The 57,671-nt window shown below is 43.4% G+C and carries 46 protein-coding genes, 1 tRNA gene and 1 pseudogene (2 of these 48 running past the window's edge); 7 read left to right on the plus strand and 41 right to left on the minus strand.

Annotated features, from left to right (window positions below; genetic code table 11):
• The 7 genes from AC3WS5_RS11545 to AC3WS5_RS11575 form a co-directional block, all read right to left on the minus strand.
• On the minus strand, positions 1 to 69 hold the beginning of the coding sequence (locus AC3WS5_RS11545; RefSeq protein ID WP_492467533.1) for a metallophosphoesterase family protein. Its footprint begins 1,077 nt before the window's first position; 69 of the gene's 1,146 nt are visible here — the first part of the coding sequence; it begins with the start codon at positions 67 to 69; its stop codon lies off the left edge, out of view.
• Between the two features lie 3 nt (positions 70 to 72).
• Positions 73 to 1,122 carry a glycoside hydrolase family 99-like domain-containing protein gene (locus AC3WS5_RS11550; RefSeq protein ID WP_492467534.1) on the minus strand — a complete coding sequence of 350 codons (1,050 nt, stop codon included), beginning with the start codon at positions 1,120 to 1,122 and terminating at the stop codon, positions 73 to 75.
• A gap of 11 nt (positions 1,123 to 1,133) precedes the next feature.
• Positions 1,134 to 2,744 (minus strand): SusD/RagB family nutrient-binding outer membrane lipoprotein, encoded by a 1,611-nt coding sequence (locus tag AC3WS5_RS11555; RefSeq protein WP_492467535.1) that lies wholly within the window; start codon positions 2,742 to 2,744, stop codon positions 1,134 to 1,136.
• A 16-nt stretch (positions 2,745 to 2,760) separates the two neighbouring features.
• Complete coding sequence (locus tag AC3WS5_RS11560) at positions 2,761 to 5,925, minus strand: SusC/RagA family TonB-linked outer membrane protein (RefSeq protein WP_492467536.1); 3,165 nt, start codon at positions 5,923 to 5,925, stop codon at positions 2,761 to 2,763.
• A gap of 101 nt (positions 5,926 to 6,026) precedes the next feature.
• Complete coding sequence (locus AC3WS5_RS11565) at positions 6,027 to 7,064, minus strand: FecR family protein (protein WP_492467537.1); 1,038 nt, start codon at positions 7,062 to 7,064, stop codon at positions 6,027 to 6,029.
• Between the two features lie 52 nt (positions 7,065 to 7,116).
• Positions 7,117 to 7,695: an RNA polymerase sigma factor gene (locus AC3WS5_RS11570; RefSeq protein ID WP_492467538.1), complete on the minus strand. Its 579-nt coding sequence runs from the start codon at positions 7,693 to 7,695 to the stop codon at positions 7,117 to 7,119.
• Between the two features lie 253 nt (positions 7,696 to 7,948).
• A complete protein-coding gene (locus AC3WS5_RS11575; RefSeq protein ID WP_492467539.1) occupies positions 7,949 to 8,482 on the minus strand; it encodes a GNAT family N-acetyltransferase in 534 nt (177 codons plus the stop codon).
• Positions 8,483 to 8,637: 155 nt separating this feature from the next.
• Here AC3WS5_RS11575 and AC3WS5_RS11580 point away from each other — a divergent pair, with 155 nt between their 5' ends.
• The gene (locus tag AC3WS5_RS11580) at positions 8,638 to 10,080 is read left to right on the plus strand and encodes a DUF5723 family protein (RefSeq protein WP_492467540.1); all 1,443 of its coding nucleotides are present in this window, start codon (positions 8,638 to 8,640) and stop codon (positions 10,078 to 10,080) included.
• A gap of 50 nt (positions 10,081 to 10,130) precedes the next feature.
• On the opposite strand, the gene AC3WS5_RS11585 is transcribed toward AC3WS5_RS11580, so the two are convergent.
• The gene (locus tag AC3WS5_RS11585) at positions 10,131 to 11,321 is read right to left on the minus strand and encodes a pyridoxal phosphate-dependent aminotransferase (protein ID WP_492467541.1); all 1,191 of its coding nucleotides are present in this window, start codon (positions 11,319 to 11,321) and stop codon (positions 10,131 to 10,133) included.
• A gap of 271 nt (positions 11,322 to 11,592) precedes the next feature.
• On the opposite strand from AC3WS5_RS11585, the gene secDF reads away from it, so the two are divergent.
• The 3 genes from secDF (at position 11,593) to AC3WS5_RS11600 (ending at position 17,224) form a co-directional block, all read left to right on the plus strand.
• Complete coding sequence (gene secDF / locus AC3WS5_RS11590) at positions 11,593 to 14,715, plus strand: protein translocase subunit SecDF (protein ID WP_492467542.1); 3,123 nt, start codon at positions 11,593 to 11,595, stop codon at positions 14,713 to 14,715.
• A gap of 164 nt (positions 14,716 to 14,879) precedes the next feature.
• Positions 14,880 to 16,142: an MFS transporter gene (locus AC3WS5_RS11595; protein ID WP_492467543.1), complete on the plus strand. Its 1,263-nt coding sequence runs from the start codon at positions 14,880 to 14,882 to the stop codon at positions 16,140 to 16,142.
• 14 nt (positions 16,143 to 16,156) lie between these two features.
• Entirely contained in the window at positions 16,157 to 17,224 is a 1,068-nt protein-coding gene (locus AC3WS5_RS11600; RefSeq protein ID WP_492467544.1) for an NAD(P)/FAD-dependent oxidoreductase, read from the plus strand.
• Here AC3WS5_RS11600 and AC3WS5_RS11605 read toward each other — a convergent pair.
• From AC3WS5_RS11605 to AC3WS5_RS11625, 5 genes are all read right to left on the minus strand, one after another.
• Positions 17,218 to 17,865 carry a phosphoribosylanthranilate isomerase gene (locus tag AC3WS5_RS11605; protein ID WP_492467545.1) on the minus strand — a complete coding sequence of 216 codons (648 nt, stop codon included), beginning with the start codon at positions 17,863 to 17,865 and terminating at the stop codon, positions 17,218 to 17,220. The two genes, AC3WS5_RS11600 and AC3WS5_RS11605, sit on opposite strands and share 7 nt — an antisense overlap.
• A 4-nt stretch (positions 17,866 to 17,869) precedes the next feature.
• Entirely contained in the window at positions 17,870 to 18,664 is a 795-nt protein-coding gene (gene trpC / locus AC3WS5_RS11610; protein WP_492467546.1) for an indole-3-glycerol phosphate synthase TrpC, read from the minus strand.
• 6 nt (positions 18,665 to 18,670) lie between these two features.
• A complete protein-coding gene (gene trpD / locus AC3WS5_RS11615; RefSeq protein WP_492467547.1) occupies positions 18,671 to 19,666 on the minus strand; it encodes an anthranilate phosphoribosyltransferase in 996 nt (331 codons plus the stop codon).
• A 50-nt stretch (positions 19,667 to 19,716) separates the two neighbouring features.
• Complete coding sequence (locus AC3WS5_RS11620) at positions 19,717 to 20,286, minus strand: anthranilate synthase component II (RefSeq protein WP_492467548.1); 570 nt, start codon at positions 20,284 to 20,286, stop codon at positions 19,717 to 19,719.
• A 120-nt stretch (positions 20,287 to 20,406) separates the two neighbouring features.
• Positions 20,407 to 21,825: an anthranilate synthase component I family protein gene (locus tag AC3WS5_RS11625; protein ID WP_492467549.1), complete on the minus strand. Its 1,419-nt coding sequence runs from the start codon at positions 21,823 to 21,825 to the stop codon at positions 20,407 to 20,409.
• 425 nt (positions 21,826 to 22,250) lie between these two features.
• Here AC3WS5_RS11625 and AC3WS5_RS11630 point away from each other — a divergent pair.
• Positions 22,251 to 22,327, plus strand: a tRNA-Arg gene (locus AC3WS5_RS11630).
• A 580-nt stretch (positions 22,328 to 22,907) separates the two neighbouring features.
• Here the strand turns inward: AC3WS5_RS11630 and AC3WS5_RS11635 are convergent.
• Positions 22,908 to 23,837, minus strand: a pseudogene (locus AC3WS5_RS11635) (recombinase family protein); the annotation flags it as partial.
• A 214-nt stretch (positions 23,838 to 24,051) separates the two neighbouring features.
• Here AC3WS5_RS11635 and AC3WS5_RS11640 point away from each other — a divergent pair.
• A complete protein-coding gene (locus AC3WS5_RS11640) occupies positions 24,052 to 25,614 on the plus strand; it encodes a Fic family protein (RefSeq protein WP_492467550.1) in 1,563 nt (520 codons plus the stop codon).
• 5 nt (positions 25,615 to 25,619) lie between these two features.
• Here AC3WS5_RS11640 and AC3WS5_RS11645 read toward each other — a convergent pair whose 3' ends face one another.
• The 22 genes from AC3WS5_RS11645 to AC3WS5_RS11750 all read right to left on the minus strand — a co-directional run bounded on the left by AC3WS5_RS11645 (position 25,620) and on the right by AC3WS5_RS11750 (position 48,475).
• Positions 25,620 to 27,179: a recombinase family protein gene (locus tag AC3WS5_RS11645; RefSeq protein ID WP_492467551.1), complete on the minus strand. Its 1,560-nt coding sequence runs from the start codon at positions 27,177 to 27,179 to the stop codon at positions 25,620 to 25,622.
• Positions 27,180 to 27,188: 9 nt separating this feature from the next.
• Positions 27,189 to 27,383 carry a hypothetical protein gene (locus tag AC3WS5_RS11650; protein WP_492467552.1) on the minus strand — a complete coding sequence of 65 codons (195 nt, stop codon included), beginning with the start codon at positions 27,381 to 27,383 and terminating at the stop codon, positions 27,189 to 27,191.
• Positions 27,384 to 27,455: 72 nt separating this feature from the next.
• The gene (locus AC3WS5_RS11655; protein WP_492467553.1) at positions 27,456 to 27,749 is read right to left on the minus strand and encodes a hypothetical protein; all 294 of its coding nucleotides are present in this window, start codon (positions 27,747 to 27,749) and stop codon (positions 27,456 to 27,458) included.
• A gap of 15 nt (positions 27,750 to 27,764) precedes the next feature.
• On the minus strand, positions 27,765 to 28,817 hold the full coding sequence (locus AC3WS5_RS11660; protein ID WP_492467554.1) for a hypothetical protein: 1,053 nt from the start codon (positions 28,815 to 28,817) through the stop codon (positions 27,765 to 27,767).
• 21 nt (positions 28,818 to 28,838) lie between these two features.
• The gene (locus AC3WS5_RS11665; protein WP_492467555.1) at positions 28,839 to 29,588 is read right to left on the minus strand and encodes a hypothetical protein; all 750 of its coding nucleotides are present in this window, start codon (positions 29,586 to 29,588) and stop codon (positions 28,839 to 28,841) included.
• A gap of 86 nt (positions 29,589 to 29,674) precedes the next feature.
• On the minus strand, positions 29,675 to 30,832 hold the full coding sequence (locus AC3WS5_RS11670) for a hypothetical protein (protein WP_492467556.1): 1,158 nt from the start codon (positions 30,830 to 30,832) through the stop codon (positions 29,675 to 29,677).
• A 66-nt stretch (positions 30,833 to 30,898) separates the two neighbouring features.
• Positions 30,899 to 31,741, minus strand: a complete 843-nt coding sequence (gene traN / locus AC3WS5_RS11675; protein ID WP_492467557.1) for a conjugative transposon protein TraN — start codon at positions 31,739 to 31,741, stop codon at positions 30,899 to 30,901.
• Between the two features lie 29 nt (positions 31,742 to 31,770).
• Complete coding sequence (gene traM, locus AC3WS5_RS11680) at positions 31,771 to 33,078, minus strand: conjugative transposon protein TraM (RefSeq protein ID WP_492467558.1); 1,308 nt, start codon at positions 33,076 to 33,078, stop codon at positions 31,771 to 31,773.
• Between the two features lie 2 nt (positions 33,079 to 33,080).
• Positions 33,081 to 33,563: a hypothetical protein gene (locus AC3WS5_RS11685; RefSeq protein ID WP_492467559.1), complete on the minus strand. Its 483-nt coding sequence runs from the start codon at positions 33,561 to 33,563 to the stop codon at positions 33,081 to 33,083.
• An 11-nt stretch (positions 33,564 to 33,574) separates the two neighbouring features.
• Positions 33,575 to 34,186: a conjugative transposon protein TraK gene (traK, locus tag AC3WS5_RS11690; RefSeq protein ID WP_492467560.1), complete on the minus strand. Its 612-nt coding sequence runs from the start codon at positions 34,184 to 34,186 to the stop codon at positions 33,575 to 33,577.
• Positions 34,187 to 34,216: 30 nt separating this feature from the next.
• Complete coding sequence (traJ, locus tag AC3WS5_RS11695; RefSeq protein ID WP_492467561.1) at positions 34,217 to 35,425, minus strand: conjugative transposon protein TraJ; 1,209 nt, start codon at positions 35,423 to 35,425, stop codon at positions 34,217 to 34,219.
• 10 nt (positions 35,426 to 35,435) lie between these two features.
• Complete coding sequence (locus tag AC3WS5_RS11700; protein ID WP_492467562.1) at positions 35,436 to 36,074, minus strand: TerB family tellurite resistance protein; 639 nt, start codon at positions 36,072 to 36,074, stop codon at positions 35,436 to 35,438.
• Positions 36,075 to 36,076: 2 nt separating this feature from the next.
• Positions 36,077 to 36,724 carry a hypothetical protein gene (locus AC3WS5_RS11705; RefSeq protein ID WP_492467563.1) on the minus strand — a complete coding sequence of 216 codons (648 nt, stop codon included), beginning with the start codon at positions 36,722 to 36,724 and terminating at the stop codon, positions 36,077 to 36,079.
• 10 nt (positions 36,725 to 36,734) lie between these two features.
• Positions 36,735 to 37,409, minus strand: a complete 675-nt coding sequence (locus tag AC3WS5_RS11710; protein ID WP_492467564.1) for a conjugal transfer protein TraI — start codon at positions 37,407 to 37,409, stop codon at positions 36,735 to 36,737.
• 3 nt (positions 37,410 to 37,412) lie between these two features.
• Positions 37,413 to 37,802 (minus strand): hypothetical protein, encoded by a 390-nt coding sequence (locus AC3WS5_RS11715; protein WP_492467565.1) that lies wholly within the window; start codon positions 37,800 to 37,802, stop codon positions 37,413 to 37,415.
• A 12-nt stretch (positions 37,803 to 37,814) separates the two neighbouring features.
• On the minus strand, positions 37,815 to 40,283 hold the full coding sequence (locus tag AC3WS5_RS11720; RefSeq protein ID WP_492467566.1) for a TraG family conjugative transposon ATPase: 2,469 nt from the start codon (positions 40,281 to 40,283) through the stop codon (positions 37,815 to 37,817).
• A 50-nt stretch (positions 40,284 to 40,333) separates the two neighbouring features.
• Complete coding sequence (locus AC3WS5_RS11725) at positions 40,334 to 41,161, minus strand: hypothetical protein (RefSeq protein WP_492467567.1); 828 nt, start codon at positions 41,159 to 41,161, stop codon at positions 40,334 to 40,336.
• Positions 41,158 to 41,487 carry a DUF4133 domain-containing protein gene (locus tag AC3WS5_RS11730; RefSeq protein ID WP_492467568.1) on the minus strand — a complete coding sequence of 110 codons (330 nt, stop codon included), beginning with the start codon at positions 41,485 to 41,487 and terminating at the stop codon, positions 41,158 to 41,160. The genes AC3WS5_RS11725 and AC3WS5_RS11730 overlap by 4 nt, the downstream gene beginning before the upstream one ends.
• Before the next feature lie 21 nt (positions 41,488 to 41,508).
• Positions 41,509 to 47,046 (minus strand): helicase-like domain-containing protein, encoded by a 5,538-nt coding sequence (locus tag AC3WS5_RS11735; RefSeq protein WP_492467569.1) that lies wholly within the window; start codon positions 47,044 to 47,046, stop codon positions 41,509 to 41,511.
• Between the two features lie 35 nt (positions 47,047 to 47,081).
• A complete protein-coding gene (locus tag AC3WS5_RS11740) occupies positions 47,082 to 47,510 on the minus strand; it encodes a hypothetical protein (protein ID WP_492467570.1) in 429 nt (142 codons plus the stop codon).
• 12 nt (positions 47,511 to 47,522) lie between these two features.
• On the minus strand, positions 47,523 to 47,861 hold the full coding sequence (locus AC3WS5_RS11745) for a DUF4134 domain-containing protein (RefSeq protein WP_492467571.1): 339 nt from the start codon (positions 47,859 to 47,861) through the stop codon (positions 47,523 to 47,525).
• A 137-nt stretch (positions 47,862 to 47,998) separates the two neighbouring features.
• On the minus strand, positions 47,999 to 48,475 hold the full coding sequence (locus AC3WS5_RS11750; protein ID WP_492467572.1) for a hypothetical protein: 477 nt from the start codon (positions 48,473 to 48,475) through the stop codon (positions 47,999 to 48,001).
• 251 nt (positions 48,476 to 48,726) lie between these two features.
• On the opposite strand from AC3WS5_RS11750, the gene AC3WS5_RS11755 reads away from it, so the two are divergent.
• Positions 48,727 to 49,248 carry a hypothetical protein gene (locus AC3WS5_RS11755; protein WP_492467573.1) on the plus strand — a complete coding sequence of 174 codons (522 nt, stop codon included), beginning with the start codon at positions 48,727 to 48,729 and terminating at the stop codon, positions 49,246 to 49,248.
• 51 nt (positions 49,249 to 49,299) lie between these two features.
• Here AC3WS5_RS11755 and AC3WS5_RS11760 read toward each other — a convergent pair whose 3' ends face one another.
• From AC3WS5_RS11760 to AC3WS5_RS11780, 5 genes are all read right to left on the minus strand, one after another.
• Positions 49,300 to 50,493: a hypothetical protein gene (locus AC3WS5_RS11760; RefSeq protein WP_492467574.1), complete on the minus strand. Its 1,194-nt coding sequence runs from the start codon at positions 50,491 to 50,493 to the stop codon at positions 49,300 to 49,302.
• Between the two features lie 124 nt (positions 50,494 to 50,617).
• Positions 50,618 to 52,822 (minus strand): ATP-binding response regulator, encoded by a 2,205-nt coding sequence (locus tag AC3WS5_RS11765; protein WP_492467575.1) that lies wholly within the window; start codon positions 52,820 to 52,822, stop codon positions 50,618 to 50,620.
• A 9-nt stretch (positions 52,823 to 52,831) separates the two neighbouring features.
• Complete coding sequence (locus AC3WS5_RS11770; protein ID WP_492467576.1) at positions 52,832 to 53,410, minus strand: GNAT family N-acetyltransferase; 579 nt, start codon at positions 53,408 to 53,410, stop codon at positions 52,832 to 52,834.
• Between the two features lie 22 nt (positions 53,411 to 53,432).
• Positions 53,433 to 54,608 (minus strand): MFS transporter, encoded by a 1,176-nt coding sequence (locus AC3WS5_RS11775; RefSeq protein WP_492467577.1) that lies wholly within the window; start codon positions 54,606 to 54,608, stop codon positions 53,433 to 53,435.
• Between the two features lie 78 nt (positions 54,609 to 54,686).
• A protein-coding gene (locus AC3WS5_RS11780; RefSeq protein ID WP_492467578.1) for an efflux RND transporter permease subunit crosses the window boundary here: on the minus strand, positions 54,687 to 57,671 show its 3' portion. Its footprint extends 126 nt past the window's final position; the window shows 2,985 of its 3,111 coding nt (coding positions 127-3,111); its start codon lies beyond the right edge, outside the window — the gene reads right to left on this strand; it ends in the stop codon at positions 54,687 to 54,689.

Raw genomic sequence — 57,671 nt, forward strand, 5'->3', positions numbered from 1 at the left:
GTTTTCAGCTCCAAACGGCAATGCTGCTGAAAAAATACCTGCCTTCGCCAGAAACGACCTTCTGTTCATATTTTATTTTTTAAAGTTATCAAATGTTGCGCGGATATATTTATCTCCGTAAGTCGCCGAAGGCTCAATATGCGTATTTTCCTTAAAATTATTCCATGAATTGATGATCACCATTTTATTTTTCCCCATATTTCTTTTGGCCACATTACAAAAATCCTTATAAAACTTGTCATCTCTGCCCATCACAAATTTTTTTGTTCTGCTATTCGACAACCTGTCATCAAAGCCGGGAAATACAACCGGCACAAAATCGATATTCCAGTTCCTGGCAGAATCGCTCCAGTTTTTCCAACTGATATCGATATACGATGGAAAGAACACGGATCTGTCGTAATTATCGGTTGACCAATCCGTTATAGCTATCGCGTCCATCTGTTTAATGGCTTCGGAATAACGCTGGGGTGGGATCCATCCGGTGGGAATTTCTCCGAGTAGAAATGGGTTAATACCCAATTTCCCGAGTTCTAAACTCAGTGTATCCCGTAATCTTTTAAAATCGATGATTGTACCGGTATTATTCTGGATGCTCAATGAAGTCAGCATAATCACCGGCTTCCCTCCGATCTTGTAATAAAAATCCTTCGCAAAATAATCATTGGCCAAAGTCTTGCATTCATTGATCATCTGGGTCATCTTAGCTCCCTGCAATGGTGCGCTGACAGATACTTTGAGGTGACTGAAATTATAACTGATGACCATTTTGGTTTTAGACCCCGACACAGCACTAAATGCGTTTAGCTGGGCATTGTCGGCGGTCCCGTTCCAGGGAAAAATAAAAAAATCCAAACCTGCTTTTCCGCCTAATGAATCATGCTGCTTTAATACCGCGGTATTTACTGAATTATACTTACCCAGAACCGAGCTGTCCGTGATTGCTGTCCAGTAGGCCTCATTCTTGCTCTGGTAATAAGCTCCCAGTTTGATAGTTGGATCATTGGGTGTGTCAGGAATTTCATAAACAAAACCAGTTGGTGGTAAATATTCATTTCTTTTTTGGCAGGAAGTAATGACCACTAAAATTATAAACGGCAATAATATTCTTATCTTTTTCATTTGTTTTGTTTTTAGGGTAACAAAGGGTGTTTTGTGCCGGGCAATGAAAACCAGAGTTTGGTGAAAAGATCGTCAGAACCATTTAGGTAGCTGACCGCTTTACTCACCTCCTGAGGATTGGTCTGATATTCTGAAGCAGGATAAATTATCCTTTCGGGTAAATATTTATATGCGCCGTCGTAGGTAGCAAACTGAGGTTCAAAAAGTAATTTTCTGGTTCTTCTTTGTAAAGTCCAGGAATCCACACCTTGAAAAGGTATAGCTAACCAATGCTGCATAACGATTTGCCGCTGAAAGTCGCCTGGTTCCACAAAGCTGTCAAACAACTGAAGCCAATCCATAAATTCCTCCCGATGTCCGGTCGTATCACTTGCAGTCCCCCATTTAATTCCCAGCACGTTCTTATAGCTGTTAAGGCTTGCGGCACTGATGCCATATCGTTCAAAGGAAGCTGCAATTCCTTTATAGTATTCTGATTCTGCATCGCCGGCATTGCCCCACCACCCTTTTAACGCCATCTCTGCCTTCAGGAAACAACTCTGCGCATAGGATAGGAAAATATACTCAGCATCAGGTTTTGTAAACCGGTCACCGATCGGTGAGTAATCGACCTGCTTTAACCCTGTGTGCGGATTGATAATTCCACCCGCGAACTGGCCTCCTCCACCATACGCAATATTCTGACCAAAATAAGTTCCCTTGTATGGGCCCTGTGTCGCAGGTTTTCCATAAACGGCCAATCTTGGATCATTATAGGGTTTGGTAAAATAGACAAGCGTTTCACCGAGGACCGGTATAGTTGCCTGGTTCGCTGTAAAATTATAGACGGCTCTGTCATACAACGGATTCCAGGTATCACTCTTGACACCCCATTGAGCGGCCGCTGTTTCTGCGTTTGAATTTATCGTATTGGTCCGGTCATTATAAATCTCCTGAATAACGGGTCTTGCTACCTCAGGATTTCCGTTAGGCGCGGCATTTGAGATCCTGACGGCCAGGCTCAGCCTCAGCGTGTTGGCAAACTTCTTCCAGCTAAGTAGGTTACCGGCGTAAATCTTGTCTGCCGATGCAGAATATTTATCACCATTTATATCAATGGAATCATAAATATTCTTTAGATCTTTTAACAGATACAAATAGACATCTTCCTCCCGGGTATAAGGAATTGAAGGCTCGCCGGTCAAGGCGTCATTCACTGGAATTCCTCCCCACACAGCCACCGCATTTGAAAAAATATAATCTTTCCAGAGTCTTGCAATCAGCACTCTGTTTTTAAAAGCGGGTTTGCTCCTGTATTTTTCCTCAATTTGATTTACGGGTTGCAAGCTGGCAATAAACGTACTGCTCCAATAATTATCATTGGAATTAGGCGCATAGGTGTACCGCTGAAATTCGCCCTGAAAGCCTGAAAAATGTTGTGTGTAATTGAAAAAAATAACCCTGTTCATTTCCCCGCCGAAGGTATTCATGGTGGACAATACCGACTTGGCGAGTAAATAACCTGGATCTACAATAGTCGGATCATTGGGGTTTGTATTAATTTCCTTAAAATTTCTGGTACACGAAAGCAACCCTAATACGATAATCCCCGAAATAACTTTGCTATTCAATATTCTTCGCATTAACATTTGGATAGATTTAAAAATTTAAGATCAGGTTAGCTCCGTACATTATATTAGGCGGCAGCGCTCCATTTTCAATACCCTGGCCATTACCTGATGTTGATGTTGATTCTGGATCTATGCCTCTCGGCGTTTTCCTGTATAGAATGGCCAGATTGCGGCCGACCAAAGAAACGCGGGCATTTTTAATATAACCGGATGTCCAGCGCTGCGCAGGAAGCTGATGACCCAATGAGGCTTCCCTAAGCTTTATATACGATGCATCGAACAAGGCGAATTCAGCATAGTTCGGTCTGGCATACTCATAGTTTTGAGGCGACATAAAACGGTTATTGGGCTGACCGTTTTGGAAATATGCGTCCCATTTGGCGCCTCCTGTCAGTTCGGAGCCCGACTCTCCAAATATGATGGCATGTTTATAGTAATCATCTCGCCCATTCAATGTTTCAGCGATTACGCCATTCACAAGCATCCTGGAATAGGAACCCGAGTACAACATCCCACCCATTTTTGCATCGATCAATATGCCAAGATCAAATCCCTTGAAAGAAAATGTATTACTAAACCCTCCGATCCAACGTGGCTGTGCGGTCCCGAATGCCTTATCATTGTCTTTTATTAACAATCCGCCGCCATCTGCAATTAACATTCTGCCCAAATCATCCCTCTTCACGCCCAGGCCTCTTAGATACCCATAGGGTTTTCCTACTTCAGCGAAAACATAAATAAAACTGGAATTATTATTCAGCTGAAAGCGGGGCACACCCTCGACGAGTGACTCCACCCTGGAGTTGTTCTTACTATAGTTCAGGCCGGTCGTCCAGGAAAAACGCTTTCCTTTGATCACTTCTCCGGACAGGCTCAATTCGGTGCCCCAGTTCCTGATTTTACCTGCATTGTAAACCCTGGTTTTGTATCCACTGGATGCCGGCAACTGCGCCGTTATTATTTGATTTGTCGTATGCCCATCATAATAAGTAGCATCCAGGGTAATCCTGTTCCTAAATAGCCGAAGGTTAAGTCCGGTTTCAAAAGAGCCTGTTTTCTCCGGTTTCAGATCCGGGTTCGGCCTCACGGTCGACAGTGAAGCAATGGGAGTCTCATCCCAAAAACCATCAAACGTGAAGGTCTCCTGAAGTCTGTATGGATCGGTGTCATTCCCCACAACAGCATAGGATGCCCTTAGCTTTGCATAGCTCAGGGTGCTGCTTTTTATTTTTAGCAGATCAGTTAAAATAAGGCTTGATCCGGCAGACCAATAGAAGTAGGAATTATGGCTGGCCGGTAGTGTGGATGACCAGTCGTTTCGCCCGGTAAGATCAAGGTATAAGGAATTCTTATATCCCAAAGAAGCTGCACCAAAGGCTGAGTTTATTTTCTTCCGCCTTATGTACTGGTCATTCACCGGAGTTTCTTTCGCATTAGAAATATTTATCTTATCTGGCTCCAACAATGAGTTCACACGTTGCTGACGACGCTCAAATCCCGAAGAAAAGCTTGTTGCGCCTGTATTCACCAGCAATGAAAAATCCTTACCCAACTTTTGATTAAGTGTCAGAATCCCTTCCAGGTTATAATTTTCCTGCTTACTATTGAATAACCTCAGAAATCCATCCGGATTGCTCGCAATGACGGAACCTTTGTTATTAAACTCGAATCCATCCCACCAGTAAAGATCCGTTCCTAACCGGCCGGTGAATTTTAATGCTTTCGAAATGGTGATTGTAGGACTGAATAACGCAATGATCCTGTCTTTTGAGTCCTTGTTTTTATTTTCGTTAATGACCCAATAAGGATTGCTAAAATTCCTGTGTGTTCCGATTTCTTTACCAGTATTTTCGTCCTTGTACGGAATCAATTCCGACAACTCGGTGCTCCGTGCCATATGCGCGTAAAGCTGAGTTGGATTTCTGCCATTGGCATTTGAGTATTGTCGGTTATTAACAATATCTTTTATATAATTGATCTTTGTATCAAAACTTAAGACCTTGCTCAATGTATTCTGCAGACGGAAATTTATATTATGTCTGTTTGACAAATTAAAACCCTTTACCACGCTATTGCCGTTCACATTGGTATAGGAAAGCCTGTAGTTAGTACTTTTATTGCCTCCTTCTGCAGCAACTGTACTGGTGATCAGCGCTGCTGTTGAATAAAAATCCTTGACGTTATCCGGATGTGGCAGATACGGTTTTAATTCACCATTGATTGCATTATAAGGCTGCCCAAGCATTGGTGATCCCCAACTTCTGTAGTTCCGGGTTGCGTCGGGGATCCGGTATTGATTATCTATGTAAAAGCTTGTACCAACGCCGTAAGCATTCTGGTACTCGGGGAACTCAGATAATTTCTGGAACATGGAATTAATGCTAGCACTAATATTCGCCCTGCCGTCCGTTGACCGACCCTTTTTGGTCGTAATCAGAATAACGCCATTCGCAGCCCTGGAGCCATAAAGAGCTGATGCGTTAGGCCCCTTTAACACCTGGATGTCAGCGATGTCTGCTGGATTTATATCAGCAGCATTATTTCCATAATCAATACTGCCTGCATCGCCCGGCTCATTGTCAATTGGCACACCATCAACAACAAACAAAGGCTGGTTATTACCCGTAATTGAACTGTTTCCCCGTATTACGATCCTGGCCGATCCCGTATTGAATCCGGGGGGAATTACTTGAAGGCCCGCTACTTTGCCCGACAGAGCACTCAGCACATTCGGCGTCGGGTTTTCATTAAGTGAAGCCGGATCCACTCCCTGTTGACTGTAGGTCAGCGATTTTACGGCCCTTGGAACACTCAGCGCAGATACAACAACACTATCAAATGCAACCGAAACGGGTGAAAGTCTGACGAGTACATTGTTACCATCGCCTTCCTTAACCGCAAAGTTCTCCAGTTGATAAGGTTCGTACCCTATATGTGAAAACGCAATATGTAATCGAGCGCCAGCGGGTATTCCGCTCAGCCTGAAAATTCCCTGAACATTGGTAACTGCAGATCTGTCGTAAGCGGAATCCAAACTGATTCCCTGCACAGTCACACCGGAGATTGGTTCTCCTTCCATTGTGGTAACGGTACCTACAACCACCTGGCCGGTTTGTGCAAATAAGAACGTCGATTTAGTCGTTAACAGTATAAAGACAAAAAAATACGTTCTCCATCGAGTTAAAATAAGCATAGTATTCAGTTTACTGTTCATTTAAGTATTCTGGTTTTACGATCCTCGTGCTGTCATTTGCCTGCGTCCGCAGATTGGTACAGTTCTTTCCCTTAGCCCACTTAGCGGGGTGAGAACATCTGGATCTGGCTGGCAGCACGAATAAAAATCTGATTATCCTTTTTCTCCAGCCTAAGGCCATTCATGTTCGCGATTAATGCCAGCACTGTTTGAAGTTGGTCGGTTGGCAGTACCTTGCCCGTAAAGTAGATTCCTTCGATTTCATCTTTTTTATAGGTTATCGGGATATCATACCTCGCGCTAAGAATATCAAATACCTTACTGAGGCTATCATTCACAAAATTTATTTCCCCATAAGACCGGAGATCACCTCTGACAGTCTTCTTCGGTTGAATAGCGTTCAGTTTACCGGTCGCGTTCCCTGTATGTTCAATCTTATATTGCTGAGTAAAAATATTCCAGAGAAAAACTTCTCCGGCTTTCAGCTTTACTTCTGCAAGGGCGCTATTTGGGTATTTTATAGAGACTTTTCCTTCAATCAGATTTACGCGGATCCTTTCTTTTGATGTCGTCACCCGAAACTTAGTCCCGGTGGCAATGGTCTGAACATCGCCCGACTCAACCGTGAACGGATACTGTTTGTTGGCGTGTACGGTGAAAGCAGCGGTACCAACCAATTTGACCGACCTGTTCATTAAAAATGCCGCTTGATCAAACTCGATTGAACTACCCGGGTCTAATTCAACTGTAGAATGGTCCGGCAGATTATACCCCCTCAAGTAACCGGAAAGATTTTTAATATGTCTGACCGTATTAGCAGTATTATTCAGAGAAATTTGTTCCTCCGATTGCGAGTCATGCCGCCATTCACTCTTCCAGAATAGGTGAAGACTCAGTGACACGACAATTAGAATAGCAGCCGCAGATAGCCAGCGTAATGCAGCCTTGCCGATAAAATATCTAAGGTTGTTTTTTTTGAGGCCATCCGAGGTTTCACCTTCAAACGAACCGTAATAGAATGCCTCCAGGTCATCTCGCAGTTCTTCACTATGATCAAGCAAATCCAGCAGTTCTTTCAGCTCTGACTCACTGATGTTACCCTGCCAGAATTTATCGATAAGATGACCCCTGTTATCCATAATTTACTTAAAAACGACAGAAAGTAAAAAAAGGGGGGGTAGGGCCGGATTATCAAATTGTTACCAGAACAAAGTTGCTTAACTGCACTAAATAGAGCAGGATTCGCGGAAATTTATTGAAGTTTTTCCGGATAAATTTTACAGAGGATGCGACGTATTCTTTAATGGTATGCGGGGAAATGTTCATCATTTCGGCAGCTTCCTGATAGGTCTTGCCCTGAAGTTTGCATAATTCTATAGCCAGCCTTTTCCTTTCAGGTAATTTGGCGATGGTATCGCGTAGGATCTGCTGATAATCGGCTCCATCGACCTGTTCTTCGTTTGAATGCGCATTTGCAATCGACATGGAACTCAAAAGCAATTTTTGCTTTACAGCAAATCTTAAATAATCTATAGAACTGTTATAGCTAACCCGGAACATCCATGACTTCATTTGGGCAAAATCCTGAAAATTCCGTTTCTCTTTCAGTAGTTTTACAAACACGTCCTGTAAAATATCTTTCGCTTCATCTTCATCGTGAACAATTTTCAAGATATTTTGGTAAACCGGTTTGTAAAAGTACTTATAGACCGAATCAAAGGCAGTAGGCTCACCGGATATAAATCGTATCAACAGTGCTTCATCTAACATAGCCCGCAAAACTAGGGCCGAAAGTCAAACACATTGTTAAGGGAATAATAACTGAGCATTAATAAATTGTATCCATGGCGTGAATTTCCGGCCCTGGCCTCAGCCGTAAAACAACATGACGATTACAATAAAATAAAAATACCTGAGCATCAACTTCAATTCAAAAATTTGCAATTTTATAATATATAAACAACCAACCCTCGTGTGGCTACATTTTAATGATATCAGGCAGTAGCACAAACACTGGGTTTTATCAATCCAACACTTTCTCCAGCACAGCAAATTCAAGTGGTTGCAGATGCCGGCCGCTGACTGCATCTTCAATGAAGGGCTTTCGGATTCCCGTGTCCTCAAACCCGTGCCTTACATACCAGGCGATCAATTCTTTCCTTGCAGAGATGACGGTCATGTACACAGACCGGCAGCCCAGCGATCGTGCATATTCGTCTGAGGCCTGTAAAAGTTTCTTTCCGATACCCGCGTTCTGCTGATCGGGGCGCACACTGAGCATTCCCAGGTACAACCTGTCGCCTTGCTGCTGAAGGTTTACACATCCCAGCATATTCCCCGCCGTATATTTCAAAAAGACAGAATCCGGTTGCAGGATCAGTTGCCTGACTTCCTCCTCTACGGTCCGGGTCTCTCCACCAATCAGCTCCGCTTCTGTCGTCCAGCCCTGCCGGGAAACATCACCCCGATAGGCGTTGTTAAGCAGTTTAGTTAAAAGGTGAATATCTGCCTCTACCGCGAAGGATATCTCTTCCTGCGTAAATACAAAATCGTTCATCAATAATCTCTATTTGTCAAGAATACGCCCAAAAGTAAACGAAAATTGGAAGGCAGACACCTTCCAATAATGCTCAACCCCGCACCTGTCTCCATTTTCCTTTATTTTTGACGGAAGGTATTATTTCACTCCCGGTGTCTAAATCAAAAAAAACAATGAAATCCCTGATCCAGCTTAAACCATTCAGATACGTTTTGCTCCTGCTCTTTCTGTTCGCCGGTACTATTTCTTCTTTTGCGCAGGAACTGGGTGGTATCCAGACCGGTAACTACGCCGGGGCCCTAGACCTGTACGGTAACCCGGCTAAAATGGCTGGCAGCCGCTACAGGTTCAGCCTGATCCTGCCGTTTATTGTGCAGGCCGACGTCCAGAATAACCAGGCTTCCTATGGCCTGAAGGACCTGACCCGAGCCTTTAAACCCGATTCCGTGTTCAGCGACCTGACCCATAACCCTGGCACTCTGAACGCCACGGGGCTGCTTCAACTCTACCTGCCGACCCTGATGTACAGACTGAACGAAAAACACACCGTCGCCATTGGCGCCAGAAGCCGCGTGCTGGGGAATATTTCCAATTTCGATAATAAACTGGCCAATCAGTTGCTGAATAACCAGGTAGGTAACCAGGATTTACCGTATCACCTTGACCTGGCAGGCGACCAGCGATTAGCGATCCATGGCTGGAATGAAATCGCGGGCAGTTACTCCGGCGTACTGATAGATCAGGGCAAACACCTACTAAAGGCGGGAATCACGCTGAAGTATTTAGGTGGTGCGGCCAGCCGTGGAATCGCTCTAGAGAACCTGAAAGCCACGTTAGACGCAAACAGTCTGGTGGGCGACGCGTGGTTAACCAACGCCTCGGGTAGGCTGGATATCACTACCGGCGGCAGTGATAACCTCAAGGGACTGTTAGAAAAACCGCTCCGGACGGTCACCACTTTCAAAGGATCAGGCTTTGGGGCAGATCTGGGCCTGATCTATGCCTGGCAACCAGCCAAGACGGGAGACGTTCGCTCCGGTTGGAATGATGAGGAAAACCCCTACGCCCTCAGGATCGGACTAGCGTTGACGGATATCGGGCGTATCAGCTACTGGAAAGACATTCAACGCAGCGGAGGCTATGATTTGCATATCGCCGCGAATCGACGGTTTTATTTGTCGGAAATTCAGTCAATCGACTCGATCCGGTCTGTACTAGACCGGCACCCGGATTTTTTTACACCATTGGCCAATCATGCGGCCACCCGTTACAATGTGGCACTCCCCGCTACGTTAAGCGCGGATGCAGATGTCCACCTGCATCGCGGGTTTTTTGTCAACCTCCAGGGAAGAATCAACCTGGCCAACCGGAATAAAACAGTGAACGCTGGTTATCCTTCAACCATTGCCCTTACTCCACGTTGGGAAAACCGGCATTTTGGCGTATATGTTCCCTTAAGTTATAATGATATCGGTCGAACGAGAGCAGGTTTATCGCTCCGCCTGGGACCTGTCGTAGCCGGTAGTTACAGCATTTTATCTAACACCTTGGGGAAGACTGGTCAGGCTGACGTCTTTTTTGGCGTCGTGACTGGGTTTTTTCCGAAAAAGAAATAGCTTCACACACTGGAATTAAAAAAATATCACCGGTTGTAGAAAAACTATCGTCAATTCAGTTTTGCCAGAGCATTTTTTATTCTATCCCAGGCTTTTTCGATATTCTCCAGGCTGTTGGCATAGGAAAAACGCACACAGTTCGGCTCACCAAAAGCGGCGCCCATCACGGATGACACATGAGCCTTGTTGAGCAGGTACATGCACAAGTCTGCCGAATTCTGGATAACGGTCTCGCCGTCTTTCTTTCCATAATAAGAACTCATATCCGGGAACACATAAAATGCGCCTTCGGGTTCATTGCAGTGAATGCCTGGAATTTCCTTCAATAATTCCAACACCCTTTTCCGCCTTCTGGCAAATTCTTTGGTCATTTCCAGGCTGGGTGTAATGTCGGTCGTCAGCGCCGTAACTGCTGCCTTCTGCGCGATGGAACAGGTAGCGCTGGTGATCTGCCCCTGCAGTTTTTCCATAGCCTTCGCGATCTCAATATTTGAGGCCGTATAACCGATCCGCCAGCCAGTCATGGCAAAACCCTTACTCAGCCCATTGACAAGAATCACCCGATCTTTCAATTCATCAAAACTGGCGATACTTGCATGGCTGCCGACATAGTTGATATATTCATAAATCTCATCTGCAATAATAACGATCTGCGGATGTTTCTTAAATACTTCTGCCAGACCAGCAAGTTCTTCGAGGCTGTAAACGGCCCCGGACGGATTACAGGGTGATGAGAACAGGAAAGCTTTGGTCTTCGGCGTGATAGCCGCTGCCAGTTCAGCAGGCGATATCTTAAATCCGTTTTCCACGGTCGACCTGATCTCTACGACTTTAGCACGTGCGATTTTCACCAGCTCGCTGTATGTTACCCAATAGGGAGTGGGAATAATAACTTCTTCGTCATCATCAGCCACAGCAAGGATCGCGTTGGCGAGGCTTTGTTTGGCGCCCGTGGATACGACAATATTTGCCGGTTCATAATCCAGGTTGTTATCTCTTTTCAGCTTCGTGCAAACCGCTTCGCGAACATCGGGCAGTCCGGGTACGGGGGTATAATGGCTCCAGTTATCCTGGACAGCCTTTATGGCCGCCTGTTTGATATGTTCAGGTGTATTAAAATCGGGTTCACCCAGGCTCAGATCAATGACATCTATTCCCTGGGACCTTAATTCACGGCCCAGCTTTGCCATTTTAAGGGTTTCGGGTTCGCTAAAACGCTGTAAAAGAGAAGATAAGGACATTGTTTATGTTTTAAATGCTAAATTAAATCGGCCCGAAATTACTAAAAGAACACAGATTCTGCATTGGGCCGACCACTTATTTCCTAATTTCATAAAAGTCACCGAGACCCCCCGCATGTTGAAACGCCGCTGCAGGCGGCAAAAAGGCAGACCCGGGAAGTAAGAATCCGTGATAATCCACCCAAATCCCACGTATATAATTGTATTCAATACCTTATCTTTGCAGCCTTTAAAAACGGGTGAAATCCCGAAGAATAAACTATCAATACGTATGCAACTCAAAGGCTTGATCAGATTTTTCACAATCTTACTAATTGTTTACTCGGTTTACCAGCTTTCCTTTACCTGGTTCGTTCGCAACCATGAGAAAAAACTGGAGAAATCCGCCCATAGTTTTGTTGCTGCCAACTACCCTGCTGCTGCCACAAAATATGCATCTAACAAAGACTCTCAGGATCTCTATCAGGTGATGCTGGATGAGGCTTACCGCGAGAGGCTGAGCCGGCTGAAGGACAGCACCAAAGATGAGACTATAACCTACGGTATTACCGGGCCGATCAGTTATCAGAAAGCCAAGGAAGAGGAACTGAACCTCGGTCTTGACCTTCAAGGAGGTATGAATGTGACGATGGAGGTGGAAATGAGCGGGTTATTAAGGACCCTGGCGAATAACTCCAAGGATCCCAATTTCGTTGCTGCACTGAATAACGCAGACCAAAGAAAAGCCAACAGCGATGCGAATTTTGTGCGATTGTTTGTGGAAGAATTCCGGAAATTGAGCCCCAATACCAGGCTGGCCACTTTATTTGCAACGGCTAACCGGGATGAACTGAAAGTAACCGATAGTGATGACAAAGTAATTCGCTTTCTGAATCAACAGGCAAAGACTGCTTTTGAAAACACAGCGAGACTGATCACAACCCGTATTGATAAGTTTGGTGTGGCCCAGCCCAATATCAACTCTGATCCTGAAAAACAAATTATTACGGTAGAGCTTCCGGGTATTCAGGACAAAGAAAGGGTGAGAAAAAACCTTCAGGCTTCTGCCAATCTGCAGTTCTGGGAAGTGTATAATATTTCCGAAATCTGGCCAAGCATTCAAAAGGCTGATGAGGTGTTTTCTACCCTTCACGGTGCAAAGTCATCCCATGATACTACGGCAAAGGCCGTAGCTGCAACGCCGGCGGATTCCTCAAAGGCTGCCAAAACGGATACTTCCAATTTGCAGGAGCAACTGAAGCAACTCGCCAGCGGTGAACAGAAAAGTACGCAGGCGGCCGCTGCCACAGCAACAAACCAGGAAAGCGAAGCTAAAAAACATTTATACGGATGGATCGGATTTTCGGCTGATCAGCAAGGCAGGCTTTTCGATAACGGTCGCATTGGGCGCGTGATGATCAACGACACTGCAGAAGTTAGAAAATTCCTGGAAACCCCGGCTATCCGCGCGCAATTCGCTTCTGATATTGCCTGGATGTACGGCATTCCTGAGAAAAAATCACCATTTGTTGAATTATACGCTATCAAAACTTTTGGCCGTGATAAGGCGAAGCTGGAAGGTGAAACCGTGACCAATGCCGGCTTTGATTTTGACCGTACCGGTAAAACCAATGTAACACTTGAAATGAATAGTGTTGGAGCCCGGATATGGGCCGAAATGACCCGTGCGAACAAGGGGCGTTATATTGCCATCGTGGTGGATAATACCGTGTACAGTGCACCTGTGGTCAACGAACCGATTGAAGGCGGAAGGTCAAGCATTTCGGGAAACTTTACTACAGAGGAAGCGCGCGACCTGGCCAATATTCTGAAGATTGGTAAATTGCCTGCACCAGCAAAAATTGTGCAGGAGCAGACGGTTGGGCCAACACTCGGGCAGGCAGCCATCACCGGAGGTATAACCTCGTTCATAATTTCTTTCATCGTCATCTTTGCCCTGATGCTCATTTATTACAATACGAGCGGATGGATCGCAAACATTGCCTTGATACTGAACCTGCTTTTCACCATCGGAGTCTTAGCAGGATTGGGCGCTTCTCTCACTGCGCCTGGTATTGCGGGTCTGGTGTTGACGATTGGTATGGCGGTGGACAGCAACGTAATTATCTATGAAAGAATTAAAGAGGAATTACGAAGGGGCAAAGGATATCTTTCGGCAATACATGATGGTTATCATCGTTCGTTGCCGCCAGTGCTCGACGGACACGTTACTACGCTGATCACAGCCTTCATCCTGTATTACTTTGGACTGGGACCGGTAAAGGGATTCGCTACAACTCAGATACTGGGTCTGTTGCTGTCCCTGTTTTGTGGAATCCTGGTAAGCCGCTGGATTACCGATTGGTTCACTGATAAGAACAGGCACCTGAATTACTTCAGTAAGGTGAGCAACACCATCGTGAAGAAATCACATTTCAAATTCATCGAGTTCAGGAAAAAGGCCTATATTATTTCTATAGTTGTAGTTCTGCTGGCATTGGGAACGATGTTTAATGGGTTTGATTACGGCGTGGAGTTCGAAGGTGGACGTAGTTACCGGATCGAATTTGGTAAAAAAGTGGATGTTGAAAAAGTACGCGATGACCTTAAGAAAACGTTTGAAGGAGAAAGTCCGGTCATTAAAACAGTAGGTGATGCCGCCACGCTGGATATTACCACATCCTACCTGATCCACGATCCCAGGGCTGAAGTGGCAGACTCGCTGGTATTCCTGAAATTATACCAGGGATTGAAGCCCCACCTGCCGGCCAATACGAATTTTGAAAAATTTGACAGTGATTTCAAATCTGGTTCTAAGAAAGTACTACCCACGATTTCGGACGACTTGAAGAAGGGGGCGGTTAAAGCGACAATATTCGCCATATTCGCCATCTTCCTGTACATCTTCCTGAGGTTCCGGAACTGGCGATATTCATTGGGTACGATATTCTCACTGGTACATGATGCGCTGATCATGCTGATCGTTTTCTCGTATGCCAGAAGGCTCAACCTGCCGTTCCCGCTGGAAATTGATCAGCATTTTATAGCTGCAATCCTGACTGTACTTGGATTCTCCATGAATGATACCGTGGTGATCTTTGACAGGATCCGGGAAGACGTCCGGCTATATCCCACCATGGATCAGAAGGCACTCGTGAATAAGGCTATTAACGAAACCCTGAGTCGAACCATCATGACCTCATTAACCGTATTCCTGACTGTACTGATCCTGTTCATTTTTGGTGGTGAAGTAACCCGCGGTTTTGCTTTCGCGATGTTGATCGGGGTGATCACGGGTATTTATTCCACGGTATTTGTGGCAGCTCCGGTACTGGTTGACCTGAAGGGTGGTATTAAACATGAAAAGAAGTATACGGATATCCACGCTTCGAAAATTCAGGCTGAAAAGAAATAAACAAGGTTCGAAATTGTTTAAAAGAGGCTTTCAATAAATGAGAGCCTCTTTTTTTTAAGGCTGTCCACCAAGGCGGACCAGTCCACGACGGCGGGCAGGCCCACTAAGGCGGACTGATACTGCTATTGTAAAATCCCGCCATAGATTTATCTTTGCGCCTGTTCATGACTACAGCTAATTCAGACCAATCGCAGCTCACCAGCGATCCATATGCATCTGTTCGAATACCGGAATACAGGAACCTCATCATGGGCAGGTTCGCATTTGTAGTGTCTTTAAGAATGATCAGTACGCTGGTTGGCTGGTGGATCTACCAGCTTACGAAAGATCCATTGGCCATTGCACTGGTGGGGTTATCTGAGTTTGTGCCTGCTTTTTTCCTGGCCCTCTACTCCGGTCACCGGGTTGATGTCAGCGATAAGAAAAAACTCCTGGTCTCCGGCGTTGCCGGTTACTTTACATTAGTAGTAACTCTATTTTTCATCTCCACATTAAAAACGGGTTCTCCCGGAGACAATAGACATATTGCCTGGATGATCTATGGGGTTTTTGTATTTAATGGCATATTAAGATCGTTCACAGGCCCGGCCATGACAGCCATGGTCGCATTTATTGTCCCGAGGAATCTTTTACAAAACGCTACAACCTGGAACCAGGGCACCTGGCTGGCTGCTTCGGTTACGGGACACGCTACCGCAGGTTTCCTGATCGCACTGATCGGCATCAGTGGCACCTTGCTGGTGGTTTGTGGATTCATATCGCTTGGATTTCTATTCTTCACCTTCCTGAAACCGAAGCCCCCGCAAAACCGTAATACGGAGCAATCAACCTGGCAGAGTGTAGCGGAAGGATTACAATTTGTTTTGCGCACGAAAGCGTTATTCGCAGCCATGACGCTGGATATGTTTGCCGTGCTGTTTGGCGGTGTGGTCGCCATCATCCCTGTATATGCTTCGGATATTTTGAAAATTGGGCCCATGGGGTTTGGATGGCTGAATGCGGCTGTGGATATCGGCGCCATCATCAGTGTAATTTCCCTGACGTATTTTCCACTTCGAAGAAACCAGGGACGAAAGATGTTGCTGGCTGTGGCAGGCTTTGGTCTGTGCATTTTGGTTTTCGGATTCTCCAAACTCTTTTGGCTTTCCTTTGCCGCGCTGGCCATTGGCGGTATGCTTGATGGCGTAAGTGTTGTTATCAGGGGAACAGTGATGCAGCTTCTGACGCCAGACCATATGCGCGGCCGAGTAAGCAGCGTCAGCAGCATGTTTATCATGAGCAGCAATGAGCTGGGTCAGTTTGAAAGTGGCGTTGCAGCACGCCTGTTGGGCGTTGTACCGTCGGTTATTTTTGGCGGACTAATGACTTTGATGGTAGTAACAGGCACATGGATTAAATCGCCCACACTGAGGAAATTTGAGTATTAGTTAAATTCGTTTATATGAATCCAAAAGTTCTTATTGTCGGACAGGGACTTTCAGGAACTTTTCTTTCCTGGTTCCTTTACAGAAACGGAGTTGATTTTGTCGTTATTGACGATAATCAACTTAACAGCTCATCAAAAGTAGCCGCCGGACTGATCAATCCCGTTACTGGTCGCAGGCTGGTGACTGTCTGGATGGATGATATCCTCCTCCCCTTCGCCGAAACATCCTACACGGAGATCGGTAAGTTCATGAACGTAAATGTCATCGAAAAAAAAACGATCCTCGACTTCTTCCCAAACCCCTTCATGAGAGAAGGCTTTCTGAAGCGAATACAAGTTGGTACAAAATACATTGGTCTGATAGATGATCCTGCGTTCATGTCGGAGTTTTTTAACTACGAGTTTGGCTGCGGCACCATAGAACCTGCCTACCTGGTTCATCTGAACGAATTAATCACCAACTGGCGACTTTTTTTACAAAAAGAGAATAGGATCATTGAAACAGCTTTCGATCATTCGATCCTGCATGCTGAAAATAACCGAATTATTTATGGAGAAATCGAAGCGCAAAAAATTGTCTTCTGTGACGGTAAATGGGGCGCTCAGAACCCCTGGTTCGCTCCTTTGCCGTTTGCACTGCACAAAGGAGAATCGCTGCTGGTGGAAATCGAAGGCCTACCCCCTGACTATATTTATAAGAAATCCGCAGCGATCGTTCCTCAGTCAGTACCCGGACAGTTTTGGGTGGGTTCAAATTATATCTGGGATTATGCCGATGAAAATCCCACACAGGCCTTCCACGATACAACGGTCTTAAATCTTCAAAAATGGCTGAAGTTGCCATTCAAAGTTGTGGATCATCGGAGCGCCATTCGACCCGCAACGGTGGAAAGGCGGCCATTTACTGGATTTCATCCTGTCCATTCAAATATCGGTATACTGAACGGCCTTGGTACTAAAGGCTGCTCCCTTGCTCCTTTTTTTGCCAATCAATTGGTAGAAAACATATTAAACGGAACCCCTATTTTGAAAGAAGCAGATGTGGCGCGTTTTAAAAATGTACTGACCAGATCCGTTCAATAACCCAGGTTTGACATGAAAGTTTTTAGCTTCGATATATCTTTAATACCTGGGGCCTTTTCAAAACGGCTATTGAGATCCAGCTGAACTTTTTGAAAGTCGGGATGCTGATCTGTAAAATCCAGGATCATCGTTTCATCACCCGGCCCGATACCACCGCTCAGAAAAAAAGGTTTGCCCGCGGATATATCCGCAAGTACCTTCCAATCGAATTTCTTACCCGAGCCTCCGTACAGACTGGTCTTAGTGTCAAACAGGAACATATCTCCACAATCCAAATAAGGCCTTAGCATTGCTGAAATATTTTCGTCTCCCTGCAGCCTGAAGGCTTTGATAACTTGCACCTCGCCTGACAACTCCCGGCAATAACCAGGACTTTCCTCACCATGAAGCTGCACCAGGTTCAGACCGTAATCCTTAACTGTCTTCGCCACTTTTCCAACTTCTTCGTTAACAAATACACCTACTTTTTGGATGGGTTGCTGATACCCCGCAAGGTCGGCAGCTTTTATTTTGCTAATGACAGTCCGCGGTGATGGTTCATAAAAAATAAATCCGGCATATTGGACACCGAGCCGCACAAGTTCGTCTACCTGAGCCAGGTTGGTCATACCGCAAACTTTCACGGGAATTAGCGTTTTCATTATTTCAGATTTGTGCTTTCAACTTTAGTTCATCCACGAAAGCTTTGAATGCCAGGCCTGTATCGCGTTGCTTCATAAAATATTCACCGATCAGAAAACCTTTGAATCCGTTTTGTCTAAACAAATGGATTGTCTCGACCTTGTCAATACCACTCTCCGCAATTTTTATTTTGGTATCAGGAATCTTCTCAGCCATGCACAAGCTCCTTTCAATATCCACATTGAAAGTCTTCAGGTCCCGGTTGTTTATACCAACATGTGTGACTTCATCACAAACATGACCCAGTTCTTCTTCAGCATGCAGCTCGAGTATCGATTCTAACCCAAGCGAATTTGCTGTTTGAGCAAATTGCCTGACCTCTGTAGGCGTCAGGCAGGCCGCTATTAACAGAATTACATCCGCCCCCAATGATTTAGCCTCCACTATTTGATATTCATCGATGATAAATTCTTTACGAAGGATTGGGATATTGTTCATCCGGGCCGAGAGCAGGTCCTGGTCGGAACCTCCGAAAAAAGTTTCATCCGTAAGAACAGATAGTCCGGCTGCTCCGGACTTAGTATATTCAGCAGTAATCTGGCGAATATCGGCATCCTGTTTGATAAATCCTTTGGAAGGTGATTTGCGTTTGAATTCGGCAATGATGCCAGTGCTGTTTTCGGTCGTCAGTGATGCGGCAAGGGAGCTAACCGGAAGTAAAAAGTTCTGCCGTGCCTCCAGAGCCGCCAGGGGTGTATGTATTCTTCTCTCTGAAATTTCTATTTTCTTTTGTGCTACGATAGTATCCAGGATATTCATGGCAAATCAGGATTGAAGTGATATTAATTTGTTTAAGCTGGCCAGCGCTTTCCCCGACCGGAGACTCTCTCTGGCAGCCGCAAATGCGTCGTCGTATGCCTCAAAACTGCCGGCCACCTGCAGTGCCATCGCGGCGTTTGCCAGGACTACGGCTTCCTGCTCCTGCGTTCCATTGCCCGTAATGATATTCTTAAAGATCCGGGCTGCTTCTTCAATGGTGGAACCCCCAAAAATTGATTCAGGGCTTACTTCCATGCCACCCAGCTCCATCGCGGAGGAAACCCTTTCTCCCTCACGCGTAATAATTTTTGAGTCATCGGTTAGTGATATTTCATCATATCCGTCCAGCGAATGAACGATGGCGAACCCGCCAGGTTGCATTTGCATCAGGTAATTATACAGTCTGGCCATTTCCAGGCTATAAACACCAATAACACTAAAGGAAGGAAATGCAGGGTTTACCAGGGGTCCCAGCATATTGAAGAAGGTCCGCACGCCAAGGTTCTTGCGAATGGGGCCTACATTTTTCAGAGCGGGGTGAAATAATGGCGCGTGCATGAAACAAATATTGGTCTCTTCCAGTTCTTTGTACAAAGCTGCATTATCGTTCTTGAACCGGTAGCCCAGGCTTTCCACTACGTTGGATGCCCCGCTGATCGTAGACGCCCCGTAATTTCCGTGTTTGGTGACTTTAAATCCGGCGCCCGCCACCACAAAACATGCCAGGGTGGAAATATTAAAACTATTCTTCCCATCACCGCCGGTACCGACAATATCGATCGTGTTCAGCCCATTAAAGTTCATCGGCAGACAGAGTTCCAACAATGCATCCTGAAATCCCTGGAGTTCCTGCAGGGTAATACTTCGCATCAGGTACACGGTCATGAACGCCGTGGTTTCATGTTCGTTGTAAACTCCTTTGCCAATGTCGACCAATACCTGCTTGGCTGTTTCTCGATCGAGGGTCTTATGTTCAAATAAGATATTAAGTATCTTTTTCATTTTTTTGATAAAATTAGTTAACTAAAATGCTCATCCGTTTTCCCCCGGCCTCAGGATGCCAGCCAGTTTCGCATGATTTGCTCCCCCAGGGGGGTCAGTACACTTTCGGGGTGAAACTGCACCCCGCGGATGTCATAGGTCCTGTGTCTCAGCGCCATGATCATATCGTTATCATCAACGGCGGTAATTTCTAACTCGGGGGGAAATTCTTCTCTGGAGACGACCCAGGAATGGTAGCGACCGACTTCGAGTCCGGGTGGAAACTGCTTAAAAAGCCTATCATCCTTTTTTACGATGGTACAGTTGGTTGCAACGCCGTGATACACTTTTTCCAGGTTGATGAGTTTTCCGCCAAAAGCTTCGCCAATGGCCTGATGACCGAGACAAACCCCCAATATCGACTTGGTGGCGGCGTACTCACGGATGAGAGGAAGCAAAAGACCTGCTTCGATAGGAATACCAGGACCTGGTGACAGAATGATCTTATCGTACTGGTTGACGTCCTCCAGGGCAATCTTATCGTTTCTCACAACATCCACTTTCTGCCCCAATATTTTTACCACCAGATGGACCAGGTTGTAGGTAAACGAATCATAATTATCAAAAACTAAGAGTCTCATTATTATATTACTTGATATTTAACTATTAATGTCCTTGGGAAAAATTATTTTAGTGATTACATTGAGCCATGCTACATCAAAGAATACGTTTTCAGAATATGACTTATGCTATTAGATTTCTCACTGAATTTTTTCTGCTGCCAGAATAGCTTTTTTGAGTGCACCAAGTTTGTTGTTCACTTCCTGCAATTCATTTTCAGGTATGCTGGCCGCAACTATTCCCGCGCCTGCCTGTGAAATCAGTGTATTATTCCGGCTCAGAAAGGTCCGGATCATAATAGCCTGGTTACAGGAACCATCAAAACCCATAAACCCGACGGCGCCGGCATAATAGCTCCTGGCAGTGGGTTCCAGCGTACTAATCAACTCCATAGCACGAATCTTGGGGGCGCCACTGAGAGTACCGGCAGGAAATGTTTTGCCAAACAATTCAAAAGCGTGGGTATCGGTATTCACGGTGCCGGTCACTTCACTGACGAGGTGTATCACATGTGAATAGGAATGAGTTTCTCTGAAGTGACTGACCTCAACCTGGCTGCAGCCGCGGCTTAGATCATTTCTGGCCAGGTCGACCAGCATAACATGTTCCGCATTTTCCTTTTCATCACTTTGGAGCCGGAGGGTTTCCTGCGCATCTATTTTTTCAATACCCGTACGTTTTACAGTGCCCGCAATCGGGTGAACAGTCGCCTTCTCGTTTTTTATGATGAGTTGGCTCTCGGGTGAGGATCCCATGATCTTATAATCACCATAATCAAAGAAAAACAAATAGGGCGATGGGTTAATATTACGGAGGGTGCGATACACATTGAATTCATCGCCTGTAAAAGGCTGTTCAAATTTCCGGCTGAGGACAATCTGAAATACGTCGCCGCGATGACAATGCGCGATCCCCTTTTTGACTATTTCCCTGTAATCTTCATCGGTCATATTGGAACTTTCTTCACCGTTGCGTTTAAAGGGATAGACCGGAACGTCTTTGCTACGGATCAGCGAGTGAATGAGCTCCACTTCGCTCCTGATGCCATCAATTTTATTTTCACAAAGGAACAGCTCATCTTTGAAGTGATTGATGGCGATGACGTACTGGTACAGACGGTAGCGCATCAGGGGGATTTGATCCGGATCGGCCTTCATAACAGCGGCGGGCAGGTCTTCAAAAAAGCGGATGGCTTCATAACCGGTGTAACCAAAAAGTCCCTGCGCAAAGGCTGCTTCTTTCGATTCCGGTTTAACGGTTTCGAACAGCGCCATATAATCTTTGAGAATATCCGTCACCTTTTGGTTCCTGGCCAGGGGAATTTTTTGGGCGGTCTGTCCGGGTAGTTTCAGGTCGATGCTCTCTCCAGATGTAATTTCCACACCGGCGATAGCGTTGATACCAATAAAAGACCAGTTGTTCTCAGACGCGTTGTAATCGGCGCTTTCCAGCAGGATGGTATCGCGAAACCTATCGCGCAACCGCAGGTAGATACTTACGGGCGTATATACGTCGGCGAGCATTGGCGTGACACTTGTCGTAATTTTCACTTTTTCCATTATAAACAAAATGTTATTTTAACAAAAAACCCCGGAATATCCGGGGTCTGTATATATTTATACTAGTTGACAATAGCTTAGTCACACCCCGGAAGAGTCTGTATGCCACCACCAAAAAGTAAATTGATAATTGTTCATCGGGTGCAAAGATAGGACAGCGCGATTTTAAATCAAAATTTTTTATGATTTTGACTATATTTGCGCTCCCCAGCGGCACTTGGACTTGATCAGGGAATTTGTAAAGGGATGTGTAACTGGTAGGGAGTTTCGAAAATTCCCGATCGCAAAAAGACGGGTTTTGGGCCGGTAGCTCCCCGATATGTATCGGGGCCTGCCCGGATGACGAAGTCGGACGGGGATAGAGCATGGCGCCTAAAGCGCCAAGGTCATTGGTTCTTGTACTTGATTTTTGGAAAAATATTTTTGGTCCGGTAGCTCAGTTGGATAGAGCAACTGCCTTCTAAGCAGTAGGTCATTGGTTCGAATCCAATCCGGATCACCATATGGGACAAGTCAAAATTCAAACGACTTGTCCCATTTTTTTTGGGCTTCAATTCCTTGTCTATTAAGGATATAATGTTGATGATTTCGTTCAATCTTTTGGTTCGATGTTGGCAACCGTCGAATACGAGATTTTCAGGGAACATCGAACCAACTATCTTTCGTTTTAGTTCTACTGTACCTTCTCTATACAATGTATCAAGCTGTGCGATGTTGTTAAACGCCTTGTTCCATAAAGGCTCTACCGTTGTTTGGAAATTTACAGCAGCCTTTAATTTTGCTTCCAGCCGATTGATCTTTTCCTCACATTCAGATTTGATAGCCCGATAATCATCACCTTCAATATCGCCGCACAAAAGCAGTTCCCTTGCTTTTACAACACGGTTGTTGACCTCCTGCAATTGTACCTTCAAATTTTTTTGTTCATCTCTTTCTCCACGTTCTTTTGACTTGTATGTTGACGTAATTACTTCTTTGCACATCTCAAGTCTTGAAAGCGGCCAAACATATTTTTTGATTTCTTCAAACATTTTATCATTCGTGTCTTTTGCTTTGTAACGAACGCCGCAAGCAGAACTGCAATGATAGTAATGGTAATATTGTGTTCTTCCTTTTGATGCACTGGCGGTCAACATTCTTCCGCATTTTGGACAGATTAAGAAGCCTCTCAATGGAATGCTGTCATCGGCTGTAACTTTTGTTCCCAAAATCCGTTTGCGTCCATCCAATACATCCTGAACATCATAAAAGAGTGCTTCAGAGATCAAAGGTTCATGTTGTCCTTTTGCCAACAGGCTTTCTTCTTCTTTGTATTTGGGAATAAATATTAACCCGCAGTATATCGGGTTTCGTATGGCAACCCAAAAGTTATTCTTGCTGCACTTTAATCCTTTTTCTTTTGCTTTCTTCCATACTTGTTCAGTATTGAGCTTACTGCGGGATAGTTCTTCAAACGCCCACTTCATTATATCACCCTGAATATCTTTCGGGGCAATATATTTCTTACCGTTCTCATTAACCTTGTTGGCATAACCAATAGGTGCGGTTCCCATCCAGCGCCCTTCTTTCTTAGCTCTGCGCATCCCATGAAACACATTTAACGCTCTCCGGTCATTCTCTACCTCCGGTGCAGCGAGGTAAAACGCCAGCATCATTTTATTTTCTGGAATGGAGAGATCAAGCGGTTGTTCTACCGCCTGCGGCTCGATACCTAACCGACGAAGGGTACTGATCATTTGATACGCATCTCCTGCGTTACGGCTAAACCTGTCCCATTTAGTAAACAGGATAAGGTCGGTATGCCCTTTGTGTTTCCGTAAATCACCCAATAGTCCTGTCCAAGCCGGTCGTTTGAAAGTCTTAGCTGAATGGTCTTCCAAGATCACTTTCCTAACCCGGATATTGTTGATTTCACAGTATTTCCGCAAACGTTCCTCCTGGTCACGTTGCGAATAGCCTTTATCGGCCTGTTCGTCCGTACTTACCCGTACATAAATGTCTGCTATTTTCATGCTAAAAAATTAAGTGTGGTACTATGTAAAGATAAGAAGAAAAATGAAATTGAACATGGTTTAATAAAATTATCACGTCATAATTTACTAACTTTGATACAGCTTTGTTTAATATTAGAAAACCGACAAGGTTTAATAGGAATTGAACGCCCATGTTTAATAACTTAACAGGCACAAATAGCTTATTAGCCGCATAAAATTTAAACTATTCGATATGGCCACACCCCGCGAAAGATTGGTAGAATCGCTTAAATTCCTGAAAGAATTACAGGATAACGGCATTGTCGGTATCCATACCGATGAAATGCCCAACAGGAAATACAGGGAGATACTGCTTAAAAACGGCTTTATCCGTGAGGTGACAAAAGGATGGTACATACCTACCGACCCTGCTGAAAAGGAAGGTGAAACCACGTCTTGGTATAGTTCCTATTGGGATTTTATTGCCAAATTCCTGAATCACAAATTTGGCGATGACTGGTGCTTGTCGGCAGACCAGTCGCTGCTCATCCATGCGGGCAACAGCGCAGTACCTCAACAGTTGATGATACGTTCGCCACAAGGGAATAATAACCCTACGCCCTTACCGCATAACACGTCCCTGTTCAATTTAAGGACTGGTATTCCACCAGCGGATCAAACCATCGTAACCAATGGAATCAGGATGTACAATCTGCCTGCCGCTTTGGTTTACAGCTCACCAAGCATTTATACAAGGAATGCAATAGATGCCCGCACAGCCCTTACGTTGATAAGAGATGCTTCGGAGGTACTACCTATCCTTTTGGAAAACGGGCACACCACATTTGCGGGAAGGTTAGCAGGCGCTTTCAGAAATATCAACAGGGATAAAATAGCTGACCAGATTGTAGATACTGTTAAGCAAGCTGATTATGATATACGGGAAGAAGATCCTTTTGAAACCAAACTGAACATTAATCTATCCTCCCGTGAACGTTCTCCTTATGCAAACCGGATCAAGCTTATGTGGCAGCAGATGCGTGAGATTATTATTTCCAGCTTTCCCAAAGCTCCCGGCATACCCGATGATTCACAAGCCTACCTGAAGGATGTTGACGACATTTATATAACAGACGCCTATCACTCCCTCTCAATTGAACGGTATCGGGTGACACCGGAACTTATCGAAAGAGTAAGCAGCGGCCAGTGGAACAGTAAAGCGCATGAAGAAGATCGTAAGCAAAGGGATGCTATGGCTGCCAGAGGCTACTACCAAGCCTTTCTGCAGGTGAAGGAAACCATCACAGCCATATTGAAGGGAGCCAATGCAGGAAAGCAGGTGGATAAAGATCACTCAAAATGGTACAGGCAACTATTCGACCCAAGCGTTACCGCCGGGCTTTTAAAGGCGGCGGACCTTGCAGGGTATCGCAACCACCAGGTATATATCGGGAACTCCAAACACGTTCCTCTGAACGTGGATGCTATGAGAGATGCCATGCCCGTTCTGTTTGAATTATTAGAAGAAGAACCGGAGCCATCGGTTAGGGCAGTATTGGGTCATTTCATTTTTGTTTTTATTCATCCATACATGGATGGTAACGGACGAATAGGACGGTTTCTGATGAATGCTATGTTGGCTTCGGGTGGATACCCGTGGACGGTTATACCTGTGGAAAGGAGAACTGAATATATGCAGGCATTGGAGCAGGCAAGTGTAGGGCAGGATATCAGTTCGTTTGCCACTTTCCTTGCTTATCTGGTCAACGAGCGGTTAAAAGGGATAATCGTAGCTAAGTTGCCTGACGCTAAGTAGGAAGGCTACATTCTATTTCGTAATGCGGCTACAGCATGTTTGCGGTGCAGATGAACACTTTCAGCCTGATAGTTCTCATTACTTTTTGTCTCTATTTCCTGTGGAAATTTTCTGCTTTTAGTCAATAAGCTGATAGCTGTACTCACTGTTGTGCGATGGAGTTTTTCGCCGTTGAACGTCAGGTTATCGGGGAATAGTGTACTTACTATTTTTCTCTTTTGGATAACAGTCCCATTTTGAAACAACTCATCTAAATGCGATACTTTTGAAATGGGAAGATTCCATAGTAGTTCCATATTGTCTGAAAAGGAAAAGGAAGTTTTTAGCTTTGCTTCAATATCAGTCATTCTTTCGTTGGCTTCTGACTTAATGGTACGATAGTCTTCGCCTTCAATTTCTCCACGCAGCAATAATTCACGAGCCTTTGAGAGCCGGTGCTTTATCTGATCCAGTTGAGCCACCAAGCGTTTCTGATCTGCCTTCTCAACACGGTTCACATCCATGAAAGTAGCTGTAATAATTTCCCTGAACAATTTAAGTTGCGGAACATTACGAACTTCATTCCCGATGGCTTCTATCATTAAATTGTTTGCGTCATCTGCTTTATAACGTACACCACATTCGGAACTGCAATGATAGTAGTGATAGTATTTGTTCCTTCCTTTTGAAGCGCTGCCAGTTAAAAACCTTCCACAGTTAGGGCAAATCAAATAACCTCTTAATGGAATGTCATCCTGTGCAATTACCTTTTTACTTACTGCTTTTCTCTTTCTGCCATCCAGCACATCCTGCACATCAAAGAATAGTGAAGCGGCAATAATTGGTTCATGTTGCCCATGTACAAGCTCACTTTGTTCATCTTTGTGCTGAGGAACGAAAATCAATCCGCAATAAATAGGGTTCCTTATCGCTACCCAAAAATTATTCTTGCTGCATTTCAACCCTCTCTCTCTGGCTTGCTTCCAGATTTGTTCTGTGTTCAGTTTATTGCGAAAGATTTCTTCAAATGCCCATTTCATAATTTTAGCATCTTTATCTTTTGGCGCAATGTATTTCTTGCCATCTTCCGTAATTCTGTTTATATAACCAATCGGAGCTGTGCCCATCCAGCGCCCTTCCTTTTTAGCACGCCGCATACCATTGAATACATTTAATGCTCTGCGGTCATTCTCTACCTCCGGTGCTGCGAGGTAAAAAGCCAACATCATTTTATTTTCAGGAATAGATAAATCCAATGGCTGTTCTACTGCCTGCGGCTCTACTCCGAGATGCCTTAAAAGGCTGATCATTTGATAAGCATCCCCGGCATTCCGGCTAAACCTATCCCACTTTGTAAAAAGAATTAAGTCTGAATGTCCCCTTTGCTTACGCAAATCTACCAGCAAGTTCTGCCAGGCAGGTCGCTTGAAGGTCTTTGCTGAATGATCTTCAAAAATCACCTTGCGTATTTGAATGTTGTTGATGTTACAATACCTACGCAGCCTTTCCTCCTGATCTCGTTGGGAATAGCCTTTATCTGCCTGCTCGTCTGTACTCACCCTGATATAAAGGTCTGCAATTTTCATAGCTGCTTTTTACTTTACGATCTGTGTTACGATTTCGGCATCGCAATGCCGCATACTTATGTTTTGCTCAACTACTATGTTCGCCATGCTGTATAAGAAGTCAAGTATAATCTGCGCTTCTTCGATATTTACATCAATTCCATCTTTACGTAAAATTTCTATCGCCTTGTCTGGAGTGATTCTCATCAATACTTCATCTTCCATCTCACACCTCCTTTTTAGATGACAAAAGCCCATTGCGGGCTTTTGCAAAACTTTCCAAATCACTTTCCTATTTTAATCGCTTCTTTCAGCAAAATATATTTTGCTTCCCTTCATGCGATTAAAAGACGGCTCATACCTTATATAACCGTATTCGCTTAGTTCCCTAACGCATTTGTGGTAGGTGATAGCGGAGGATAATTTTGCAATGCTTAATATCTCATGACTGAAAACCTGAATAGGATTGGCAAAGCCATTTTGTATGCGATACTGTAACAAAGCCGCATAAATACCTATATGAGTAATGCTGATGCGGGCATCAGTTCCTATGGCTTCAAAAAAATCCGACAAGTAATACACCCGATCCATTGCTCATGCCTTTTATTACCCTATTCTCATCCCGTTCTTTTTTTCCTGATTTTGTTGCTGTTGCTCATTGACCTTATGCGTCACTTTCATGGCATCCATTGTTTTATTTCCCAATGCTGTATGGAGCGTTATCTTCCTGGAATGCTCATCGTAAATATTTACTGATTTAAACTGCGGATTAGCTTCAATATAAAACCGCTGTTCATTTCCATCCTTCACAAAGCTCACCGACACACGGTTTCCATTTTTTAATTCCGATTGCAGTTTATCTGCTTTGCTTTTATTGAGCAATTCCTTTAAAGGAAGCTGTTGCAAAGCCTTTTCAAGATCGTATCCGTAATCGGAGTGGAATTGTTTGATTCGGAAATTACCGTTTGGGTCTTTGTCGTTAAAATCAAGCTGCATCCAAGTTCCACCGCTCTGGATGCAACGACCTGATAAAAGATTATAGCATTCGGTGGCATTTACATTGTTCCCGTTGCGCATAGTAAAGTATTGCTGCCGTTTTTCATCAGGTTTGGATTCATTATACAGGGTTGTTTTATACCCTTCAAGCTGGTATGCACCGGATTGATCTTTAGCGAACGATAACTGATGATCTAACCTTTCTTTATCATTGAGGTAATAGGAAACTGGAATGGAAAATTGTTGCTGCGCAAGTTTCATCTGCTCATCAATTTTTGCAGAAAGGTCAGGAAAGCCAGCACGCTGCACCTGATGGTGCAACGCCTGGCTGTTTTGCTCTGTTTTCCTGTTATCCTGTCTTATTACAATTTGTTCCTTAACGGGCGCAACTAATAGCCTGCGCAACAGCCTTATCAGTAGATTAGGATAAAGCTGCTTTTCAATACGGTTGCGCTCTTGCCGTAACACCCTGAGCGCAAACCGCTCGTCCAGATCCTGCGTGCCTTTATACTTTGCAGCAATACGGTCGTAGTAATCCAGCTTTTCTTTTAGCAATGCTTTATTATTTGAAAGGCTGAAAGAAAACAGCTTGCTAAACCGTTCCTCCCTCGAACGCCATTGGTTCAGCTCTGATTCCACTCTGTTTATAAGACTGTTATTCATAACCTGATTTTTAAGGATCAACTAAGGCATACTATACGTTACCAGATCATAGGCATAGGTGCTGCAATCGGCGGCGTATTCCACACTGCCGCTTACGATAGCGCCACCTATATCACTCGTGACGGCAGCAATCCACTTAACGATGTTTTTAAACTTAAAGGCCGCCGCCGGAGCCGGGGGCTGGAGCATATTTATCCAATAATAAATGGAGTAACGTGCTACCGATGCCGCTTTAAGGGCAATTTCACGACCTTCAGGACTAAGCAGGTTGTTTTGCATTACCCTGCTCTCAAAATCCATAATCATGGCTTTAATCACCGGATAGGGACTATTGCTATCCGAAAGTCGTTTGATCAATTGCACCAGCGAATCCAGGGCGGCCTTTACTGGTTCTTCATAAGGACAATTAGCTATAAGCGTTTCGATCCTTTCGTTGCTTTGTGTTACCGTCTGGTTTACTGTTGAGAAAAATGATAGAGGCGGCTCAATACGTTCCATTTCCCTGCAAAAGCGAAGTACACATTGCGTTGACGCCTCTACATTAGGTGTATCTGTAACAGGCTTGCAGTTCTGCACGTATGCCACAATCTGATTATGCCAATAGCCTATGCTATCGTAGGCATTTTCCGGGTTTTCAGGACTTGCGTCGCCAGGTGCTGATCTTAACTGCGCAATTTTATTTTCGCCTTCTGCTATTACAGCTTCATTATCTTTCGTACATGCTGAAAGGCTTATTATAAATACCAGCAGCATTAATATTTGACTTCTCATTTTTCAATCTGTTTTTACGTTATAAATAGTTTTCTTTTCACCATTTCAACTTCACTACTATTTATGATAGCCGGGCTATTTAGTCTTTAGCTGATGCTTTGGTTCCTTTTCCTTTTCTTAGATGCCTTCGGTATCTCAGGGCCATCATCTTCAGCAGGTATCTGCCTTTCCTTTTTAGCGTCTTGTTTAGCTGACTGGCTTTCACCTTCAGACTGCTGTTCTTTTTTCGCATGTCTGTTATCCACCCTTTGCATACTGCCATCATATATGTTGATTGTCTTGAATTGAGGGTTAGCTTCGATGTATTGTTTTTGCTCCGCACCGTTGACCTGAAACGTGGCAGATTGCAGGTTTCCTTTTTTAAGGGAATCCATCAGATTGGATTTGTATTCCTCGTTACCTAATTCCCTGATCGGATGCTTGGATAAAACCGCTTCCAAATCGTAGCCGTAGTTTTCATGATAGTGCTTCAGCTTGAAATTGCCGTTGTTATCACTTTGTTTAAAGTCCATCAGTACCCAGGCGTTGTACACCTGTCCTTCTTTATTGGTGAGGTCTTTATTCACTGACCTTCCTTCCATCAGGTTATAGCCTTCCTTCAGGGTAATGTTGTTGCCTTTGTTGACGTAGAAGGTTTGCTCCATTGTTTCAGAGCTATTTTCCTTTTGTACATTCACCTGATAGGAATTAAAGAAATACATATCGCTTTGCTTCGATTGGCTGAAATTCAATGTAGCGTTTACAGTATCGTTGCCATACTTCGTTTCATAGGCCAACTTAAACTCCGGGTTTCCTTCCTGAATTTTTTGCTTCAGGTCATTTTCCAACCCTTCACCGAAGCCGGTGTACTTTACCTGGTCACGCAGGTATTCAAAATTTTTCTGATTCATGACTTCTGAATTTTGATTGTTATTTAATTGTTCTCTTTCTAATCTCTCGTAATGAACCGCTACCATCAGGGACACGTCAACGATGCCCTCCCTTTCAATCATTAGCTTGCTGTTCTCGGCAGCTTCCTGCATTGTCTTATATGCAGACCGTATTGCCAGAAAGTTGTAAAAGTCTATGTCGGTTGACATTTCGTAGCAGAACTCCCTAACATCATATTCCGTGGAGAATGTGAATAGGTCTTCTTTAGTTACTGGAGAAACATCATCGAGAAAGGCGACAAATTCCTCACCTTCCCAACGCTTTTTAGTCAGGTATTCAAGAATATCCTTGTAGTCGTCTTTCCTTATTTTCATAACATATCTTTTAGCGGAAACGAATAATTGAAATAGAATGGAACAGTTTCAATGGAGCGTTCAGGTTTAATTAACCGGAACTGCCTTTACAATTTTCTTGTTCTTTATATGCAGTTCCAGATGCCTGCCGCCGTTCTTCTCCATCATTTGAACTGCGAGGTACTTCTTATCAGGAATAGTAAATTTTGGTACAATAAAAACGATGGTAGTATCTGACTGCCCGATTACTTTGGTCGTATTGTTATGTACAAGTACAGGTACTATTTCTATCTCCTGCGTAGCAGTTCTTTTGCTTTTCTTTTGGTCACGGATGTAAAGCCTGAGCTGGTCAATATCATAGTTGATATTTGTTTCATTGGCAATATTGAAGCGCATCAGCATAATGTCATCCTGGATAAACAGGCCGTTTAGTTTAAGACGAATGCCGAAAGTTTCATCCTTTATACCCCGTATCTTTTTCTTCGATTCAAAAGCCATTGAAGCGTAATTCTCTATTTGTTCCTGGTTGATACTTTCTGAAGGAATAGAGATGGTGTTTTGCTTTGTCAGACCCGCTAATGAAATATTGAGTATAGTAGGTTGTTCGGCATAATCAACCAGAAAGGATGTAAGCTTACCGTCAGCAGTAATGATGCTGATATTGGTTTGAGGAAAGCTATCCTTTGCGGCTTTTATCTGCAAGATATTTTCCACTCCCTTTGCTTTTTGAGCCAACACATCCCTGCTTCCTATATCTACACTGACAATAGAATAGGGAAAGATAATGTTGGTTGTTTTTGAGAAAGCAATTGCCACATGATACGATTCAATTGCTTTTGTTTGCCAGGTTGAATTTGTTTGCGCCTGCGCTTTGAAAGTTGTAATAAGCAGGAAAATTCCCATTACCATTACTGCACTGATCTTTTTCATCTTTTGGAATTTTTAAGTGATTGAAATATTTAGTTGGATTGTTTTTGCTTTTCGTCACGTAAAAGCACTTGGTAGCCTGCTTTTACAGTTACTTTAATCAGCTTGACTTTTTTGCTGAACAAAGTCTTTGCAGCTTCTATACCTGCGCTTGCAGCCTGCGCTCCCCACGAAGGGTCAAGTGAAGTCAAGCCGATGGTTTGCATTGACCGGTCTGCGGACTGCTTTGCAACATCCCTGGTAATCGCTCCGGGAATGTAAATGCCATCCAGTCCGTCCATGTCGTACACCGCTAATTCAACTGGAAACAATGAATTATTATACCGCACACTGGTAATCTTGATACTTAATCTTTCACCACGGAGTGAAGCGACACCATATATGAAGTTGTCTTTAGGAATACGAACCCCGTTAATGAATACATCATTTACCAATCGCAATTTGACGGTGGAACCATCAACGATGGTCTGCGTTTCGTGGATGACCGCTTGTATGGCGTTCTGTGAATCTTCGATAGCCGTTGCGCCGGTGAGCGAATAGAAGCCATTTGTTGTACCACCCGCAGACAGGTCGGCGTTGAGCAATGTGATGTTGTTTTCTTTTGTTTGTGACGATACTGCGAATACCTGCCCTTTGTTTGCCTGGGAAGTCTGCTTCAGTTTTTCCTGTACACGTTCAGGATATTGCACATCAAGTATCTTATCCAGCATTCCATTCAGTTGCTTCATTTCGGGATCTTCGCCAGCAGGTTGATTCATCATGTTCATCATTTGCTCCAGCCTGTCCACGTCTGATGAATTAACGGTTGCATTATTACTACCTCTGCCGGGAGTGCGTTGATACATATCATAAGGTTCATCTTCCTTAGAAGCAGGTACAGACTTGCTCATCTCCCTGTCAAGCTCTGCCAACTTTCGATATATCTTGTCCGTATGGGGATCATTACCCCCACGGCCACCGTAAAGAGAAGTGTTCAGCCCTCTTTCATCGGCAGGGAGTTGAAATGTGTCTTCTTTCCCTGACAGGTATTCATCCGCATCCGTTAATCCAATGTTCTTGTAGTTGGGATCATTCTTAACCAGTTCAAGAAATTTGATTGAATCCAGTTGCGCCTGATCGTAGTAACTCATTTTATCCATCGGCTTGTCATCTTTCAGGTTAGCGTCCGGCAGGTTAATGTTGAATCCTTTTTTCACTGCTGCCTGCGCTTCAACTTTTTCAACCTTGCCACCGCCAAGCGCCCAGAATATCATGGTCATAAAAGGCAATGCGAGCATTGGCAATACCAGTAAGAACCTGCGCTGCCTGATCATTTTCGGAGTTTTCACTTGCTTTTCCATTTCTATTTTTGTTTTAATTGTTGATAATAATTTTCAATAAACCTCACGCTATCCATCAGCCCCGGACGATGGCTATTGATGCTGTCGTACAGGGCTTTTCCAGAAGGACTTCGCGCCAGGTTATCCATATACACCCTGAACTTTTTAATGCGGCTGTATTCTGCCTCCGATACCTCGGCAGCGTCTGTTTTTGTTTCTCCTGTTTCAGTAGCGTGCTTCGGCTTTTTAATCGGCGTTATAGTGATTGAATTGCCTTTCTTGCCCTTAAAAGCGTTCACTGCCAGATAAACACTGTATGTACTGGTGAACATCACAAAGAGCGCAAGCAGCACGAGCCATGTACGACGTGAGAATTTTTCCGTACGCTTCATCATCCAGTTTGCCCAACCACCCTGCAAACGCTTATAGCCTGCGTCCATGCCTTTGCTAATAGCATTGGGCTTAGCTTCGGTATTGTTTTCTCTTCTTTTAGGAAATAGTTTCATGACCTTTATTTTTATTGTCGTCTGCTTACTGTTTTTAAATCCCTGTTGTCAATCGTACTCCATCGTTCGATGAGAAAGCCATGCGGGTTATTGTCACTGCGTGATACATTTCGCAACGCCCCATCGGTTACCAGGCTGCGGGTTGTAATGCTGGTAGGGCGTACAATGCTTTGTGTAGCGTAACACCGGAATTTGTAAGGATATTCGTTTATATCTACCGCAACACTATCCACCACAATAGTCTGATTGACATTGCCGGAAATAAGCCCGGCGTAATAGCCATTTTCTTTCAGATCATCGTAAGCACGTTTCGCACTTCCATCGGCCAGGTATAAAGCTTTAGTAATATTTGCGGTAATGGCTTTGTCGTCAGGGTCAAGTGTGAAGAACAGCTTGTGAAATGTTTTGACGTGATCCTTTGCCTCAACAGGTATGTTGTCTTTTCGCTCCGAAGCATAGGCTTCCAGTGCCTTGCCGTTGGCGAGAATGTATATTTTGCTTTGCATCTGCGATACCAGACTGAAACTTTTGTACAATGCAAAACAGCAGATCAATACACAACCAATGATCACCACCAGCGTAAAGCTCCTGATGTGCCGGAATGCCGTATCAATATTTTTCATCTTTTTGAACATATATCCTCCTTTAGATTGTTATGAATTGCCCTTTAATTTATCGTTCATGTAACCGGAGTTTCCACTACTGCTATCGCCGAAATAGGGATTAGATGAACCACTGCTTGCCATGCTTTGCGACATGCGGTTTGCTGCGCTACCCATAGCATCCACAGCCATGCCTGCACCGGCTGATGCAGTGTTCACCACAGTTCTGGAAGAACTGCCGAACAGACTGGTTACCTTATGACCTAATGCACCGCCGCCACCGGCGTGAACGATATAATTAGCTACGGAGGGAACAGTAAAATATCCGATGATGCCAATGATCATGAAGACCAGGTAGGCCACATCCGTTCTGCTGAAGAATGTGTCACCGTGTTCCTGTACCTGTGATATATCCAGTTCCAGCATCTTTTCCTGTATCTTGCCGATGATGCTTCCGAAGATGTTTGCCACTGGCAGCCATAAAAAGATATTGATGTATCGTGCTATCCAGACCGTTAGCGTATGCTGAAAGCCATCGAACACGGCTATCCCAAACACCAGAGGCCCCAGGATGGCCAGTACGATTAACTGGAACGTTCGCAGTGTATCAATACACAGGGATGCTGCTTCAAACAGCACCCTCAGCACTTCGCTCATCCATTCCTTTACTGAATTGCGGAAATTGTATGAGGCTTTGGACATGGCAAACTTGATATCATTACCGATGCCCTCGAAGAAACCTTCGTTTGACGGATCTTCATTGTCGTGCGTGTATTTGTACCACTTATCCCGGTCGCCGCTACCGCTTTCGCCAACATACATTTGCCATACATCCGTTTTCTTGATCGCTTCTTCCTTTTTTTGCAGTAGAACTGCAATTGCTTTGTCAGAACCTTCTACCATTGCGGCTGTCGCCGTCACGGTAGGCTTCATAACGCCGTTAATCAATCCTAATACAGATGGAAATATCAATACACAAAAACCAATTACAAAAGGGCGGAAAAGCGGATAGAAATCAATAGGCTCTGCTCTTGATAAATGCCCCCATACCCGTGAAGCGATATACCACATAGCCGCAAAGCCTGCTAATCCCTGACCCACACCGATCAACTGGCTGCACAGGGGCATCATCTCATCGTACAGTTGCTCCAGCACGCCATGCAAACCATTCATTTCATCGGCTATTCCCTGTGCACGGCTCATAAAAGGCAATACCAATCCCACTGCCGCCATCCAGGCGACCTTTCTACACTTTGCCATATTTACTTGTTTAATTGTTTAACCCATAGATTTTGCGAATGGTCTGCGCATCGTTGCGTTCTTTAGCCCTCTGCACAGCCAGTATTGTAGTATTGTTATTAAAATGTCGCAGGAACATTAATTTGTCCTGCATGTCTGCATAAATTCGGTCAATGGCCTGTAGCCGTTCATCATCACTCATGCGGGCTTTGCCTGCCGTGATCACCGTAAGCAATTCATCCAGGTTACGCAGGCTCTCTTTAAACAGGTTGTCATATACACGACCTAAATACGCCAGTTCGTCTGGATTGAAATTATTATCCTGTCTGAACCGATCATAAGCTTTACGGTATTCTTTTACCAGTGTTATCTGGTAATTGGTAATATCCGCTACACGCTGGTAATTGCGAACTGTTGGACTTACCTCCATTAAGCCGTCAAGAAATGCCTTGTGCAAGCTGAAGTTGCCTTCTGAAATGTTCTTGATGGTATTATAGCCGCCACTAAGAATTTCGTAGCCTTTTTTCATGTCACTTAATATCTGCTTGAACTGCGCCAGCTTCTCGATATTTAGTATTAATTGCGCTATCTCATCTGCCTGTGCAGAAGCACGAAAAGCAGGCAACATGCCCAGGAACGAAAGCGATATGATTATGATTAGCTTTTTCATCGTTATTCATTTTTAATGCCCTGCAATACACGGCTGGTTTGTACATCTGTTTTTTCCTTTAATCTTGAAGCAGCAAGAGATTTGGCATCATTGGAAAAACTTTGCGAGAACGTAAACTTGTCCTGCATATCCAGATACAACTTATCAATCCTATCAATGCGTTCATTATCCTTCATTTCCAGTTTGCTATTTGTGGTAATTGTTATCAGTTCATCCAGCGTCTTATCACAATCATCGAGTAACCTGCCAAATACTCGGCTGACATATGCCTGTTCATCATTTGAGAAGGCATCGCTGCTTTTGATCTGTCTGGAAGTCCGGTTATAGTTTTGTACGATCTTTATCTGCAAGGTGATAATATCTGCCACCTTCGCGTACCGCCTGATTTCCGGGTTGACAGACTTTAACGAATTAAAGTAATCAGTATGCAGGTTAAATTCCCCTCTGGTAAAACCGCCGATTGTAGTAAGCCCTTCTTTGGCTATTTTGTACCCTTTTTTAGCATAACCGATATATACCTGTAGCGCAGCAATCTGCTGGAGCAGGTACTTTTTCTGTGTCTGCTTTTGGTTGAACCACTCTGCAAAAGTTTGTGCCTGTAGGCCGCCTGCTACCGACACGAGTAATAGAAACAAGAGTATCTTTTTCATACGTACTAATTTAAGGAAGTCCATATAATTTTTTTACAGCCTGCACTTCGGTTTCGGTTTTAGCACGTTGAAGGCTTAGTAAAGTGTTTTGCCTGTTGAACTGCACCAAATCTGAATAGTTGGCATCTACCTGGTCGGCTGCATTGTTAATCAGTTCCAACCTCTTGGCATCGCTCATTTTCGTAGTGAAGGATTTTATAATGAGGTTGATCTGGTCAATGTTCTTCAGGCTTTCGTCAAGAATGCCGGAATACACTTTTTCCATGTACAAAATTTCCTCTACTGTAAAATGTCTGTCCTGCCGGATCAGCGACCAGGAACGTTTGTATTCATCTACAAGGCGTAATTGTTTTTTTGTAATATCCCGGATGCGCTGGTAGTATGATATAATGGATTTGACCTTAGCCAGTTCCTCATAGTATTTCCGGTATTGCTCTTTTTGCTTTTCCGTCCAGTCCGAAATCTCATCCAGTTTCAATTTGGATAAAGTGTTCTCTAATGTTTTCTGGGCATTTTGCAGCCAGATCGTTTTATTCTGCAATCGCTGAATTTGCAGATCAATTGCCTTGATCACTTTTTTGACGGCAGCTTTTACTACAACCCAAACCACCGCGTGGCTTTGTTGCGTAGGTGCTACCACCAGTAACATGGTAGCTAACATTGTGATGAACCATATCTTTTTCATGCCTTATAGATTTTTAATAAATAATTCAATCGTTGTCTTTCCTTGCTCCGTCAGTGTTTCCAGGTACAGTGATTTTGAAACTGTCTCGAAAACGCAATACCGATCTCCGCCTATTTCAATGAGGTGGCCGTTGGAATGCCAACCGTAGGTAGCCAACCATGTTTCTTCAGATTCAGGGGTGTTACTGACATATTCTGTACGGGTAACCTGGTAGAAGCTGCCACAGGGCTTTATGGTAAGGGTGGTATCCACTCCTGCAATCTTTTCATTGTGTGGTGGCTGTCTTACATATATGCCTTCCATCATAGAGAGAGTAGCATGGTGCTGCCTCCCAAAATGCAGGATAATTTTAACGGCTAAGCGTAGGTCATACATCAGTTTATTCAGTTTCATTTGGTAGATGTTTTAGCTTTTATTTCTTATATCTTCTGCCATTGCCGCAATACCTTTGCGGATGTCGCCATCAAACCTTGCAGCATATTCCATCAGCTTTACTTTTTCTGTTTGCTCGGTAGTATAGGCGAGGTATTCCTCCAGACTTACTTCCGTACGGTACACTTTGCTTAGCATACCTCCGAGGCTGATGAATACTTCTTTATATTTTTTAGTGGGGTCATTGGACTTATTAACGGATAGCACCAATGCCTTTTCCTTTTCTGTCAGTCCCAACAATTCCTGTATCTGGTCAAACTTGTTCTGATATTTACTTTGGTCAAGCAGTATCTTGCAATCGCTGTTGTTGATGATGGCTTGCTTCACCACCGGAGAGGAAATAATATCTTCCACTTCCTGCGTTACCACTATCGCTTCGCCGAAAAATTTTCTGACGGTTTTGAACAAGTATTTTATGTATTCGGCAAAGCCTTCTTTCATGAGAGCTTTCCAGGCTTCCTCAATCAATATCATTTTCCGGATGCCTTTCATCTTTCGCATTTTGTTGATGAAAACCTCCATGATGATGATGGTTACTACTGGGAATAATATGGGATGATCCTTAATGTTGTCCAACTCGAACACGATAAACCGTTCCTGTAATAAATTCAGGTTTTCGGTAGCATTCAGCAGGTAATCAAATTCGCCACCTTCGTAATAAGGACGAAGCACGTAGAGAAAATTATCTATGTCAAAATCTTTTTCCTTCACCCGGTCACCTTCCAGCACCTGCGTGTACTCATCCCGCAGAAAGACGTAAAAGCTGTTGAAGCAGGGAAACACTTTTGGGTTCTTTTCCAGATAGCTGTAATAACCTCCGATGGCATTTGACAAGGCCACATATTCACTACGCTTAAACTCCTCATCGTCCTTTTTCCAAAGTGCAAGTAGCAGCGTTTTAATACTTTCTTTTTTTTCTGTGTCAAGGCTGTCGCCTTCACCTATATAAAAGGGATTAAATCGGATGGGGTTATCTTCACTGTAGGTGAAGTAATAGCCTTTCACCATATCGCAAAGTCCTTTATAGCTATGTCCCACATCCACCAGCACGATATGTGTGCCTTGCTCATAATAGCTGCGTACCATGTGGTTCGTGAAAAATGATTTTCCGCTGCCGGATGGCCCGAGAATAAATTTGTTCCTGTTAGTGCAGATACCCATTTTCATGGGCTCATCGCTAATGTCCACGTGAACAGGTTTGCCTGTGAGACGGTCGCCCATGCGAATACCTACCGGGCTTAATGAGGAACGGTAACCAGTTTCCAGATTAAGGAAGCAGGTTGCCTGTTCTGCGAACGTATCAAAGGTGTCGTTCATGGGAAAGTCTGCTGCATTACCAGGAATGCCTGCCCAGAATATTTGCGGAGCACCAATTGTTTCCTGTTTGGCCACGGCATCCATCTGTGCCAGTGCAGAGGATACCATGTTCTTCAGGTCTTTCAGTTCCTCTTTATCATCTGTCCATACCAATACATTGAAATGGGCTTTTACAGGAAGTCGTTGCTGGCTGATAGCTTCGTTCAGGAAATCATTAGTAGCATCCCTGGCAATCAAATTCTCCCGACTGTATGCCGAAAGGGATTGCAGCCTCAGCCTTTTGCTCTCCAGCTTTTGAATGGTTTTCTGTGCATCTTCAATAAAAAGATACTGATTGTAGATATGATTGCAGGGTAAAAGCTGTCCTAATGTAGAAGCAAACCCAACGCTGAATTTTGTTTTATCGGTACTGTATCTATCATAATTGATACGGCTGCCGCATAGTGCCGGAAGATCTACCGCATCGCCCAATGTATATAGCTGGCAATACTTATCGCCCACACGCATACTTTCATCAAAAGTGATGTCTGCCATCAGGAAGCTGTCGTTTCGTTCAGACAGGTAGCAATACTGTTCTACCAAACCCATCTTACGGCTGTGGCTACGCAGCTCCTTTTCCTTTAGCCTCGTTAGCTTCACGAACCCACTGTCTTCCATAATGCGTTTAAACTGCCCCGCATTATCCAAAAAGTCCTGAAGCAGTTGCGGCTTTAATGTTTCTTCGGGTACGATGGACCTGCGCAGAAGGCTTGAGAACATGGAACTGGCTGTCTTTCGTCCTTCAGGCTTTTTGGTTAGCATGATGTAACAGCTATGTGCCAGAAATGGACGTTCATTAAAGAACCGTTCGCTGGCCCTGCTGAGAAAACTGGTATCTTCTTTCGTAAAGTCAGGCTTGTGGCTGCTTTCCAAAAACCAGTCCTGTTTGTGAACAATGGAGTATTTGGGCAGTAACTTGATTGCCTTTACCCATGCCTGGTGAAAGGCTTCATATTCCTGATCGGAAAGGGTAAATATCTCCGGCAGGTCTGCTTTAAAGACGACAGTCATATCGCCTTGTTTACTCAGGATGCAATCGTGCTCCACATCCATAATTGGTAAAATATCATCCAACACTTTTTCCATCTCACTTCATTTTTACCTGTTAACACTTAATGCATTCGTGGCATTCTATATCATAGCTTCGGGCCTCTGCGTTGCCGCTTGCTGGTCTTCCGGCTCTCATCGGTTTGTTTTGATTGCTGCTGCTGTTTCTGCTGCTTTCTAATATTTTCCTGTATGGTTTTTTCAATGCCGGTTTCTTTCCAATTCATCACTTTTGCCTCGAAATGGGATTTTATGTTTGTTTCTTTCAATCCGTCTGTTTCATCTACACCACATTTTCTGTTGAAACCTACCGGGTCTAACACGCTTTCATGCGGAAATGAAATAACTATAAGGTCTGAAGGGATTGCAGTGATGTTATCATAATCTAATTCCTGAAATTCATGGGTCTTCGGATTGTACGGTATGATGTAAGCCTTCTGTTCGTCATTGCAGCAATGATCAATCTGGCGGAACACAATTCCATTAGAAAGGAAATCATCTTCAGGACGCAGCATATCCATGCGGATGTCAACAAAGAAGGTGTGACCGGAAATATCAACCGTGGGCAATTGTCCCATAAGCCTTCTGCCAAAAGCCTGTTGATCTACCATTAACTCGAAATCTGTTTTACCCTGTACATTGTGAACAGCATACCCGTATTTTTCAGCCATTCCCACAGGATCAAGTTGCACCAGCTCTGGTATTTTCACCGTTCTTACGTCCGTATCATCGCTGAACAGCACTGGTATATTTTTCTCTTTCGGGCTGTAATCAAATACATATCCGTCTCCAACATCCCGCATGTCAAATACAGGTATCACATTTTCGGGATTTGCTTTTTCCCGAAACTGTAAGTTGCTCACGTCAACGATAAAATCAGTTCCTTCGATGTTGTACACCGGCAATTCTCTTTTCATGATTGTTTGTCTTTAATTCCCATAAAAACTTTCCTGCTCCTGGACTTGATCAGTTTAGGAACCTGCTTACGGGCGAGGGCTTTCATTAAGCCGTGTTCGCCGTACTTATTGCTCATACCATAAATCTTCAAAACGAGGAATGTACCAGCCGCCAGGATAATACCTATACACACGTAGGTAGGCAAGCCAATGAAATACATCACGGAAAATACAATGAGCAGGGCAACTACACCACCACCTAAATACCAGATGTATTGAGCTTTCAAGCCTTTGAACTCAATGCTCTGGTTAATTCCTTTGTTGATTTGATAAACACTATTTGCCATAACGATTTGTATTAATTGTTTTTACAACCGCATCCTGCTGCGTGGGCGTTCTGCCGTCTGTTGAGATGCCAGTATAACTTCCTTCGGAACGGCATGACCGCTTACCTTTTCCGTCAGTTGAATAACTGGTGTTCCCGTAACTTCTTCCGGTTCACTGTTCCCAACCTGTTGCTGCTTCAACTGGTTTTCCTGTATCTTGATGGCTATCTGTCTTTCCAGATTAGCCAGTTCATTTTTCATTTGCTGTAATTCCGCCTCCTGTAAGAAACGTTTGGTGGTGAGCTGCTCCAGTTTCGGTATTGATGTATTCAGTTCCGATAATGTATGCCCATACTTTTTCTTCAGGCTTTCCACCCGGTCAATAGCATTGAGGAAATGCCTTGCCGCCAGTTTAGGATTGTCTGTGTTAGGAAGGCCATTATTGTATGTGTATTTAATACCATCGCCCCGTTGCGCATAAAAGCTATTGGAATAGCGGTATTCAAAGACGCCGTTTTCCTCGTAGGCTTCCTGCTGCCTGCGTATATACAGGTTGAAGCCATACAGTGTTCCGATCTGGGCCGTATGTTCATCTGCGGCGGCTGGTTTCCAGTCCTGGTACAGCTTGATAATGTGTTTGCCAATAGCTTCACTATCTGATGCACTGATATTATCCAGTTTAATAGGATTAACTTTTACACCGTCCTTATCCAGTTGAAGGCCGGCTTTGTACACTTTTTCGTCTGCCGCAAGTTTATCAAGTGTTTTAACAGTGGATGCTTGTTCGTTTTGCAGATTTTCCAACTGGTATTTATTGCGGGCGGTTTCCCTGAAATGAGATACTTTCAGGCTTTCCATTACAGCTATCTTCTTTTCCAGTTTGGATTTTTCCAATAACGAAGTGTCGCCGGACAGAATGGCGATGTATTCGGAGAAATTCATTCCGCTCTTTTCATCAATCGCACCCTCATCAATAGTACGCACGTTCAACTCACAGTTTTTCATTTGCGAAATGAACGTCTGCTTATTCTTCAGGAGATTGAACTTGTAATTATCAAGCGACTGCTCTACTGCATATATATAATTCTGCACTTTATTGCCATAATGTTCTTTGGCAATAAGATTGCCCTGGCGGGCGCCACGGCCATTGCGTTGTTCTAACTCTGAAGGTTTCCACGGAATATCAAGGTGGTGCATTGCCACTACACGTTGTTGCACATTCAATCCGGTTCCGGCTTTCTCTGTACTACCCAATAAAATGCGTATCTCACCTCTGTTCATTTTACGGAACAATTCGGGCTTTTTGGTATCTGTCCAGTCGTGAATAAAAGTGATTTCCCGTTCGGGGATATTAAAGTCCCTAATCAGTTTTTCTTTAACTGCATCGTAGATATTAAATTCAGTGGGTTTAGGTGTACCAATGTCTGAGAAGACTATCTGTGTTCCTTTATGCTCAATAGTTTCTTTATAGATTTCTGCAATCTTCCGGGCACTGACATTTACTTTGTTATCGGGTTGATCACTATACTTCCACTCATTGATCAACCGCATATCTGCCGACATTTTTTTAGCGTAGTTAGTAGCGATAAGCATTCTGCCTTTGTCTTCCTCTGGTGTCAACCTGCCACGACCAATCAATTCGCCATTACCTGTTTTAGCGAATTGCATCAGGTTTTTAATGAACTCACTTTGTTCAGGCGTAGGTTTTATATTCACCAGCGTTTCATTCAACTCCGGCTTGTCGAGGTTGATATGTTTTGCTGTTTTGTAATCGGTAATTTCATTATAGAACAAAGCCAACTCCGGTACTTTGATGAAATGCCTGAAGCGTTCTTTGGCAATGATCTCATTGGTTACTGAAAACTCAAAGTCTGTTGTTTTGCGTGCGAACACGGCTGCCCAACCATCAAAGTTTTCAATGTGCTGGCGTTCCATTTCTTTCGGACGCAGGTATTTAAACAGCAAATACATTTCTGTAAGGCTGTTGGATATAGGCGTGCCGGAAAGGAAGGTTACACATAGATCACTGTTAAACCGGCTTTGCAGTTCACGTACTGCAAACAGCATATTGAGTGCTTTCTGGCTGCCTTCTGTATTGCCCAGGCCAGCGACCCTATTATGACGGGTAGTGAAGGTGAGGTTCTTGTACTTATGGGATTCGTCCACAAACAGATGGTCAATGCCCATTTCCTTGAAATTGATACCTGTGTCTTTCTTTTCCTCTATGTCTTTAAGGATTGTCTTCAGCTTGCCCTCCAGGTTGTTCTTTCGTATCTCCAGCCCTTTGAGCATCTTCTTAGAGATGTCACCACCAAGATCCCTGACGGTTTCCAGGTCACGCTCTACATTGTCCAGTTCCGTTTGAAATATCTCTTTTTGTATCTCCGGTGACTGCGGTATTTTTCCGAACTGGTCATGTGTAAGTATGATGCAATCCCAATTGTTGTTCTTTATTTCATGGAAAAGCCGCAACCGTTGTGCGGGTGTAAAATCATTTTGTCCGGGGAACAGAATGCGGGCTTTAGGATAGGCTTTTTTATAGGTTTCTGCTATCTGGTTAACGTTGGCCTTCAATGCAACGATCATGGGTTTATGCACAATGCCTAACCTTTTCATCTCCTGTGCGGAGACAATCATGGTAAGTGTTTTGCCCAATCCTACCTCATGGTCAACCAAAGCACCCCGGTTCTGTATTATTCGCCAGGCTGCATTCTTTTGTGAGGAGTATAAATCCTCGATGCCTAATGCTTTTTTATCTAAGCCGGGAAAATTGAGATGATTGCCGTCGAACTCACGTAATACATAACAGTTGAAAGTATCATTGTACAGGTTCTCTAAGTTCTTTTTCTCAGCATCAGGTAGTTCATTCAGCCAGTTAATGAATCCACTTCTTATCTGCTCGATCTTTTGGTGAGCCAGTTGTATGGCTTCATTATCCGGGAGCCTTATGGTTGTATTGTTAGGCCCTTTTACTTCATAAGTAAAGAAAGGGGTTGTGTTCTCCAGTGCATGTTCCAGCAAAGTGTACCCGTAAGTGGTACGTCCGCTTTTGGGGGTGACAGCGAACTCCCTCGACACTTTGATATTCATTCCGGTGTTTACCTTGAAGGCATCCAGCGAAGGAAAATAATTGATGGTAGTGTCCAGCTCGAACAGCGAAGTAGCAAATCGCTCGTAGTAAGAATTAGGTATCCAGCGTTCTCCTAAATTAAAATCCAGCAATTCAAAGGGAATACGCTCCGGCTGCACCTTTGCAATGGCTTCCGCACTTCGTTTATATTGCAGATTATCCGGGAACTGACCATACAGGCGTTCAGCCTGCCGTAATTTTTCAACTACATTACCGCTCAAATACTGGTCTGCTGTTTCCCATTCATTGCTGACGGAGTTCAGATAAACATGATTGCCAAGGCGACTGATGACTTCGTTTTCATCTAATCCCATTGCTGCACTGATAAAGCCTGTATCTACCTTTCCGGTATCGTTGAGGCTGTGGGCAAGAGCTTCAATGGGATCATCGGTTATAAACCGCTCCTTAACCTGATGAATGGAATGAGTTAGTATATCTGCCTTTACAAACCTTTCACCGTCCCTGCGTTCAAGCGAGGATAATGCAATAACGCCAAAAGCAGTATCTTCCAGGATACGCCTGCGATTATCAGGGCTGTTCAAAAGACCATATTCAGCAATGAAATGTTCGTACTTGATGTTGAGTTGATCCCTATCTGCATTGCTTATTGTTTCCCCTGATACCTCTTTGGCTGATAATTCGAGATAGGCATCACGAAGCGTCGCATAGTTTTCATAGAAATGGATATTGCCCTGAAGACCGAGGGGTTGGAACACGGCTTGCTTGTATTCAGGATCAGGGTTGCCAATTGTGCCAACACTGCCCATGTGTACCACTAATGTACCTTCCTGGTAGTAAGGTTTCAGTCCGATAAAAGGAAGCGGTACTTTTTGCTCAAACCGGAAAAAGCCTTCCAGCGTTTGGTCGCCCTCGTACCTGAAGCTGTGGTCAAACTGTTTAAGGTAATTGGAAATACCCGTCAGCTCATGACCCAATAAACGAGCGTCCATCCAGTTTGCGGATAGATGATCTACTTCTTTAACATTGGAATATAGCTTATATAAAAACCGGTTGCTTTTGTGCTGCTTTGCGGTAAGCAATACAACGTTCTCATGGCTCGGTTTATCGGTGGTGCGTATCGTGCCGATGATACGTGCTGATGCTTTTTGCACAACAGTTTCATCGAGCGGATTGATATATGCTATTGCCCGGTTGACCTGTTCTGCCGGGGCTGTATCAAACAATCCCAATTGTACCGATGCAGTTTCCGTTGTGTTTTCCGGCATCGGCAGGTACGTCAGCTTTTTACCTTCATTTTCCGGAACGGGCAATAGTACCGTTTGTGCTGTCTGATATAATTCAGTGTTGAAACGATTTTGAAATTGATTGATAAGACTGGTATGAAGGCTTTCCCTGATCTGGTTGATGTCACCATCCTGCCAAATCACTTCCGAAGCTCTGCCGTATTGGTTTTTGCCTGGCTTACGCACATTGCCCATGACCACATCGTGATCGTGGGTGGAGATAAAATAATTATAAGGAAAGCGACCAAATTCATTTTCCCTTTCCCTCACTTCATTCAGCCAATCTTCTTCCCTACTTATCTTTTCCTTTACCGTGTTTTTTTGAACGATCAATAAGTGGCTCGGCGCTTCAGTATTGCCGGTATCTTTCATAAGGTTATCTGGCATCACCGCAAGGCTCACAAAGTCGGCCCGCTGAAACAGGTATTCTCTTGCCGTATGATTAGACGGGCTATTCAGGAAAGCATCTGTTGTAATGAAAGCCATCAAACCACCTTCAGCCAGTTTGTCCAGTCCTTTAGCAAAAAAGTAGTTGTGTATTTTGCCGGATATTTCTTTGTCGGGAAAGGCTTCATCATATACCGAAAAATTCCCAAAAGGAATATTGCTCACCACCAAGTCATAAGTACCGTTATCTTTTACCGGTGCTTCTTCAAAGCCTGTAATATGCGTAGCTGTTTTTACTGAAAGTGTACTGTTGATGGCAGACAGCACCAATCCGGTAAGCCTGTCCTTTTCCACCGCCGTAATCTGCTCCAGATCAGGGAACGTTGTAACTGCTTCGCTGATGAATACACCGGAACCGGCTGAGGGTTCATACAATCTTTTAGGCTGAATGCCTTGCGCCGCCAATACGCTGTAGAGTGTTTGGGGTACTACTTCGGGCGTATAAAATGCGGTCAGCACACTGTTGCGTAATGAAGCAATGATTTCTTTGTAGGCTGTTTCGGAATAGTTTTCTTTGAGCAGGTCATGCAATTGCATCATTTCCCGATGATGCTTCAAATCCTCCTTTGTAGCACCATTAGCCTGCCATTCTTCGGTTGACCCATAAGGATATAAAACGGCCTTGATGCCGCCAAAACCTGCGTATTTTTTCAGGCTGGCGACATCTTCCGCAGTAAGCGGACGACCGTTCTGATAATCCAACGCTGTACGGATAGCACGAAGGTTATCATGCAGCTTTTGGGAAACATTGTAAGCCATAATCACACATTTTCTTTCTTCACTTTTCTTTCGGCTTAGGCCAGATAATCATGTACCTGCCCGATGATGGCATATCTCAAATGCCTGTTTGCTTCATTTTCACTGTTAAAATCAAAATCACTAAAAATGCCTCTGCATGTTTCGATAAGATTTACCACTTCGTAGGTGAGTGTTCCGTTTTCCTTCATCCGCTCGTAGTCCCCATTAAATTCCTCTTCTATAACCGAGCGTATATACTGATAGCGGGATGGCTTCAATTCCTCCGTCATTGCATTAAGACATAGTTCTTCGATAGTATAGGGTGCTCTTCCTTCACCAAGAAGCTGCTCAACCATCGGCATTACAGCATTCACCTTTTCTTCCAGATAGCGGGTGACTGAATAGTCTTCCTGCAAGCTGAACATGAGGTCAGGATTGTTGTGGACGATATACGCCCACAACTTTTCTGTTAGCATACTTTGCATACGTCCTGATTTTTAAACACCAAAGAAAGATTGAATAACGGTTGCTACTACTACCAGAAAAATGCAACTGCCAAACCAGGCGGCGGCAACTTTGCCGGTGTCCTGATCACCTGCGTTCCATTTCTGATACACCTTCACTGCACCAATCAACCCGAGTAATGCACCCACAGCGTACATAAGGTTTGTACCTGCCGAGAAATAGCTGCGTACTTTAGTATTGGCTTCGTTTATACCCTGAATGCCATCCTGAGCAAATGTCCCATAGTGGATAGCCAATAGTGCCAGAGCGGCACAGATCATGATAACCCTTTTACGGTTATTTCCTTTTGTTTTCCTGCTGCACATTTCCATAATACACGTTTATTAAAATTTGAAATCGATTTTTTTTAAAAACGGAGCGGCTTCGCCGTCACAAAACCTGTTATTCCTACCACACATTGCCCTTACGCACCAGGAGGGACAGGGAAACACGCTCCGCTAATGGGCTGCTACACTGCTTCTTTCCACAACAGCTCCACTTCATCCTCTTTGAGTGTAACAGCGCCATATTTTTGGCATTCGGATACGATCAGTTCATTGATAGATGACCGAATAGGCGAGTATCGCACGGAAGGATATTCCTTCAGTACCATGCTCAGATATTGTTTAAATTCCTGCGGAATTAGCTTTCTGCGGGAGGCATCAGCAACAACAGTTTTCAGGCGCTCAATGAGGTGTTCCACTTCTGTAAACTCATCGTCTGTTGTTTTTTCAAAGCCGCCGGTTTCTTGCTGGCTCGGTTCATCGTCAGGATCATACACACTATTGGAATCAGAAAGGGCTGTCCTGAGTTTCAGTTTGTGTTTCCCGGATAACAGATCTTTGATCTCACCAGAAAAATACCGTACACCTACAAATAGGTAGTAAATGGCTAATAGTATGGCAACTGCAATGATGTAGTCATTCCATGAAATGTTCTTTAACATACGCTTACTTTTTTTCGTTTTACACTTTTCAATCCGACTCTTAAAAAGCCGTTTGTTTCCTGTGGTTTCGATAGCAAAAGAACAAAGACGGGGAAGGCGTATCAAGTCCAACTTTATCTTGTACTCCAAGTTGTACCCGTTGTACCCCATGATAATCAGGCAATACAGCCTTCTGCGAACCGAATATTTTTTTTAAATTCGTAGTCGGAAATTTGATTGACTTTATTATTTGATTAGTAAAAGTGATTGTTATGAAAACACTAAGTGTATTAGGGCTTGCCATCTTTTTCCTTGCATCTTGCAGTCAGACCAAGCTCGAAAAAGATGAAGCGGCATCAGCAATACGTGCCGCTAAGAATTACCCCAAAGTGTACGAGTATGAAATCAATATGACTGACCCGGCAAGCGCCAAAAAATTGTTGGATGCAGGACTGGAAGGAGAGGGATGGATAACTGTTGATAAAACGCAAAAGCTAAAGGATGCCGGACAACCCATTGTCCATTTTACGGAAAAGGCAAAGCCTTACCTCATTCGTATAGATGAGAAATACGATAACGTGCAGGTTGTGAAAGCAGCCGATATGGATTTAGGGGAGATCACAGGTGTTCAATTGCAGGATGATAATAAAAATGCAACTGTGGAGTACACCGTTGTATATAAAAACATGACGCCTTTTGCGAAACTTATGAAGCGTGATCTGTCTAAAAAGGAAACACAGCGTGCCGATCTTACTTATTTTGACACTGGCTGGAAGTTCGATAAGCAGCGGTAAAAACTCCGGTGATACAGAAAGCTATGTCTTGTTCTTATAAAAAACTCTAATTCAATATTCGTCTATTCGTTTAATCATTTGCTGTAGCGTTTCTATCACTATTTCTTTATCCCGAATTTCTGCTGAATAAGATTTGCTTCTCATGCTGTCGTAGGAAATATTTTCCTGATAAGGCGTGGACAAGTAGGGTACAATGTTTTTGAATACACTATTCAGAGAGCGAGCCATAACGATTTTCAAATCATCCGCAGCTCTCAATATCAGCGCCATTTGATCAACTGACAGTATAGACAGCAACTTCTCCTTTTCTTTACTTTTCGCTGCGGGCTGCTGTTCTTTTTCTTTCAACGGAATAATCGCGTAATGTATTCTTTTTTCGAGGTAAAATATTTCCTGCGAAAACCAATTGTCAACCTGTTTATATAAATCGGCATCTTTTGGTAAGAAAGTCACGCCTGGCTTTATGTGGTGTTGCTTAAATAGCTTCAGGTCAAATAGCAACCGCTCCATCCTTTCTGAAGGCTGCTCCACGCCGTTAATGTGGCTTGCTATTCTTTGTGTAAGGTTATAAATATACGCCTTGCTATTAAAGTTCACGCGGATCAGCACTTCATCCAGTGTTGTATAAAGAGCCGACTCATCATCCAATCCAAGAAACTCCAGTTCCAGGCAAAGATCTTTAATATAGAACATCTGCTGGAAGGTATGCGTGTGTTTGTCGGAGGGCAGATTTAAGAGCAATTCCACTTCCCGAACGATAATATCGAGAACCGGAAGAAGCTGGTATTGTTTACGATGTTTTTTCGCTGCCAGCGGCAGCCTTTTCAGCAACTCCTTTTTCAAGAGGGCGAGATAAGTGGCTGGTACTCGTTCATCCATGCCCAGGTAACTGGTAAAGCGCTTTTCGATTAGAAAAAGTAATTCTTCAATACAGGAAATGATATTGTCCAATACCTGTTTAGATGCTGAATTTTCAGTAATTTGAACTTTGTTTTCCAGTGCCTGGTCAAGCAGGCTAAGCAGGCTGGAATGATAGTTTTTTATGGCGCACTTGATGGCAGCTTCGTCATTCAGGTTGAATACTGAGAATTTGATGGCTGCCTGAACCTTGTTTTTCTCCTGTATTACCAAATCTTGCAGCTTGTTGATTTCTTCAGGCAATAGCGGCCAAATTTCCGATTTCACAGGATTTAAAGTAACGGAAATTAAAGTGTCCAGCCATTCGAGTACGTAACCTCCACACATAAGCCATTCCTTTTATATGGCAAACATTTGTCATCCACCAAATGTAAGCTCGTACTCCCACCCAAACTATACGTGATTCCTACTATTTTCGTACGCAATTATTAGTAAATCAATGGCTGTGTAACTATTTATTCAGCTTATTAATGAGTTGTATCTTGTTTTTGACCTCTACTTTTTCAAATAAGTTCTGGATGTGCTTAGTAACGGTTTTTTCGGAAATAAATAGCCCTTTTGCTATATCCTTATAAGTTTTCCCTTTAACTATCAGGTGAACTATTTCTATTTCCCTTGCCGTAAGATGAAATAATCTGCAATTTTGCTCAAATTTTGATAATGTGGATGGAGATATATCGTCAGTCTCGTGACTCTTGCCTGTTTTCAGGGTTGCAAGGGAAGTGTTGATTATTGCCTTTTGCTGCTTTAAAATATTATCAAGTATGGTTACAATTTTTTGATTTAATTCCTCAAATGAAAATGGCTTTGAAATGAAATCTATTGCTCCGAGCCTTAAACCTTTCAAACGATCTGTAGGCGTTGATTTCGCCGTTAAAAAGATAATGGGAATATGACTGTATTTATTTTGTTTTAAAAGGGTTTTTGCGAAAGTATATCCATCCATTTTATCCATCATTACATCTGAGAGTATAAGATCAGGCATTATAGACATGTCAAAGAGCTTCTTTAATGCCTCAGATCCGTTGCGAGCACAAAATACATTGTAAGTAAATCGAAGTTTGTTAGCAATAAAATTTATCATTGCGATGTTATCTTCTACCAATAAAATTGTTCTTTTTCCTGTATCATAATCACCGTCGGTGATATCATCGTAATTAAAACTATAGTTGAGCTTAGATAGTCCATCTGCAACCTTTACAGGTTGGTCTTTCTTAGTTGGTTCATATCGCGGAAGCCTTATTGAAATTTTTGTACCAGGTTGATTAGAAGGATTACTTTCGATTAAAATAGTTCCACCGAGCCCCTCTACAACTTTCTTAACAATTGGCAAGCCAAGTCCCATACCCTGAAGACTGGTATTTTTATATCCTATCTGATAATAAGGCTCAAAAACCTTTTTTTGCATATCCTCCGGTATACCTATTCCAGTATCTGCAACCGAAAAAACTATTTCATCGTTTTGAACAGCTAAGGAAATAATTACTTCACCATCCGGATCAGTAAATTTGATTGCGTTTTCAACGATATTATTTATTATTCTATAAATAGCATAAGGGTCAGCCTTAATGAAAATATTCGCTTCTATAGAAGGTGTACACTTAATCTTATTCTTAATACAATAATGTTGAAATAGAGGAAGACTATCTCGAAGAATGCTACTGAAATCCGATACCTGGGTATGTTTATACGTATCAATTCCTTTTGAAAAACGTTCGATGTCAAAAAGGTTTATTACATCGGCTGTTAATTTATCTACACCACTCTTTACAACATCCAGTTCTCCTGCCGTACCGTATTTGTTGATATACTCATCAAGATAATTTTTTATTAGTGTCAGAGGCGTTTTGGTTTCGTGAACAAGGTTGATAAAGTTATTCGTCCTTTGCTCATTGATCTTTTCCAGCTCCTTAGTGCGCTTGTTTACTTCATCCTTTAGATCTGCATTCCAAGTTCTTAATCGTTGTTCTGATTCAATCAACTTTTCATGTTCTGCCCTCAGTTCTATCACATGCCTGCTCACCTGTAAGCCAAACAACAACAGAAAGCCGATGTTCGTGATTAGCGCTTCAACCGCCTGACCTAATTCAAAATATGTGATAATTGGTAAGCCTACCCACGGCGTTAAGCTAAATAACAATACAACCATTTCCTGCCGGGCTTCAATAGTGGAGAAATCATTATCGTACTTATGCCGTATCGCTTTGAATAAAGAAATTATTACCCAAATGGCGTACAGTACCGGGATTATAAGTAGATTTTGAGCATCTTTTAGATTTCCTGTAAGCCAGAAGACAAAAACAAAAATGCAAAAGGGTAAAATTAGGAATATATATACTCCTTTATAAACGTGAAACTTTAGTTTTGTTAGATTAAACGCTTTATAGACGTAGTATGGGAAATAACAGGGAGTGATAAATCCTGTCGCATACGCAATAATTTCTTGTAGGAAAAAGGAACCTGGAAGGTTTGGATCAGGAAGCAATCCTCCGGTTATATTATAAGTGAGTAATAAAAAAATAAGAATGAGATTCAGCGTCGTTGCCTTATCATCTGGTCGTGCAAAGCCAAAAATTGCGAGATAGAAAAAAATAACTATTTCTATACTCACAAAAATAAATGTGACAATGTGCATCTGTGTACCAAAGGCTAACATTGACCGCCGTTATTTAGTCACCGCTCTCTTTAGAAAAAATAACTTATAGCTTAGATCAAGTTCATGGTATATATCAAACCCAAACTTCTCGTACCAAGGCAAGTTTTTGAGTGTCGAGGTTTCGAGATAGATTGTTCTTTTCTTATGTTCGCTATCCTCTACAATTTCATTCAGTAGAACACTTCCAATCCCTTCACTTTGATATTCAGGGTCCACCCCAATAAACCATAAGTAATACTTTGGCTCCTTTGGCTGTATTTTGTTTATTGCCGATTCCCTTGCAATTGTTTTTTTAATATTCTTTAAGCCTACACAGGAAAGGATTAATTTAACATCTAGTAATATAGATTTGAGTGTAGTCTTTTTTTTATCTGGATAAGTAACTAACGCACATGCCTTTTTATCGTCCGATAAAAACACATCTCCAAATAAATAACAGACTTCAAAGGAATAATCCATTAGGGCACTTACTCGCTTTCTCCTGTGTTTATCTTGCTTTACGATGTAATTAACACTTTGATTTGTGTCAAACGATTTGGTAAGTATATCTATTACCAAACTCTTGTCTTTGTACTCAGCCTTTTTCATAGTTTTCATTTTTTATTCATTATTAAATATTTTTCTTTACTTCTTCAAGAGGTTCTACATGTAGAAGCGGAGAATTAATGCGTGGGAATTTAATTGTTGCGATGTAAATAATTACAGCTACTGTAATCAGAACAGTGGTGATGAACGTTACGGAAGCGCCGAATTTAAACCAAAGAAATCCCGCCAGACTACTGGCAATCATTGTGCAGATACTTTGAAATCCAGTGAAAGTTCCAATGGCAGTAGCAGTATCTTTTTTATCAGTAATATTAGAAATCCAAGCTTTTGAAATGCCTTCCGTGGCTGCTGCATATATTCCATACAAGAAGAACAGCGCAAAGAATAAATACAGATTTTCATTGAAGGCCATACCGAAGTACACTATTGCAAATAATGCAAGGCCAAATAGAAAAATATTCTTTAACCCAAAACGGTCAGCGAGAATTCCCAAAGGGTAAGCAAATGCAGCATAAACAAAATTGTAAAAGATATACGTGCCAATGGTCGCCGTATCACTAAGTCCGGCATCCTTCAGTTTAAGTAAAAGGAAAACATCAGAACTATTAACCAAGGTGAACAACAGTAAGCCTATTACCAGTTTGCGATATTGTACCGGGCTGGCTTTCCAATAACGGATAAAATCAAAGAAAGAAGTTTTAATTCTGCTTTCTTTAGGGACAGGATTTTTATCTTTTATGAAAAATGTAAATGCTATAGCAACCATTCCAGGAATGAAGGCGATATAGAACAAGGTTTTATAATGACCTGGATAGAAATAAAGGAAGGCTAATGCCGATAAGGGCCCTATTACTGCACCAAGTGTATCTAAAGAACGATGAAACCCAAATATAGTTCCCTTAGTTTGTGTTGTGGCTTCATCTGATAACATTGCATCCCTTGCGCCTGTACGTATGCCTTTTCCTAAACGGTCAATAGTGCGGGCTGAGAATATCCAAAAGGGAAAAGTAAAGACTGCCATCATTGGCTTTGAAAGGGCGCTTAAAAAGTAGCCCCAGCGCACGAATGGTAAACGCGTCCCCATATTATCAGACAACTTCCCAAAGTAACCTTTGCTTAAACCCGCTGTAGCTTCTGCAAACCCTTCCAAAACTCCTATTAAGACAATAGAAAAGCCAATACTTTTCAAATAGATAGGCATAACTGGGTACAGCATTTCGCTGGCAATGTCAGTAAACATGCTTACCAAAGAGATTATCCAAATATTCCGGGTTATTATTTTCATACGTTACATCATAAAAATTGAATAATTATAAGTCTACCCTTTTTGCTCTTCTTTTTTTATTTTCCGTTCATGAACCATCAGGTATATTACTGGCAATACAATCAGCGTAGCCATTAAGGCAACGGGCATACCCCCTAAAATTGCAAGGGCCAGTGGCTGAAGAATTTCTCCGCCTTCTTCTCTGGCAATAGCCAGAGGAACCATGCCCGCCATTGCTATAAGCGCCGTCATTAATTTTGGCTGTATCCTTAGTGACGTACCTACATTCACAGCCTCATAAAGTGATTTGCCTTCTTTACGTAATTGCTCAATAAAAGCTACAAGCACGATGGCATTATTGGTGGCTATACCAATAACCAGGATAAAACCAATCATAGCTGTTGAAGAAAGTGGAATGCCACTGATCAAAAGTGCTATTACAGAACCAAGTAATCCTATTGGAAGCACAGCAGTAATCAGGAGAGGATTGGCTAAGGATTCATAGCTAATAACCAACACTACGAAAAGCAGGAATAAACCAAACAATCCTACCCAAATCAAACCACTGCCGCCCTGGCTAAGTGTAGCCATCCGACCACCGTAAGATATACTGTATCCCGGTGGAAGTTGTAGCGTATCCATTGCCGCCTGCACATCAGCAGCTACAACTCCAAGCGTTCTTCCTCTTGCGCCACCATTTATCATATTTACGGTTGATTGATTAACCCGATCTATTGCCAAAGGCCCTTTTGTGTACTGGATATCAGCTACCTGTCCAAGCAGGAGGGCATCACCGTTATTGTGCTTTCCAATAGGTAATTCCGGTAACCCGGTCAGGTTTCGATAAATGGCTTTTCTGTCTACCATTAACCGGATATTATAGAATTCGCCTTCTTGCAGAAATTGGGAAGGAGTAGAACCACTTATAGCATCTGAAAGTGTTTGGTTAATATATTGGGATGATAAGCCAAACGTAGCAGCCTTTACCTTGTCTATCGTGAAACGTAACGTGGGTTGATTGATAACTAAAGTAGAGCGTACATCCGTCAGTCCATTTACCGACCTAAGTGTATTTCTTACTTTATCACCTAACTCTGATAATATTTTCGGATCCTGTCCCTGCACATTCACTACCACATCAAAATCACCACTGGACGCGGTGCCGGAAAAGGTGCGGATAGCACGGATGCGAGCTTTTTTGACTTTCACCTTCATTCCCACTAAATCTAAAGAAACCATCGTATCTGAGAGTGCGGCCATAAAATCCTGCACGGATTGCTGCCTTTCCGTTTTAGGGACCAATTGCACCAGCATTTCCGCTTCGCCCGGGGTTTCATGAACCGTCTGCCCGATCTGTCCACCAGTAGTCGCATCTACCAACACCACATCCGGTTGTGCCATTACAACTCTTTCTATCCGCTGTACCTGAGCCTGCATATCTGCCAGTAAAGTACCCGGCTCTGTCTGAATTTGGATTGTTACCCGTCCATCATCAATCTCCGGCAGAAAGATATTGCCCAACTTTCCGGAAATAAAAACCGTGAGCACCAAAGCCAGTGCGCCTAATGCAACAGTCCAGTTACGATACTTCAACGCGACATTCATAGCCTTCTTATGATAACGGATCAGCCTGTCTATCCTTAAGCCTTCGTGGTCTGTATTAGCATTACCAGAGATACCTTTCAGTGAGTAAAGAGCCGGGATAAGAATAAACGCGATGAGCAGTCCTGATACGGTCGCAAAAATCACCACCAGAATGAACTCCTTGAAGAAAAGAAGGGTAAGCCCGCCAAAAAACAGGAATGGTGTAATAATAGCCACCAGCGCAATAAGCGCAGTGGTTAAAGGAGAAGATACTTCCCTGGCAGCAAGCCGGACAGAAACCCGCACATCCTTTGTTTCTATCCAGTGACGGTTAATGTTCTCAATAAAGACAATTCCATAATCAATCATCAGCGTAACCCCTACAATCAATCCGCCGATAGACATCAGGTTCAGGCTAAGACCAAATGCATTCATCAGAAATATAGTGGATAGTAGGGCTACAGGTAATACAGCCATGCTAATCATTGTAAATCGCCAATTCTTTAAAAAAATAAGGACGATAAGCGCTACCAAAGCGATAGCCAGCAACAAAGCATGTTTAGCTCCGCTAATACTGTTAACGATATAAGTAGATTCATCACTGGTAACGGCAACATTTAACCCTGAAGGAAGTGCTCCTGAAGTTTTGAGTTCTTGAAGCCGGGTAGTAATTGCCTGTGCAACATCCACTGAATTAGCCTGTGGGTTTTTAAAAAAACTTAGCTTTACTCCTTCAGTTCCATTAGCGGTTGTTATAATCCGCTGTTCCTGGTATGTGTCTTGTACATCTGCTACATCGCTTAGTTGAATGAGATTGCCGCCAGAGAGCTTTAATTTCAAATCCCTGATTTCCTGCACACTGTCAGCCAAAGAAGTGGCTAAAGCAAAATGTTCTCTGCCGGCTACATCTAATCTACCTACGGAACGTTGGGTATTTTCTGTAGCAAGAAGCGTATTGAGTTCGGCAAGTGTGAGATTATATTGCTTCAGTTTTTCAGGACTGACCTGCACCTGAACTTCGCGAATCCTGCCACCGGCAGGACGGACAACAGAAACGCCGGGGATGCCTACAAACCGATAGACCAGATCTTTGTCAGCGAAGCTCCTTAATTCAATAATATTCATCGTTGGAGAAGTCATTACCAATTCCAGTACCGGCAGGTTTTGCGGGTCGAATTTAAAGATGATGGGAGCTTCAATATCATTAGGCAATTGCCCTTTGGCGCGGTCAACAAGGGAAGCTACGTTCTGAAGTGCAGCATCAATGTCTTTGCTGTAATTAAAAGACAAATTAATCTGCACCTCGCCCTGTACGGTGGTAGATTCAACCAGTTCCACACCTTCAGCTTGTGTAAGCTGCTGTTCCAATACACGTGTAACCGTATTGATCAGAATATCCGGCGGCGTTTGCCCGGCGTTTACCTGAACCCTGACCATTGGATAAACAATATCAGG

This window comes from Niabella sp. CPT15-335-S11 (assembly GCF_058792415.1).

Coding starts and splice junctions, on each gene's coding strand:
- AC3WS5_RS11650 (WP_492467552.1), bottom strand. CDS start 27,383: ATGGAAGATGAAGTATTGATGAGAATCACTCCAGACAAGGCGATAGAA.
- AC3WS5_RS11755 (WP_492467573.1), top strand. CDS start 48,727: ATGAAAACACTAAGTGTATTAGGGCTTGCCATCTTTTTCCTTGCATCT.
- traM (WP_492467558.1), bottom strand. CDS start 33,078: ATGGAAAAGCAAGTGAAAACTCCGAAAATGATCAGGCAGCGCAGGTTC.
- AC3WS5_RS11715 (WP_492467565.1), bottom strand. CDS start 37,802: ATGAAACTGAATAAACTGATGTATGACCTACGCTTAGCCGTTAAAATT.
- AC3WS5_RS11595 (WP_492467543.1), top strand. CDS start 14,880: ATGACTACAGCTAATTCAGACCAATCGCAGCTCACCAGCGATCCATAT.
- AC3WS5_RS11575 (WP_492467539.1), bottom strand. CDS start 8,482: ATGAACGATTTTGTATTTACGCAGGAAGAGATATCCTTCGCGGTAGAG.
- AC3WS5_RS11560 (WP_492467536.1), bottom strand. CDS start 5,925: ATGCTTATTTTAACTCGATGGAGAACGTATTTTTTTGTCTTTATACTG.
- AC3WS5_RS11655 (WP_492467553.1), bottom strand. CDS start 27,749: ATGGATCGGGTGTATTACTTGTCGGATTTTTTTGAAGCCATAGGAACT.
- AC3WS5_RS11775 (WP_492467577.1), bottom strand. CDS start 54,608: ATGTTTACTGACATTGCCAGCGAAATGCTGTACCCAGTTATGCCTATC.
- AC3WS5_RS11600 (WP_492467544.1), top strand. CDS start 16,157: ATGAATCCAAAAGTTCTTATTGTCGGACAGGGACTTTCAGGAACTTTT.
- AC3WS5_RS11745 (WP_492467571.1), bottom strand. CDS start 47,861: ATGGAAATGTGCAGCAGGAAAACAAAAGGAAATAACCGTAAAAGGGTT.
- AC3WS5_RS11605 (WP_492467545.1), bottom strand. CDS start 17,865: ATGAAAACGCTAATTCCCGTGAAAGTTTGCGGTATGACCAACCTGGCT.
- AC3WS5_RS11720 (WP_492467566.1), bottom strand. CDS start 40,283: ATGGAAAAAGTGTTGGATGATATTTTACCAATTATGGATGTGGAGCAC.
- AC3WS5_RS11760 (WP_492467574.1), bottom strand. CDS start 50,493: ATGTGTGGAGGTTACGTACTCGAATGGCTGGACACTTTAATTTCCGTT.
- secDF (WP_492467542.1), top strand. CDS start 11,593: ATGCAACTCAAAGGCTTGATCAGATTTTTCACAATCTTACTAATTGTT.
- AC3WS5_RS11700 (WP_492467562.1), bottom strand. CDS start 36,074: ATGAAAAAGCTAATCATAATCATATCGCTTTCGTTCCTGGGCATGTTG.
- AC3WS5_RS11660 (WP_492467554.1), bottom strand. CDS start 28,817: ATGAATAACAGTCTTATAAACAGAGTGGAATCAGAGCTGAACCAATGG.
- AC3WS5_RS11730 (WP_492467568.1), bottom strand. CDS start 41,487: ATGGCAAATAGTGTTTATCAAATCAACAAAGGAATTAACCAGAGCATT.
- AC3WS5_RS11735 (WP_492467569.1), bottom strand. CDS start 47,046: ATGGCTTACAATGTTTCCCAAAAGCTGCATGATAACCTTCGTGCTATC.
- AC3WS5_RS11765 (WP_492467575.1), bottom strand. CDS start 52,822: ATGTTAGCCTTTGGTACACAGATGCACATTGTCACATTTATTTTTGTG.
- AC3WS5_RS11725 (WP_492467567.1), bottom strand. CDS start 41,161: ATGAAAAGAGAATTGCCGGTGTACAACATCGAAGGAACTGATTTTATC.
- AC3WS5_RS11640 (WP_492467550.1), top strand. CDS start 24,052: ATGGCCACACCCCGCGAAAGATTGGTAGAATCGCTTAAATTCCTGAAA.
- traK (WP_492467560.1), bottom strand. CDS start 34,186: ATGAAAAATATTGATACGGCATTCCGGCACATCAGGAGCTTTACGCTG.
- AC3WS5_RS11565 (WP_492467537.1), bottom strand. CDS start 7,064: ATGGATAACAGGGGTCATCTTATCGATAAATTCTGGCAGGGTAACATC.
- AC3WS5_RS11585 (WP_492467541.1), bottom strand. CDS start 11,321: ATGTCCTTATCTTCTCTTTTACAGCGTTTTAGCGAACCCGAAACCCTT.
- AC3WS5_RS11770 (WP_492467576.1), bottom strand. CDS start 53,410: ATGAAAAAGGCTGAGTACAAAGACAAGAGTTTGGTAATAGATATACTT.
- AC3WS5_RS11570 (WP_492467538.1), bottom strand. CDS start 7,695: ATGTTAGATGAAGCACTGTTGATACGATTTATATCCGGTGAGCCTACT.
- AC3WS5_RS11750 (WP_492467572.1), bottom strand. CDS start 48,475: ATGTTAAAGAACATTTCATGGAATGACTACATCATTGCAGTTGCCATA.
- AC3WS5_RS11740 (WP_492467570.1), bottom strand. CDS start 47,510: ATGCAAAGTATGCTAACAGAAAAGTTGTGGGCGTATATCGTCCACAAC.
- AC3WS5_RS11620 (WP_492467548.1), bottom strand. CDS start 20,286: ATGAGACTCTTAGTTTTTGATAATTATGATTCGTTTACCTACAACCTG.
- AC3WS5_RS11705 (WP_492467563.1), bottom strand. CDS start 36,724: ATGAAAAAGATACTCTTGTTTCTATTACTCGTGTCGGTAGCAGGCGGC.
- traJ (WP_492467561.1), bottom strand. CDS start 35,425: ATGGCAAAGTGTAGAAAGGTCGCCTGGATGGCGGCAGTGGGATTGGTA.
- AC3WS5_RS11550 (WP_492467534.1), bottom strand. CDS start 1,122: ATGAAAAAGATAAGAATATTATTGCCGTTTATAATTTTAGTGGTCATT.
- AC3WS5_RS11685 (WP_492467559.1), bottom strand. CDS start 33,563: ATGAAACTATTTCCTAAAAGAAGAGAAAACAATACCGAAGCTAAGCCC.
- trpD (WP_492467547.1), bottom strand. CDS start 19,666: ATGAAAAAGATACTTAATATCTTATTTGAACATAAGACCCTCGATCGA.
- AC3WS5_RS11710 (WP_492467564.1), bottom strand. CDS start 37,409: ATGAAAAAGATATGGTTCATCACAATGTTAGCTACCATGTTACTGGTG.
- AC3WS5_RS11625 (WP_492467549.1), bottom strand. CDS start 21,825: ATGGAAAAAGTGAAAATTACGACAAGTGTCACGCCAATGCTCGCCGAC.
- AC3WS5_RS11555 (WP_492467535.1), bottom strand. CDS start 2,744: ATGCGAAGAATATTGAATAGCAAAGTTATTTCGGGGATTATCGTATTA.
- AC3WS5_RS11645 (WP_492467551.1), bottom strand. CDS start 27,179: ATGAAAATTGCAGACCTTTATATCAGGGTGAGTACAGACGAGCAGGCA.
- AC3WS5_RS11665 (WP_492467555.1), bottom strand. CDS start 29,588: ATGAGAAGTCAAATATTAATGCTGCTGGTATTTATAATAAGCCTTTCA.
- trpC (WP_492467546.1), bottom strand. CDS start 18,664: ATGAATATCCTGGATACTATCGTAGCACAAAAGAAAATAGAAATTTCA.
- AC3WS5_RS11670 (WP_492467556.1), bottom strand. CDS start 30,832: ATGAAAATAAGGAAAGACGACTACAAGGATATTCTTGAATACCTGACT.
- AC3WS5_RS11580 (WP_492467540.1), top strand. CDS start 8,638: ATGAAATCCCTGATCCAGCTTAAACCATTCAGATACGTTTTGCTCCTG.
- traN (WP_492467557.1), bottom strand. CDS start 31,741: ATGAAAAAGATCAGTGCAGTAATGGTAATGGGAATTTTCCTGCTTATT.